The organism is Ruminococcus sp. J1101004sp1_RTP21198st1_B9_RTP21198_201120 (genome assembly GCF_040924245.1).
Taxonomy (GTDB): domain Bacteria; phylum Bacillota; class Clostridia; order Lachnospirales; family Lachnospiraceae; genus Blautia_A; species Blautia_A faecis.
On record NZ_JBCOMI010000014.1, the window covers coordinates 1 to 57,671 of the forward strand.

The 57,671-nt window shown below is 44.2% G+C and carries 51 protein-coding genes and 1 riboswitch (1 of these 52 running past the window's edge); of the genes, 6 read left to right on the forward strand and 45 right to left on the reverse strand.

Annotation, left to right across the window (positions count from 1 at the left end; genetic code table 11):
* Positions 1–175: 175 nt before the first annotated feature.
* Positions 176–904, reverse strand: coding sequence for a pyruvate formate-lyase-activating protein (gene pflA / locus AB5618_RS10930; RefSeq protein ID WP_368366727.1), 729 nt, complete (start codon positions 902–904; stop codon positions 176–178).
* A 105-nt stretch (positions 905–1,009) separates the two neighbouring features.
* On the reverse strand, positions 1,010–3,265 hold the full coding sequence (gene pflB, locus AB5618_RS10935) for a formate C-acetyltransferase (protein ID WP_368366728.1): 2,256 nt from the start codon (positions 3,263–3,265) through the stop codon (positions 1,010–1,012).
* Positions 3,266–3,757: 492 nt separating this feature from the next.
* On the opposite strand from pflB, the gene AB5618_RS10940 reads away from it, so the two are divergent.
* On the forward strand, positions 3,758–5,149 hold the full coding sequence (locus AB5618_RS10940; RefSeq protein ID WP_368366729.1) for a sodium-dependent transporter: 1,392 nt from the start codon (positions 3,758–3,760) through the stop codon (positions 5,147–5,149).
* A gap of 158 nt (positions 5,150–5,307) precedes the next feature.
* Here the strand turns inward: AB5618_RS10940 and AB5618_RS10945 are convergent, their stop codons facing one another.
* The 25 genes from AB5618_RS10945 to hflX form a co-directional block, all read right to left on the reverse strand.
* Positions 5,308–5,997, reverse strand: a complete 690-nt coding sequence (locus tag AB5618_RS10945; RefSeq protein ID WP_227198914.1) for a YoaK family protein — start codon at positions 5,995–5,997, stop codon at positions 5,308–5,310.
* A gap of 125 nt (positions 5,998–6,122) precedes the next feature.
* Positions 6,123–6,689, reverse strand: coding sequence for a Fe-S-containing hydro-lyase (locus tag AB5618_RS10950; RefSeq protein WP_368356755.1), 567 nt, complete (start codon positions 6,687–6,689; stop codon positions 6,123–6,125).
* A 2-nt stretch (positions 6,690–6,691) separates the two neighbouring features.
* The gene (locus tag AB5618_RS10955) at positions 6,692–7,534 is read right to left on the reverse strand and encodes a fumarate hydratase (protein ID WP_148461094.1); all 843 of its coding nucleotides are present in this window, start codon (positions 7,532–7,534) and stop codon (positions 6,692–6,694) included.
* A gap of 39 nt (positions 7,535–7,573) precedes the next feature.
* The gene (locus AB5618_RS10960; RefSeq protein WP_148461093.1) at positions 7,574–9,187 is read right to left on the reverse strand and encodes an FAD-dependent oxidoreductase; all 1,614 of its coding nucleotides are present in this window, start codon (positions 9,185–9,187) and stop codon (positions 7,574–7,576) included.
* A gap of 14 nt (positions 9,188–9,201) precedes the next feature.
* Positions 9,202–9,876 carry a 2Fe-2S iron-sulfur cluster-binding protein gene (locus tag AB5618_RS10965; RefSeq protein ID WP_118578143.1) on the reverse strand — a complete coding sequence of 225 codons (675 nt, stop codon included), beginning with the start codon at positions 9,874–9,876 and terminating at the stop codon, positions 9,202–9,204.
* A gap of 271 nt (positions 9,877–10,147) precedes the next feature.
* Positions 10,148–11,002 (reverse strand): FAD/NAD(P)-binding protein, encoded by an 855-nt coding sequence (locus AB5618_RS10970; protein WP_148461092.1) that lies wholly within the window; start codon positions 11,000–11,002, stop codon positions 10,148–10,150.
* Positions 11,002–12,063 carry a 4Fe-4S dicluster domain-containing protein gene (locus AB5618_RS10975; RefSeq protein WP_256144221.1) on the reverse strand — a complete coding sequence of 354 codons (1,062 nt, stop codon included), beginning with the start codon at positions 12,061–12,063 and terminating at the stop codon, positions 11,002–11,004. Before AB5618_RS10975 ends, AB5618_RS10970 begins: the two co-directional genes overlap by 1 nt.
* Before the next feature lie 3 nt (positions 12,064–12,066).
* Complete coding sequence (locus tag AB5618_RS10980) at positions 12,067–13,041, reverse strand: 4Fe-4S dicluster domain-containing protein (RefSeq protein ID WP_148461090.1); 975 nt, start codon at positions 13,039–13,041, stop codon at positions 12,067–12,069.
* Positions 13,029–13,472: a hydrogenase iron-sulfur subunit gene (locus AB5618_RS10985; RefSeq protein ID WP_118578139.1), complete on the reverse strand. Its 444-nt coding sequence runs from the start codon at positions 13,470–13,472 to the stop codon at positions 13,029–13,031. Before AB5618_RS10985 ends, AB5618_RS10980 begins: the two co-directional genes overlap by 13 nt.
* Positions 13,463–15,451, reverse strand: a complete 1,989-nt coding sequence (locus tag AB5618_RS10990) for a CoB--CoM heterodisulfide reductase iron-sulfur subunit A family protein (protein ID WP_173718187.1) — start codon at positions 15,449–15,451, stop codon at positions 13,463–13,465. Before AB5618_RS10990 ends, AB5618_RS10985 begins: the two co-directional genes overlap by 10 nt.
* Before the next feature lie 7 nt (positions 15,452–15,458).
* Entirely contained in the window at positions 15,459–15,860 is a 402-nt protein-coding gene (locus AB5618_RS10995) for a 4Fe-4S dicluster domain-containing protein (RefSeq protein WP_173716025.1), read from the reverse strand.
* Positions 15,860–16,654, reverse strand: coding sequence for a CoB--CoM heterodisulfide reductase iron-sulfur subunit B family protein (locus AB5618_RS11000; protein WP_215660396.1), 795 nt, complete (start codon positions 16,652–16,654; stop codon positions 15,860–15,862). Before AB5618_RS11000 ends, AB5618_RS10995 begins: the two co-directional genes overlap by 1 nt.
* Before the next feature lie 220 nt (positions 16,655–16,874).
* On the reverse strand, positions 16,875–17,822 hold the full coding sequence (locus AB5618_RS11005; protein WP_148461088.1) for an L-lactate dehydrogenase: 948 nt from the start codon (positions 17,820–17,822) through the stop codon (positions 16,875–16,877).
* A 385-nt stretch (positions 17,823–18,207) separates the two neighbouring features.
* Positions 18,208–18,351, reverse strand: coding sequence for a hypothetical protein (locus AB5618_RS11010; RefSeq protein ID WP_173718189.1), 144 nt, complete (start codon positions 18,349–18,351; stop codon positions 18,208–18,210).
* A 197-nt stretch (positions 18,352–18,548) separates the two neighbouring features.
* On the reverse strand, positions 18,549–19,766 hold the full coding sequence (gene pepT / locus AB5618_RS11015) for a peptidase T (RefSeq protein ID WP_148461087.1): 1,218 nt from the start codon (positions 19,764–19,766) through the stop codon (positions 18,549–18,551).
* Between the two features lie 57 nt (positions 19,767–19,823).
* Positions 19,824–21,335: a 4Fe-4S dicluster domain-containing protein gene (locus tag AB5618_RS11020; RefSeq protein ID WP_173773346.1), complete on the reverse strand. Its 1,512-nt coding sequence runs from the start codon at positions 21,333–21,335 to the stop codon at positions 19,824–19,826.
* Positions 21,336–21,698: 363 nt separating this feature from the next.
* Positions 21,699–22,490 (reverse strand): glycyl-radical enzyme activating protein, encoded by a 792-nt coding sequence (locus AB5618_RS11025; protein ID WP_173716021.1) that lies wholly within the window; start codon positions 22,488–22,490, stop codon positions 21,699–21,701.
* 173 nt (positions 22,491–22,663) lie between these two features.
* The gene (locus AB5618_RS11030; RefSeq protein ID WP_173718191.1) at positions 22,664–25,189 is read right to left on the reverse strand and encodes a glycyl radical protein; all 2,526 of its coding nucleotides are present in this window, start codon (positions 25,187–25,189) and stop codon (positions 22,664–22,666) included.
* Between the two features lie 349 nt (positions 25,190–25,538).
* Entirely contained in the window at positions 25,539–26,144 is a 606-nt protein-coding gene (locus tag AB5618_RS11035) for a hypothetical protein (RefSeq protein ID WP_368366730.1), read from the reverse strand.
* A gap of 288 nt (positions 26,145–26,432) precedes the next feature.
* Positions 26,433–26,564 carry a FeoB-associated Cys-rich membrane protein gene (locus AB5618_RS11040; protein ID WP_148461082.1) on the reverse strand — a complete coding sequence of 44 codons (132 nt, stop codon included), beginning with the start codon at positions 26,562–26,564 and terminating at the stop codon, positions 26,433–26,435.
* An 89-nt stretch (positions 26,565–26,653) separates the two neighbouring features.
* Positions 26,654–27,724, reverse strand: coding sequence for a PTS transporter subunit IIC (locus tag AB5618_RS11045; protein WP_118578128.1), 1,071 nt, complete (start codon positions 27,722–27,724; stop codon positions 26,654–26,656).
* A gap of 113 nt (positions 27,725–27,837) precedes the next feature.
* On the reverse strand, positions 27,838–28,821 hold the full coding sequence (locus tag AB5618_RS11050) for a sensor histidine kinase (RefSeq protein WP_148461081.1): 984 nt from the start codon (positions 28,819–28,821) through the stop codon (positions 27,838–27,840).
* The gene (locus tag AB5618_RS11055) at positions 28,818–29,486 is read right to left on the reverse strand and encodes a response regulator transcription factor (RefSeq protein ID WP_118578126.1); all 669 of its coding nucleotides are present in this window, start codon (positions 29,484–29,486) and stop codon (positions 28,818–28,820) included. Before AB5618_RS11055 ends, AB5618_RS11050 begins: the two co-directional genes overlap by 4 nt.
* 103 nt (positions 29,487–29,589) lie before the next feature.
* Positions 29,590–30,621 (reverse strand): M42 family metallopeptidase, encoded by a 1,032-nt coding sequence (locus tag AB5618_RS11060; RefSeq protein ID WP_173718193.1) that lies wholly within the window; start codon positions 30,619–30,621, stop codon positions 29,590–29,592.
* 387 nt (positions 30,622–31,008) lie between these two features.
* Entirely contained in the window at positions 31,009–32,244 is a 1,236-nt protein-coding gene (hflX, locus tag AB5618_RS11065; protein WP_195380137.1) for a GTPase HflX, read from the reverse strand.
* Positions 32,245–32,582: 338 nt separating this feature from the next.
* Between hflX and AB5618_RS11070 the strand changes: the two genes are divergently transcribed.
* The gene (locus AB5618_RS11070) at positions 32,583–33,467 is read left to right on the forward strand and encodes a transglutaminase domain-containing protein (RefSeq protein ID WP_187565090.1); all 885 of its coding nucleotides are present in this window, start codon (positions 32,583–32,585) and stop codon (positions 33,465–33,467) included.
* A 102-nt stretch (positions 33,468–33,569) separates the two neighbouring features.
* Here AB5618_RS11070 and AB5618_RS11075 read toward each other — a convergent pair whose 3' ends face one another.
* The 18 genes from AB5618_RS11075 to AB5618_RS11160 form a co-directional block, all read right to left on the reverse strand.
* A complete protein-coding gene (locus tag AB5618_RS11075; protein WP_237926092.1) occupies positions 33,570–34,655 on the reverse strand; it encodes a lipopolysaccharide assembly protein LapB in 1,086 nt (361 codons plus the stop codon).
* Between the two features lie 2 nt (positions 34,656–34,657).
* Positions 34,658–36,004, reverse strand: coding sequence for a phosphoglucosamine mutase (gene glmM / locus AB5618_RS11080; protein WP_148461077.1), 1,347 nt, complete (start codon positions 36,002–36,004; stop codon positions 34,658–34,660).
* Positions 36,005–36,116: 112 nt separating this feature from the next.
* Positions 36,117–37,034, reverse strand: a complete 918-nt coding sequence (locus tag AB5618_RS11085) for a sugar phosphate nucleotidyltransferase (RefSeq protein ID WP_173773969.1) — start codon at positions 37,032–37,034, stop codon at positions 36,117–36,119.
* Between the two features lie 91 nt (positions 37,035–37,125).
* A complete protein-coding gene (gene prfA / locus AB5618_RS11090; protein ID WP_118578120.1) occupies positions 37,126–38,199 on the reverse strand; it encodes a peptide chain release factor 1 in 1,074 nt (357 codons plus the stop codon).
* Positions 38,200–38,240: 41 nt separating this feature from the next.
* Positions 38,241–39,110, reverse strand: coding sequence for a peptide chain release factor N(5)-glutamine methyltransferase (prmC, locus tag AB5618_RS11095; RefSeq protein ID WP_368366731.1), 870 nt, complete (start codon positions 39,108–39,110; stop codon positions 38,241–38,243).
* A complete protein-coding gene (locus AB5618_RS11100; RefSeq protein WP_195380135.1) occupies positions 39,107–40,177 on the reverse strand; it encodes a DUF1385 domain-containing protein in 1,071 nt (356 codons plus the stop codon). The genes prmC and AB5618_RS11100 overlap by 4 nt, the downstream gene beginning before the upstream one ends.
* Before the next feature lie 69 nt (positions 40,178–40,246).
* Positions 40,247–40,450 carry a 50S ribosomal protein L31 gene (gene rpmE / locus AB5618_RS11105; protein ID WP_148461074.1) on the reverse strand — a complete coding sequence of 68 codons (204 nt, stop codon included), beginning with the start codon at positions 40,448–40,450 and terminating at the stop codon, positions 40,247–40,249.
* Between the two features lie 168 nt (positions 40,451–40,618).
* Positions 40,619–42,286, reverse strand: a complete 1,668-nt coding sequence (gene rho / locus AB5618_RS11110; RefSeq protein ID WP_226814842.1) for a transcription termination factor Rho — start codon at positions 42,284–42,286, stop codon at positions 40,619–40,621.
* A gap of 645 nt (positions 42,287–42,931) precedes the next feature.
* Positions 42,932–43,957 (reverse strand): hypothetical protein, encoded by a 1,026-nt coding sequence (locus AB5618_RS11115; protein ID WP_368366732.1) that lies wholly within the window; start codon positions 43,955–43,957, stop codon positions 42,932–42,934.
* Between the two features lie 169 nt (positions 43,958–44,126).
* Positions 44,127–44,210: riboswitch (cyclic di-GMP riboswitch) on the reverse strand.
* Between the two features lie 188 nt (positions 44,211–44,398).
* Positions 44,399–45,430, reverse strand: a complete 1,032-nt coding sequence (locus AB5618_RS11120; protein WP_368366733.1) for a LacI family DNA-binding transcriptional regulator — start codon at positions 45,428–45,430, stop codon at positions 44,399–44,401.
* A 98-nt stretch (positions 45,431–45,528) separates the two neighbouring features.
* Positions 45,529–46,356, reverse strand: a complete 828-nt coding sequence (locus AB5618_RS11125; protein WP_148461072.1) for an MBL fold metallo-hydrolase — start codon at positions 46,354–46,356, stop codon at positions 45,529–45,531.
* A 22-nt stretch (positions 46,357–46,378) separates the two neighbouring features.
* Positions 46,379–47,197 carry a carbohydrate ABC transporter permease gene (locus AB5618_RS11130; protein WP_148461071.1) on the reverse strand — a complete coding sequence of 273 codons (819 nt, stop codon included), beginning with the start codon at positions 47,195–47,197 and terminating at the stop codon, positions 46,379–46,381.
* Positions 47,197–48,081 carry a carbohydrate ABC transporter permease gene (locus AB5618_RS11135; protein ID WP_148461070.1) on the reverse strand — a complete coding sequence of 295 codons (885 nt, stop codon included), beginning with the start codon at positions 48,079–48,081 and terminating at the stop codon, positions 47,197–47,199. Before AB5618_RS11135 ends, AB5618_RS11130 begins: the two co-directional genes overlap by 1 nt.
* Positions 48,082–48,204: 123 nt before the next feature.
* Positions 48,205–49,461 carry an ABC transporter substrate-binding protein gene (locus tag AB5618_RS11140; protein WP_368366734.1) on the reverse strand — a complete coding sequence of 419 codons (1,257 nt, stop codon included), beginning with the start codon at positions 49,459–49,461 and terminating at the stop codon, positions 48,205–48,207.
* 281 nt (positions 49,462–49,742) lie between these two features.
* The gene (locus tag AB5618_RS11145; protein WP_148461068.1) at positions 49,743–50,972 is read right to left on the reverse strand and encodes an enolase C-terminal domain-like protein; all 1,230 of its coding nucleotides are present in this window, start codon (positions 50,970–50,972) and stop codon (positions 49,743–49,745) included.
* Entirely contained in the window at positions 50,969–51,781 is an 813-nt protein-coding gene (locus AB5618_RS11150; RefSeq protein ID WP_148461067.1) for an SDR family NAD(P)-dependent oxidoreductase, read from the reverse strand. Before AB5618_RS11150 ends, AB5618_RS11145 begins: the two co-directional genes overlap by 4 nt.
* A gap of 15 nt (positions 51,782–51,796) precedes the next feature.
* Positions 51,797–52,840: a beta-propeller fold lactonase family protein gene (locus AB5618_RS11155; protein ID WP_195379656.1), complete on the reverse strand. Its 1,044-nt coding sequence runs from the start codon at positions 52,838–52,840 to the stop codon at positions 51,797–51,799.
* Positions 52,841–52,870: 30 nt separating this feature from the next.
* On the reverse strand, positions 52,871–54,217 hold the full coding sequence (locus AB5618_RS11160) for a glycosyl hydrolase family 28 protein (RefSeq protein ID WP_173773973.1): 1,347 nt from the start codon (positions 54,215–54,217) through the stop codon (positions 52,871–52,873).
* Positions 54,218–54,446: 229 nt separating this feature from the next.
* Here AB5618_RS11160 and AB5618_RS11165 point away from each other — a divergent pair, with 229 nt between their 5' ends.
* The 4 genes from AB5618_RS11165 to AB5618_RS11180 all read left to right on the forward strand — a co-directional run.
* On the forward strand, positions 54,447–55,220 hold the full coding sequence (locus tag AB5618_RS11165) for a GntR family transcriptional regulator (protein WP_173770375.1): 774 nt from the start codon (positions 54,447–54,449) through the stop codon (positions 55,218–55,220).
* Positions 55,221–55,255: 35 nt separating this feature from the next.
* Entirely contained in the window at positions 55,256–56,188 is a 933-nt protein-coding gene (locus tag AB5618_RS11170; RefSeq protein WP_368366735.1) for a transglutaminase family protein, read from the forward strand.
* A 74-nt stretch (positions 56,189–56,262) separates the two neighbouring features.
* On the forward strand, positions 56,263–57,306 hold the full coding sequence (locus AB5618_RS11175; protein ID WP_368366736.1) for a type II secretion system F family protein: 1,044 nt from the start codon (positions 56,263–56,265) through the stop codon (positions 57,304–57,306).
* A gap of 21 nt (positions 57,307–57,327) precedes the next feature.
* Positions 57,328–57,671, forward strand: partial view of a hypothetical protein gene (locus AB5618_RS11180; protein WP_173717899.1) — the 5' portion only. Its footprint extends 7 nt past the window's final position; 344 of the gene's 351 nt are visible here — the first part of the coding sequence; it begins with the start codon at positions 57,328–57,330; its stop codon lies beyond the right edge, outside the window.

The window sequence follows — 57,671 nt, forward strand, 5'->3', positions numbered from 1 at the left end:
CGATTAGTTCGCTGCAGCGTTGCGCCGGCGAGTGAGTAATACACATTGTCCAAATGCGTCCCTCCTGAAGAACTTTTAACCAACTAAATAGCAACTTAAAAGAGGCCATTGCGAACTCATTTCCAGTCCGCAACGGCCTCCCCTTAAGGAGTTTTATTTACTTTCTTTCACGCTCTTAAATCGCCCCAAGAATCCGCCTGGCATTATCAATCCTCTCCTGCGTAGGAGGTTTCACGCCCTCCAGCAGATAAGGAATCCCCAGCTTTTCCCATTTAAAAATGCCAAGAGTATGATACGGAAGAACTTCCACGCGCTCAACGTTTTTCAGTGTATGGATAAAATCCGCCAGCTGGTGCAAATACTCATCCTTGTCACTGCCCCCCGGTACCAACACATGCCGAATCCAAACAGGCTTACCCATATCCGAAAGCTCACGGGCCATGGCAAGAATATTCGTATTGGTCTGCCCGGTAAGCTTCACATGCTCCTGCTCATTGATCTGCTTGATATCCAGAAGCAGAAGATCTGTATACTTCATCAGCTCCAGCCACTTAGAATGCCATGGCTCCTTAGTGGTATAAGGATTTCCGCTGGTATCCAAAGTAGTATGGACTCCCGCTTCCTTTGCCTTACGGAAAAGCTCTGTGAGAAAATCCATCTGCAAAAGTGGTTCCCCGCCGCTCACCGTGATACCACCCTTATCTCCCCAGTAAGACTTAAACCGAAGTGCTGTCTTCAAAAGCTGATCCGTAGTGTACTCTTTTCCATCTGTCATATTCCAGGTATCCGGATTATGGCAGAACTGGCAACGCATAGCACAGCCAGAAAGAAAAATCACATATCTCACTCCAGGTCCGTCCACAGACCCGAAGCTTTCCAGAGAATGAACATAGCCTTTTAACATTTTTATTTCCTTTACATTCATATTCATAAAAAGGACATGCAACCTTTGACATATATTATATTGCATGCCCTTTTGTTTCGCCGATACTATTTTACAATATCAGACTTACATTCTGTCATGGCAGGTTCTGGCAATAACATCCAGCTGCTGCTCTCTTGTCAGATCGATAAACTTAACTGCATAACCGGAAACACGGATAGTGAAGTTTGCATACTCCTCTTTTTCCGGATGCTCCATAGCATCGATCAGTTTCTCTTTGCCAAATACATTTACGTTCAGGTGATGTGCACCCTGGTTGAAATATCCATCCAGTACATGTACCAGATTATCTGTACGCTCTTCATCACTATGTCCAAGAGCTTCCGGATTAATGGTCTGTGTATTGGAAATTCCATCCAGTGCATCCTCATAGTCAAGCTTTGCAACAGAGTTCAGTGAAGCAAGAAGTCCGTTCTGCTCTGCGCCGTAAGATGGGTTTGCTCCAGGTGCCAGAGGCTCTCCAGCCTTTCTTCCATCCGGAAGAGCTCCGGTAGCTTTACCATAAACAACGTTAGAAGTAATGGTAAGAATAGAAGTGGTTGGCTTGGAATCACGGTAAGTATGGATGTGTTTCAGTTTATCCATGAAGGTGGAAAGCAGATTTCTTGCAATCTCATCTGCTCTGTCATCATCATTACCGTAGCGTGGGAAATCACCCTCAACCTGGAAATCAGTGGTAATTCCATCCTCATCACGGATAGCTTTTACCTTCGCATACTTAATAGCAGACAGAGAATCTACTACATGTGAAAATCCAGCAATACCTGTTGCAAAAGAACGCTCAACCTTGGTATCGATAAGCGCCATCTCAGCTGCCTCATAGTAATATTTATCATGCATATAGTGAATCATGTTCAAGGTTCCTACATACAGATGAGCCAGCCAGTCCATCATCTGGTCATATTTCTGCATAACCTCATCATAATCAAGATACTCGGAAGTGATCGGCTTGTACTCCGGTCCTACCTGAGTCTTTAACTTCTCATCCACACCACCGTTGATCGCATAAAGGAGGCATTTTGCAAGGTTTGCACGAGCTCCAAAGAACTGCATTTCCTTACCGGTCTCAGTTGCAGATACACAGCAGCAGATAGAATAATCATCGCCCCATACCGGACGCATAACATCATCGTTCTCATACTGGATAGAACTTGTTGTAACAGAAATATTAGCAGCATATTTCTTGAAGTTTTCCGGCAGCTTGGAAGAATAAAGAACAGTAAGGTTTGGCTCCGGAGCCGGTCCCATATCCTCAAGAGTATGAAGGAAACGATAGTCATTCTTGGTAACCATATGGCGTCCGTCAACACCAATACCTGCAACCTCAAGAGTTGCCCATACCGGGTCACCGGAGAACAGCTGGTTGTAGGACTCAATTCTCGCAAATTTAACCATACGGAATTTCATTACCATGTGGTCAACAAGCTCCTGTGCCTCTTTCTCAGTGATCACGCCATTTTTAAGGTCTCTTTCAATATAGATATCAAGGAATGTGGAGATACGTCCAACACTCATTGCAGCACCATTCTGGGTCTTAATTGCTGCAAGATATCCAAAGTACAGCCACTGGAATGCCTCATGAGCATTCTTTGCAGGCTCTGAAATATCATAACCATAAACCTTTGCCATCTCTTTCATTCCTTTAAGAGCGCGGATCTGATCTGCGATTTCCTCACGAAGCTGGAAATCATAACGTCTCATACCCTGGCGGTCGCTGTCTGCAAAGTCTTTCTCCTTGCCTGCGATCAGAGCGTCAATACCGTACAGAGCCACACGTCTGTAATCGCCAACGATACGTCCACGTCCATAAGTATCCGGAAGTCCGGTAAGGATGTGGCTGTGACGTGCTCTTTTCATTTCTGGTGTATAAATGTCAAAAACGCCCTGGTTATGTGTTTTGAACTCATATTTTGTAAACATATCGTGGATCTGAGGATCTACCTTGTAGCCGTACATTTCGCATGCCTGCTCAGCCATTTTGATTCCGCCGTATGGCATAAATGCACGTTTCAGAGGCTTGTCTGTCTGAAGTCCTACAACCTTCTCAAGATCCTTCAGGTCTTCAGAAATATATCCTGGTCCGTATGCGGTCAGGCCTGTGACAATCTTTGTCTCCATGTCAAGCACACCATTGTTGGCACGCTCTGCTTTCTGCAGCTCCTGCAGCTTTCCCCACAGTTTGTCAGTTGCCTCGGTCGGGCCTTCCAGGAAAGAATCGTCTCCGTCATAAGGGGTATAATTGTGACGGATAAAATCACGAACGTTAATTTGTTCTTTCCAACGACTTCCTTCGAAGCCTTCCCACTGTGCAAAATCTTTCATTCTTGTACCTCTTTCTTTATTTTATAGTTCTCCGCGTATATTGAAGAATTGTTATTGGTTTAACGATTGTAGTATACGAGATTGTTTTTTTTCCGTCAATCGGTTTGGGGCATGCTTTTAATAAAGTACAATTTATCTGGTAAAAAATGGATTTTCCTATATATAAGTCCTATATTCTGTACTTTAATTCATTTTTCCATTTGTAAGTCCCATTTTCACTGTAGTAAATACAGAGAAATATTCTCGATATACTTTGTTAAATTTTATCAACTTAATTGAAGGGGGCTATCGCTTAACGAATAAATTTTCGTGAAGCTCTCGATGGTCTTATCTGCATCGCCATGTTCAATGCCATCACGGAGCGTGTTGCTGTGAACGAAGTGGACAATAACTTATACTCCTTTCTGCTTGCTAAAAATTTAAGTATTTGTTTTACTATTATCTTGTCATATGTTATCCTATTCTTACAACATTAAGGGGGAAACAAATGTAATGGAAAAGAAATCAAACCATTTTTCAGGACAGCTTGGTTTTGTCCTGGCTGCAGCCGGAAGTGCTGTAGGAGTGGGAAATTTGTGGAGATTCCCATACCTTGCCGCAAAAGACGGAGGCGGCTTATTTTTAATTATCTATCTGATTCTGGTACTTACCTTCGGATTTACCCTTCTCACCTCGGATATTGCGATCGGACGGCGTACACAGAAGAGTGCCATCGGAGCCTATACCCAGATGCATCCCAGATGGAAGTTCCTGGGAATCCTTACATTCCTTGTACCAGTGCTTATTATGACCTATTACGCGGTCATCGGCGGATGGATTACCAAATATGCGGTGGTATACATAACCGGTCAGGCACAGGCAGCTGCCGCAGATGACTATTTTACAGCCTTTATCACCTCTTCCACTTCACCGGTGATCTTCGCACTGCTTTTCATGGGTGTTACTGCTTTCATTGTATACAATGGCGTGGAAAAGGGGATTGAAAAAGTATCCAAATGGATGATGCCGGTCCTACTGGTTCTGGTCGTAGTGATTGCAGTGTATTCTCTTACGATTTCACATACGGATGCTTCCGGTCAGCTTCGCACCGGCTTACAGGGATTTCTTTACTACCTGACGCCTGACCTTGAAGGACTGACTGTGCATCGTTTTCTGCAGATTCTGCTGGATGCCATGAGCCAGCTGTTCTTTTCACTCAGTGTATCCATGGGAATTATGATCACCTACGGCTCCTATGTAAAACCTGAAGTGAACCTAAACAAAGCGATCAATCAGATTGAAATTTTTGACACAGGTGTTGCCTTTCTTGCAGGTGCCATGATCATCCCGGCTGTATATGTGTTTTCCGGCACTGAGGGAATGGGTGCCGGACCAAGCCTGATGTTTATTTCCCTGCCAAAGGTATTTTCTGCAATGGGAAAAGCTGGTACCTTCGTAGGAATCCTGTTTTTCGTAACTGCTATTTTTGCAACCTTGTCTTCCTGTATTTCCGTACTGGAATCTATTACTGCAAACTGCATGGAAATTTTTCATACCAGCCGTAAAAAAACAGTTCTTGTTTTATCTGTGATCTACCTTGCAGCTTCCGCAGTTATCGCTTTGGGATACAGTATTTTCTATGTGGAAGTGAAGCTTCCAAATGGTTCTGTGGGACAGCTTCTTGATATTATGGATTACATCAGTAACAGTGTTATGATGCCATTTATAGCACTACTTTCCACGATTCTCATCGGCTGGATCGTAACGCCAGATTATGTGATTGACGAAATGGAAAGAAGCGGGGATAAGTTCCGTAGGAAAAAATTGTACCGCGTCATGATCCGCTTTGTTGCACCGGTTATGATGTTTATTCTGTTTTTACAATCTACAGGGATTTTATCTTAAACTGTAAAGCATGTTTGAGGAAGGCTTTTTGCAAGATGTGCCTCACAATTTTGGAAAGCTTATATTGCGCAAAAAACATCCAGCCTGCCATCGTTGTATGGAGACTGGATGTTTTTTATAATTTGTAATTGTTTAGATACTGAAGCTTTATTAGTTTCTCACTGCCAGCGGTGTTCTGCCTCTTCGATTTCCTCAATAAACATTAAAAGGAAGCTGATGAGAAGCAGGATGCTGGATATCCAGATGGCTCTTTCGCCGTAAGCCATTGAAAGTCTGCCGCCAATTCCTGCGCCAATAGCAAACAGAAAAATAATGGCGAAATAGCATAAGGCCTGATGAAGCAGGCGGGGCTTTCTTTCACGCATGTAAGCGGAAAGGGCTGCAGTGCCGCTTCTCAGATTTCCGATACACATGGTGCTTGCGTAGGCATTTCCTTCAACCTTTCGGAAGGTCTGCACCTGAAGGGCGCAGGAAAAGGATACCAGGGTGGTGGCAAGCACGTTCAGATTCCCTGGGATGAAGCCAACCAGAAACAGCAGGATGATCTCTACTAGAAGGATTCCCTGGCGCCAGTGAAGGCGTCTGGCATAGCGGAATTTTTCCTGAATGCGTTCCGCTAACAGAACTCCAAGGAAGAACGCGGTCAGGGGAATGAGATAATGCAATCCTGCTTTCACTTCGCCATTCATAAACCGCTCACTCATCAGTACCACGTTTCCGGTCTGGGCGTTGGAGAAAACGCCATCGCGGGTAAAATAGGTATAGGCATCCTGAAATCCTCCTGACACTGCAAGGAATGCACTGTTTATGAATGCTTCTGAGGTCTGTACCCTTTTATGATGGTCCATAATAAGCTCCTTCTTTCGTCTTTTATCTTTCGTATACATACATATTTTCAGATTATAGAATAAATAATGCTTTCTGTAAACATCTATTTTGATATGTAGAGTATATATATCTTATATGTCTAAGATCAGATTTCTTTATGCGCTTCCAGATACTCTTTTCTTCCCTCTTCATAAAGATTGTTGCCTTCGCTGTCAATAATGACTACAAGGGGCATATCTTCTACGTAAAGCTTACGGAGAGCTTCTGCGCCCAGATCCTCGTATGCGATAAGCTCCGCTTTTTTGATACATTTGGCAAGAAGGGCGCCGGCACCGCCGATGGCTCCGAAGTAAACACCGTGATATTTTTTCATGGCTTCTACTACTTCAGGCAGACGCGCTCCTTTGCCGATCATTCCGCGGGCTCCTACAGACATCATGGTTGGTGCGTAGGCATCCATACGGCCGCTGGTAGTTGGTCCGGCAGATCCGATGACCTGACCTGGTTTTGCAGGAGTTGGTCCTACATAATAAATAGTTGCATCTGTTGGATCAAAAGGAATCTTTTCGCCTTTTGCAAGAGCCTCACACATACGTTTGTGACCTGCGTCACGGGATGTGTAGATGGTTCCGGTAAGGAGAACCTGATCTCCTGCGTGAAGGGTTTTTGCCAGTTCTTCCGTCAGAGGCAGTGTAATATGTTTTCTTTCCATGATCAGATCACCTCCGTTTTGTGTCGGGTAACATGGCAGTTGATGTTGACTGCACATGGCATTCCCGCAATGTGAGTAGGCATTGTCTCAATATTCAGACCGATGGCTGTGGTCTTTCCGCCAAAGCCCTGTGGTCCGATTCCAAGCTTGTTTACTTTCTCCAGCATTTCATCTTCCAGCTCTGCATAGAATGGATCCGGATTGTGGGAATCCAGAGGACGCATCAGTGCCTTCTTTGCAAGAAGAGCACATTTGTCAAAGGTTCCACCGATTCCAACCCCTACAACCATCGGAGGGCATGGATTCGGGCCTGCTGTCTCAACGACTTCCAGAATGAAATCTTTGATTCCCTGAAGTCCTGCAGATGGCTTGAACATACGGATCATACTCATATTCTCACTTCCGAAGCCTTTCGGGCCCACTGTGATCTTCACTTTATCGCCAGGAACGATTTCTGTATAAATCATAGCCGGTGTATTGTCGCCTGTGTTTCCACGGCGTACAGGATCTTTTACAACAGATTTGCGAAGATATCCGTTTGTATATCCGCGGCGTACACCTTCATTGATTGCATCAGTAAGATCTCCGCCAACAAAGTGCACATCCTGTCCGATTTCCAGGAACACACATGCCATTCCTGTATCCTGACAGATCGGTACATTTTCGTTATCTGCAATATCAAAATTCTCAATAATATTGTCAAGAATACCCTTGGCAATCTCTCCGTCTTCGCATGCGCGGCATGTTTTGATAGCGCATTTTACGTCTTCCGGAAGATGTTCGTTTGCTTCGATACAGAGTTTTTCGATGACATCTGTAAGTCTGCTTACTTCTACTTCACGCATTTTGGTAAGCTCCCTTCTTTCATAATATTTATTTCATTTTTATCTCTGCTCGTGACGGGCGTAGTTTGGAAGCAGTAATGGAGATACTTTATCGGTCTCTGCCCCTGCTGCTTTTAACTCTTTCTCATATGCGTAAATATGATCCAGGTTCATTTCCCCAAGCTCTACCTCTTTGCATTTTGCAGCTGCCTTTTTACCGGCATTTCTTCCGAATACGATTACATCCAGAAGAGAGTTGCCCATCAGTCTGTTTCTTCCATGGATTCCGCCTGCAGCTTCTCCTGCAACCAGAAGGTTCGGGATTTCTTTTGTAAATCCATCTCCATCAATTTCCAGACCACCATTCTGGTAGTGCAGAGTAGGGTAGATTACGATCGGCACTTTTCTCATATCAATGCCATAGTTCATGTACATACGGAACATTGCCGGGATTCTCTTCTCAATAGTTCCCTCTCCTCCAAGGATCTCAATCATCGGAGTATCCAGCCATACACCTTTCAGTCCGCCAGGAACCTCTACGCCACGGCCTTCCTCACACTCACGGATAACACCGGAAGCATTGACGTCACGGGTTTCCAGAGGGTGAATATAGGCTTCTCCGTTTGCATTTACAAGCTGCGCGCCAACGGAACGAACTTTCTCTGTTACCAGTGCGCCAAGGATCTGGGACGGATAAATGGCACCAGTTGGATGGTACTGGATGGAATCCTGATAAAGAAGGGAAGCACCTGCTCTGTAACCAAGTACAAGACCATCTGCGGTTGCGCCGTAGTGGTTAGAGGTAGGGAATCCCTGATAGTGCATTCTTCCTGCTCCGCCGGTTGCAATGACAACTGTTTTTGCTCTTGCAACGGAGTAATCGCCGGTTTCCATGTTAAGAAGAACAGCACCTGCAGTCTGTCCTTTTTCATCTTTCAGAAGTTCTACAGCGGAAGTAAATTCTACTACCGGAATGCCAAGGTTCAGAACCTCGTCACGGATAGTACGCATAATTTCAGATCCGGAATAATCCTTTGCAGCATGCATTCTCTTTCTGGAGGTTCCACCACCGTGCGTGGTGATCATGGTTCCATCGTCTTCTTTGTCGAACTCAACGCCAAGATCATTCAGCCATTTAATTGCATCCGGAGCTTCCATTACAAGTCTCTTTACCAGCTCTGGCTTTGCAGCAAAATGTCCGCCGCCGAAGCAGTCCAGATAATGCTGTACAGGGGAATCATTTTCTTTGTCAGCTGCCTGGATTCCACCTTCTGCCATCATGGTGTTGGCATCACCGATACGAAGTTTGGTCACGATCATAACGTTGGCACCTGCATTGTGTGCTTCGATGGCACAGGAGGAGCCTGCGCCGCCGCCGCCGATTACAAGTACATCTACATCATAATCAATTTTGTTAAGGTCAATTTTTTCATTCAGAAGACGGCTTTCGGAGTGAAGCATTTCTGCCAGTTCCAGTGGTGCCTTCTGTCCTTTGTTTGGTCCTACTTTGATTTCTGCAAATGCATCCGGGTTATAATCTGGATGGAATTTCTTAAGAAGAGCATCTTTCTCATCAGCGCTCAGACGTCTTGGCTCTGTTGTCATACGCTGTGCTCTTGTAGCCTCTACCTTTTTGATGGATTCCATCATATTTTCTGGATATGGTGCGTACATGTTTTATGCCCTCCTTATTTCTCGATTTCTCTGTTGTTGTAAAGTTCTTCCATGTCTGTGATCGGTTTCTGCATAATCTGCTCGATCAGGTCATCGTATTTGCCTTCATGAATCTCTTCTACACGTTTTTCAAGATGTTCACTCTTAGGTGCAATGTATTTTCCTGTGAGACGTCTTGCAAGAAGACCTACCATCGGGTGAGAGATACCTGCCGGACATCTTACGGAACAGCATCCGCAGCTTACGCAGTCAAAGGATTCTTCTGCGCATTTCTCAAGCTCACCTCTCTGCGCATATGCGATGTACTGCATTACATTTAAGCCCTGGGTACATGCTTTTGTACACGCGTTACAGCCGATGCAGCTGTAAATTTCCGGGTAGAGCTCCATCATGACCTGCTGGTTTGGCTGAAGGTCTTCGATATTGTAGAGTCTCTTGTCTGTAGGGAAGAACGGGATGCTTGCTACATACATGCCTTCCTGTACCTGTGTCTGACAGGCAAGACAGGTTTTCAGTTCATTGTCGCCTTTGATTCTGTAGATTGTGGCGCAGGCGCCGCAGAAGCCGTGACGGCAGCCGCAGCCGCGTTTTAAAGTGTATCCGGCGTATTCCATGGCCGTCATAATGGTCAGGTCAGCTGGTACGGTGTATTTTTTACCGAAGAAATATACGTTTACCATATTTTCCATGTTGTGGGGTCCTTTCTTCTACTTATTCAACCCGTACGACTTGTGAAATGGGTATCCCGCACGTGCCCGTCGCAACGCTCTGCTGAACTAATCGCTAACTGCGACTAAGGAGTTCAGGAGAGCCTTCACTCCTAAGTCTTCGTAAGCGCTGGATTTCAGCGCCGCTAAAACCGCTCCTGAAATGGGCATCTTAGCGAGATACCCATTCCCCAAGTCTGTGTACTGGCAATAACTGATTCATTTATTCGAAAGTTTCTTAAGATTAAAAAGTTTAGTACTCGTCAGGTAATTGATCGATCTCGTCCATTCTAAAAACCGGACCATCTTTACATACGTACTTAGATCCGATATTACAACGTCCGCATTTACCAATACCGCACTTCATACGAAGCTCCAGTGTTGTATAAACCTGAGTTCTTGTAAATCCAAGCTCCTCAAGGCCCTGAAGTACGAATTTGATCATGATCGGCGGTCCGCAGACTAATGCGACTTTGTTGGTGTCGAAGCCGATTTCTTTCAAATAGGTTGGTACGAAGCCTACATGTCCGTCCCAGCCTTCCTGCTCACGGTCGATGGTCAGGTAGACGTTTACGTCTTTTGCATTCATCCACACTTCCTGGATCTCTTTTAATTTTACAAGATCATCTGCGGAACGGGAACCGTAGAGAATATCTACAGTGCCATAGTCATCGCGATTGTCAAGAACGTAGTTGATTACGGAACGAAGTGGTGCAAGACCGATACCACCGGCAATAAACAGAAGATTTTTGCCTTTCAGCTTATCCTCTACCGGAAAATGGTTACCATATGGTCCACGGACTGTGATCTCATCTCCCACCTGAAGGCTGTGAAGATAAGAGGTCAGCTCACCACATTTCTTAATACTGAATTCCTGATACTCTTTATTTGTAGGAGAGGAAGTAATGGAAAACATACCTTCGCTTACACCTGGGGCGCAGACCATAGCGCACTGGCCTGGCATATGCTCAAAAAGCTTTCCTCCATCCGGTGCTGTTACACAGAATGTTTTTACATCCGGAGTCTCCTCATGAATATTTGTGATCACACCAACCTGTGGAATCAGAGTATCCAGAGTATAATTTTTATGACAAGTACACTCGCTCATTACTTTTCACCTCCATGCTTTTCAAAAGCCTTAATCACCTTCACGATATTTAAAGATGACGGACATTTTTCCACGCAGCGGCCACAGCCTACACAGGAGTACATACCGTTGTTATTAGCAGGGAAATATACAAGCTTGTGCATAAATCTCTGACGGAATCTCTGCAACTGGCTGATACGGTTGTTTCCGTGAGCCATCATTGTGAAATCGGAATACATACAGGAATCCCAGCAGCGGTAACGCTTTACACCGTGTCCTGTGTCGTAATCCTTGATGTCATAGCACTGGCAGGTCGGACATACAAAGGTACAGGTTCCGCATGCCAGGCATGGTTTATATAAAGTCTCCCAGACAGGAGAATTAAACTTCGCATCTGTAGCATTTCCATCCCATCCTTCCAGAGAAAGATGTGTATATGGAAGCTTTTCTACAATGTTATGGATTGCTTCTTTTTCAGCATCCACTTTTGCCTGATCGCCGTCAGCCGGGGTAAGAAGTTCTTTTACAGCTTCTGTAAGAGCCTCTCCTTTTTCTGTAAGGGCTTTCCAGTAAAGGCTTCCCTCCACCATCCAGGCTGCTACATCGGCAATTCCTTTTACATCGGCGTCTGCTTCCGGATCTGCTGCATCTGTTCCAAAAACCTTACAGAAACAGGATTCCTCCGGCTCATGACAAGCCATGGCAACGATGGTTCCATGATCTCTTCTTGCTGCATAGAAGGTATCAACAGGATCAGCAAGAAAAACCTTATCCAGAACTGCAACACCTTTTACATCGCAGGCTTTCATGCCAAATACAACGAACGGACGGCTTCTCAGCTCTTCCGGCTCTACGGTCAGCTTCTTTCCATCACGAACACAGGTGTAAAGTGTTTCGCTCTGTGGGAAAAAGACATCTTTGCCGGATTTTACGGTTTTCAAGGTCTCAAGGTCTGCCTCTTCTCCTTCATTCCAAAGGCCGAAGTTGGTCTGTCCTGCCTTTTTGACCGGAAGGATCAGATCCTGGCTTTCTGCGATTTTCCGGAATAATGCTTCCAGATTTTCTTTTTCAATCTTATACATACATTATCCCCTTTCTGCCACTACACCTGGCTCTACATCATCAAATGTAAAGCTGGTCAGCGGGCCTTTTGACTCAGCATCTGCTCCTGCCTGATATTCGCCGTAGAAGGTATCAATATCCTTGATGAACTTACGGTTAAACAGATGAAGCGGAATCCCCTGCGGGCAGACACGGCTGCACTCACCGCAGTCTGTACATCTTCCTGCAACGTGGAATGCACGGATAATGTGGAACATTTTTTCTTCAAAGGAATCCACATTTGCCTTCTGCGCACTGTCAAACTTGGTGCTGTCGAATACACATTTACGACAGCTGCAGGCTGGACATGCATTACGGCATGCATTACAGCGGATACATTTACTGAGCTCCTTCTGGAAAAATGCGAAACGCTCTTCCGGGCTCATTTTCTCAATTTTCTCCACTTCTGCGAAACGGTCTGCATCCTTTGTATCCTTGGATTCGCCGATGATCTCATCATAGATCATATGCTCTTTTCCTTTGCATACATGGCAGCGCTCCAGCATTGCATCCTTGTAAGCAACTGTTTTGTCACCGTAGATTGTGGAAACGTTAAGTATTTCACAATCATCGGTAAGCTCAGCGCCGGAAATGCTCTGGATTCCCTTGATGCCCATTTTACGAAGCTTCTCCACATCCAGCTTGCCTTTACAGCCAACACCGATAATGTAGGCTTTTTCACGGTCTACACGGTGTTCCTTGATCAACTGGTTGAAGCTGTAGGTATCACAAGGCTTCAGACAGACAAGAGTTTTTCCCTCTAATTTGGAAGCCTCGATCATCATTTTACTTAAGTTTTGTCCGCAGAAACCATTATAGACAAATTCGTCCAGGCTTTCTGCTGTTTCGAAATATGCTGCTTCCGGATTGTAAGGCAGGTCTCCGGCTTTCCAGCCAAGAACACGTGTTACGGTTCCATCAGCCAGCAGTTCTTTTGCACGAGCGATCAGTTCCTGCATCTTAAATCCTCCAATCTGACGTTTTTACCCAGAGAATGGATTTTTTCCACAAATTCATTCATGGTCTGGGAGAATTTTACACCTTCTGCGGCAGATACCCACTCAACACGGGTACGGCCATTTTCCACACCAATGAAGTCCAGCATGGAGAAAAGAAGTGTCATACGTCTTCTCGCATAATAGTTTCCGGTTGTGTAGTGGCAGTCTCCCGGATGGCAGCCGCACATGATCACGCCGTCAGCACCTTTTTCGAAGGCACGGAGGATGAACATTGGATTTACACGGCAGGAGCATGGTACGCGGATGATCTTTACATCAGCCGGATAAGAAAGACGGCTGCTTCCTGCAAGGTCTGCACCTGCGTAGCTGCACCAGTTACAGCAGAATGCCACGATCTTCGGTCTGAATTCTTCTTTTGCTTCTATCGACATATTGCATCTACCTCCGCTAAAATCTGTCTGTTGGAGAATCCCTGGAGATCCATTGCTCCGGACGGGCAGGTTACGGTACATGCACCACAGCCCTGGCAAAGAGCATTGTTTACAACAGCAATTCTTCTTGTCTCACGGATTCCGTGGTCATTTACCTGTTTTTCCTCATAGGAAATCGCACCATACGGACACACATTTGCACACTGGGAGCATCCGTTGCAAAGAAGCTCGTCAGAATGTGCGGTACATGGGTTGGTGGTCAGCTTGTCTTTTGCAAGAAGGCCGATTGCCTTTACTGCTGCTGCGCCAGCCTGTGCAACTGTCTCCGGAATATCCTTTGGTCCCTGGCAGACACCGGAAAGGAAAATACCAGCTGTAGGGGACTCTACCGGACGAAGCTTTGCATGTGCTTCTGTGAGGAAGTTGTTGGTATCAATACTTGCGGTAAGCATAGTTGCAATTTTTCTTACATCCTTGTTTGGCTCGATGGCAGCTGCAAGAACCACCATATCAGCCTCCATAAGGATCTGTTTATTTTCAAGCAGGTCAGAAGCCTGAACCATAAGAGTTCCATCCGGCTGTGGGATTACCTTTCCAACCTGGCCTTTTACATAATTTACACCGTAATCTTCAACAGCTCTTCTGTAGAACTCATCGAAGTTTTTGCCTGGAGTACGAACGTCAATGTAGAAAACAGTTACATTTGTATCCGGGTATTTGTCACGGATCAGCATTGCATGTTTTGCAGTGTACATACAGCAGATCTTGGAGCAGTAGCTCTTTCCTCTTTCATCAGAGCAACGACTTCCCACACACTGTACAAATACAATGTTTTTCGGAGCTTTTCCATCGGAAAGTCTCTCAAGATGACCTTTTGTAGGTCCTGCTGCATTCATGATACGCTCAAGCTCAAGAGAGGTGATAACGTCCTTACTCTGGCTGTAAGCGTACTCATCATATTTATCCAGCGGAATCACGTCAAAACCGGTTGCAACCACGATTGCACCGTATTTCTGTGTAACAATTTCATCCTTCTGCTCATAATCAATTGCACCTGCAGCACAAACCTTGGAGCAGACACCGCATTTTCCGGTTTTGAATTTGGTACAATGCTCGCGATCGATTACCGGAACATTTGGGATAGCCTGAGCGAACGGAATATAGATAGCACTTCTGTTGTTCAGACCGCGGTTAAATTCGTTTGGATTTTTCTTGGACGGACATTTCTCAGAACAAACGCCGCATCCGGTACATTTGCTCATATCCACGCTTCTTGCTTTCTTGCGGATATCAACGGTGAAGTCACCTACAAAGCCGCTTACCTTCTCAACTTCACTGTATGTATAGATGTTGATTTTCTCATGTGCTGCTGCCTCTACCATCTTTGGTGTAAGGATACATGCGGAGCAGTCCAGAGTTGGGAAGGTTTTGTCCAGCTGGGACATTCTTCCACCAATACTTGGAAGCTTCTCTACAATATCAACCTCATAACCAGCCTCTGCAATGTCAAGGGCTGACTGGATTCCGGCAATACCTCCGCCGATTACAAGAGCTCGTTTGGTTACAAGGCTCTCGCCTGGCTGAAGAGGAGCATCCAGATTTACTTTTGCAATTGCGGCTCTTGCAAGGATTACTGCCTTTAAGGTAGCCTCTTCCATATCCTTGTGGATCCAGGAGCAATGCTCACGGATATTGGCAATCTCTACCATATATGGGTTTAAGCCCGCTTTCTGTGCTGCCTTTCTAAAGGTAGCCTCATGCATACGCGGGGAACAGGAACAGACTACGATTCCTGTCAGATTTTTTTCATGGATGGCGTTAATGATCTTGGCCTGTCCTGCTTCAGAGCACATGTACTGATAATCTTCCGCATGAACAACGCCCGGCTCTTTTGCTGCCATCTCTACTACTTTTTTTACATCAACTGTGGCTGCAATATTGGTACCACAATGACATACGAATACACCTATTCTCTGCACCTGTTTTTCACCTCCTGTATCTTCTGAATGCACTTACCAACAGCTGCTGCGGTGTGTCTTCATCAAGCAGCTCCGGAATTTCGTCTGCGGTCAGATAGTTCTGTTCACGCTCACGGACAACCAGCTGTCTGGCTGCATCGATCAGTTTTCCCGGTTTTACATCTCTTGGGCAACGCTCCACGCATGCAAAACAGGAAAGACATTTCCAAAGGGATTTTGACTGTGCCAGTGCTTCAATATCGCCGTTCTGTACATAAGTTACAAACTGGTGAGGCTTGATATCCATCTCGTTAAATGCAGGACAGGTTGCGGAGCATTTTCCGCATTTCATACATTTCAGGGGATTTACTCCGGAAATTTCTTTGATTCGCTCTGCCGCATTCTGAGTATTTCCATATGTATAAGCCATTACTTCGCCACCTCCTCTTTTACTCCGAGAGCTTCTGCAAGAAGTTCTGTAAAATAGTAAACAGGAAGATCGCCGGTTCCGTTCTTTTTCAGGTTATACATGCAAAGTGGACAGGCTGTGATCAGCATATCTGCTTCAAAGCCCTTTGCACTGTCCATGATTTTCTCGCACATATTCTGTGCCATTTCTTTTTCTTTCAGGGAAATGTAGCCGCCGCAGCACTCATTGCGGTATGGGTATACCACAGGTTCTGCGCCAAGGGCACGGATGAAGTCTTCCATAATGGTTGGATTCTCCGGATTATCAAATGACATGATTTTTCCTGGTCTTAAAAGAAGGCAGCCATAATATGCACCGATTTTTTTGCCAGTTAAAGGATTTACCACTTTCTTTTTGATCTCATCAAATCCAACTTCATCACGGAGTACTTCCAGATAATGAAGGACATTTGTCTCTCCTTCATATGGAGTATCCAGTTTCAGATAATTATTTGCTCTGGTGCGGATGTCGTCCACGTTTTTCATGTCGTCGTTCACACGTTTGAGCACATGATGACAGGCTGAACAGACTGTGATCAGATCCTGTCCTTTTTCTTTTGCGTCATTTAAAGCCCGGATGGAAGAAAGTTTGGTGGCAATCTCATCGCTGCCAAGAGGATATACGCCGCCGCAGCACTGCCAGTCTTCTATCTCTTCCATTTCGAAGCCCAGTGCTTTTGCAGAAGCTCTGGCATAGGCATCCAGATCTTTTGCCTTATTCTTCAGGGTACATCCTGGATAATAACTGTACTTCATGCTTCTTGTTCCTTTCTTGTCACTGTTCACTAAATGTGCTTTTCTAAATTCACATATGTAAACAGCAGCTATTTGGGTTGCTTTCGCAAAGTGGAACCCGACTTACCGCTTTCCACGATAGAAGCCGGGATGTCTTTGCTGGTATAGTTAAATATAAAGTCTTGTGCTCTGCACTGGGAATTGATTTTTCTGGTAAAATGCAGACAACAAAACCTGGTCCTTACAGTTCGATCTGTGCGATTACTTCTTTCAGGGCATCAGCACTCTTTTTCAGCAGTGCAACTTCTTCTTTATTCATACGCATCTGAACTTTTCCCTGGATTCCATTTGGTCCTACAAGAGTAAGGGTACTCAGGCACACATCTTCAATCCCATACTCACCGTGAAGCATGGAGGATACAGTTGCAAGGGAATCGGAAGCTGCCAGGATCAGACCTACCAGCTGGCAAACGGTAGCAGATACTGCGTAGAAGGTTGCACCTTTCTTTGCAATAACTTTTCCGCCGGATTTCTGTACATATTCCAGCATGGCTTCTTTATCCAGAGGTTTCACATCCTTGCCGTGAGCTTTCATTTCTTCATAATACTCATCTGTGCTGAGACCGGAAATGTAAGCGCCTGTCCATGGAATGAAGGAGGTGTCTCCGTGCTCGCCAAAAACATAAGCGTGGATATTTCCCTGGGCTACTTTGAAGTGCTCGGAAAGTCCATAGCGAAGTCTTGCTGTATCAAGAATAGTTCCGGATCCCATGATCTGATTCTCCGGAAGACCGGAAATCTTGGTAAATACATAGGTCATAATATCTACCGGGTTGCTTACGATAATATACTTTGCGTCTGGAGCTTCTTTTACGATCTGAGGAGTGATGCTCTTCAAAATGTTTACGTTTGTCTGAGTAAGCTCAATTCGTGTCTGTCCTGGTTTACGGGCGATTCCGGAAGTAATGATCACGATGTCTGAATCTTTGGCATCTGCGTAATCTCCGGCCACCAGAGATACAGGGCTTCTAAAGCAGGTTCCCTGCTCAATGTCCATAACCTCTCCTTCAACCTTCTCCTTGTTGATGTCGATCAGAACAATCTCGGAAGCGATCTCATCGTGTGCCAGTGTGTAAGCGATAGTGGAGCCAACGCTTCCAGCTCCGATAATGGTAATTTTGCTGCTCATAAAAAACTCCTTTCATGGGGGTTGTGGAATTTTGTCAACTTTTCCCTCTGTTTTGTCACTTTTTCGTGGGATTGGTTGGTTTTCCCTGTGTGATGTCCTTTGTTTCTTGTTTATTTTTTAACAATCACAGTTAGAAAAAAAGCGGGTAAAAACTTTATTTTCTGCCTTGTGACATGGCCTAAACCAGAAACACAGAGAATTTTCTTCCTGTTTTCCTGGTTCAAGTCATGTCACTATGTGTTTCTTGACAAACAATTCTCAACAAAAGGACTTTTCCCTCTTCGTCTCCGCATAAAATATTGGTTTTCTCCGCTCTCATTAAGATACCACAATGACAATCTTTTAACAACTATTTTTTTAAATTTTTATCATTATTTTGGGGCTTCTACATATTGCATAAATATAGGGGCTCTGTTTTGTATGATTTTATGTAGGTTACTTCTGTAAATCCCATTGTCCCCAGATTGGCGTCTCCCTTTTTCAGATATGCATTAATTTCCTTATTATTTACAATTTTCTGGTACTTCAAGTAGATCAGTTCTCCTTTTTAGCTTTTTTCTCAAGATAATTATAAGGAAAAAAAAGCAGGTTGTTGTCTCGGACATGTAAAATTTTGTTTAAATTTGAGAAGAAGAAAGCATCTGTCAGTTACGATTCGACAGATGCTTTTTTCTAAAGCATGTTTAAAAAATTATATATCTCACCAATGCTTTTTTCCTACCCGAATCAGCAGGCGTACAGCTTCACAATATTCTTCAGATTCTCCACAGCATAATCCATTCCTTCAACGGTAATGTGTTCGCATGGTCCGTGGAAGGCATAGCCGCCGGTTCCAAGGTTCGGACAGGGCAGTCCCATGAAGGAAAGCCTTGCGCCATCTGTGCCGCCGCGGATTGCAACTGTCTTAGGATTCAGCCCGGACTGCTGGACGGCTTTCTTGGCGTTATCGATCAGGTGCATGCAAGGCTCGATCTTCTCTTTCATGTTGCGGTACTGTTCTTTGATGATGAGGGTTACGGTACCTTCGCCGTATTTCTCGTTGAGAAGCTTGACGATATGTCTCATCAGCTCCTGGCGGCAGGCGAACATGGCGCTGTCGTGGTCACGGATAATGTAGTCAAGGCTTGCAGAAGACACATCTCCGCTCATTTCACAGAGATGGAAAAATCCCTCATACTCTTCTGTGTTCGCTGGGGTATCTCCTGCCGGAAGCATGTTATTGAACTCCATGGCAACCAGGGCTGCATTGATCATGGTGTTCTTACTGCTGCCCGGGTGTACAGAAAAGCCTTTGATCTTTACTTTCGCACCTGCGGCATTGAAGTTCTCATACTCGATCTCATTCTCCGCACCGCCATCTACAGTATAGGCAAAATCTGCTCCAAAGTCTTCTACATCGAAGAAGTCTGCGCCGCGGCCCACTTCTTCATCCGGGGTAAAGCCGATACAGATTTTTCCATGAGGAATGTTCTCTGTGATCACCTGCTCTGCCATAGTCATGATCTCAGCCACACCAGCCTTGTCATCTGCACCAAGAAGGGTGCTTCCGTCGGTGGTGATCAGGGTTCTTCCTTTTAAAGATGCCAGATGTGGGAAATCTTTCAAGGTAAGAGCATATTCACTGTCTCCCAACTTTACATCACCGCCGTCGTACTCCGGGATGATCTGTGGATTTACGTTTTCTCCGGAGAAATCAGGTGCTGTGTCCATATGTGCGATAAAGCCGATGGCTGGTTTCTCTTCCAAGCCTTCTGTAGCCGGGATCACGCCATAAACATAGCACTTGTCATCAATGCGCACGTCCTGAACCCCTATTTTTTTCAGTTCCTCTGCCAGCTGGTTTCCCAGGTCAAACTGACGGCTGGTGGATGGCACGTTCTCCTGCTCATCCTCGCTTGTGGTATATACTTTCACATAATTTAATAAACGTTCGTATGCACGCATTTTTGCTTTTCTCCTTCTCATGTATTCTTTATTTTCAAGCAGCTCGGCTAAATAATTTTACAGCTCTTCCAGTTTCTCCAGTTCCCCGCCAAATGAAGTATCCATACATTCTTCAAAAGACGCTTCCTTCTTCATCTTCTCCAGTGCCACTCCCGCCTTCTTTACAGTCTGCACCGTTCCGGCACCTGCTATGCAGCCGCCAGGACACGCCATGCCTTCCAGCAGATATCCGTTGTATTTCCCTGCTTTGGCTGCCATCAGCATCTTTTTACACTCCTGAAGTCCGTTAGCACTGACTACCTTCACCTCGCGATCCGGATCCATTCGCTTTACAGCTTTCACAACTGCGGCTGCCACACCGCCGCTAACAGCGAAGCCACGACCGTCACTACTGGCCTGGGTAAGAGGCTCTTCCTCCGGAAGGCTGGCAAAATCAACATCCTTGGCATCAAACATGCCTTTCACCTCTTCAAAGGTGAGAACGAAGTCCACATAGCTTCGAACCGATTTACGGCTTGCCTCCAGCTTCTTGGCTGCACATGGTCCTACAAACACGATCTTGCAGTCTGGCTCTTCCTGCTTCAGAAGTCTGGCAGTCAGTACCATGGGAGTAAGCGCCATGGAAATGCAGTTGGCAAGCTGTGGAACCGTCTTTTTTGCCATAACAGACCATGCCGGGCAACAGGAGGTTCCCATAAACGGAATTTTCTCCGGCACTTCCTTCATGAAGTCCTTAGCCTCCTCAATGGTGCAAAGATCTGCACCCACAGCCACTTCCTTAATATCCGTAAATCCAAGCGCCTTAAAAGCTCCCCGAAGCTGGGTATTCTTCAATTCCGGTTCAAACTGACCTGCCACAGCCGGCGCTACAATGGCATAAACTGGTGTATCACTTTTTAATGCCATAATGGTCTGATAAATCTGTCCCTTATCTACAATGGCACTGAACGGACAGCTTACCAGGCACATTCCACAGGAAACACACTTGTCATAGTCGATCTCTGCTCTGCCATACTCGTCTGAATGGATGGCATTCATTCCACAGGCCTTGGCACACGGACGCTCCTGCTTGATAATGGCATTATATGGACAGGATTCCAGACACTTTCCACATTTGATGCATTTCTCCTGATTGATCACAGACCGCCCGTTTTCCATGTGGATAGCCTGCTTGGGACAGACCTCCTGACAAGGATGTTCCAGACAGCCCTGGCAGCCCTCTGTGACAATCACACGCTTCTCCGGACAGGAGTTGCAGGCGAATTTAATAATATTGATAAGGGGCGGCTCATAATATTTCTCTTCGATCAAGCTGGCTTCTACGCCCTTGGAAATTGGCGCATGCTCGGAAATGTTTCGAAGAGGCAGTCCCATTGCCACACGCAGTCTCTCTCCTACGATAGCTCTCTCCAGAAAAATACTGTCACGATATGTTGCAATCTCTCCTGGAAGAATTTTGTACGGAAGATCATCCATCTCTTTCTCAATGTCGCCCTCATAGGCAAGCCGGGCAATTTCAGTAAAAATCTGGTGTCTGATTTTTGTCTTTGATGAGTATAGTCCTCTCATTCTTTTTCTCCTTATGCTGTAGTATTTTGCACCAGCCAGATTTTACCGCAATCAATCTAACTGTCTTTATAAAGTTTTCTTTCTCCGCTTTTTTAAATAGTTGATATAAATTCATCAAGTATTTATTATACCACCTATCATACAAAAAAATTATAATTTAAGCAAATCTTTTTCCAATTTCTTTTCCTGGAGCATGTATGAAAAAGGCTTTCTTTTAGTGTGTTGAAAGTTGTTCAAATGTGTCCCTCCTGAAGAACTTTTCACCCTCCCAACACATTAAATAAGAAATGCACGCAAAAAAAGACACTGTACAGATTTCTCCACACAATGTCTTTCTTCAAAATTTTCACATAAAATATTATTTCATCCACCTATCTGGCAATCCAGATCACAGACGGAATGCACTGCTTTTTTTAAAAGTTCCATATGCTCCGGTTCTGGAGGAAGTATCTCCGGCAGCTTGTATTCTCTTCCAAGCCAGTCGTACTTATCCTGTCCCAGACGGTGATATGGAAGAAGGTGAATCTTCTTCACACCTGGCAATGTAGATGCAAAGGAAGCAATAGACTTGATTTCCTCCACACTGTCATTGAACGTTGGAACGACAGGTACACGAATCACCAGATTGGTCTGGCCAGAAAGAGCTACCTTTCTGGCGTTCTCCAGAGCCAGTCCATTGGGCTTGCCTGTAAACTGCTTATGCTTCTCCTGATTGGTATGCTTGATATCCATCAGGTAAGTATCCAGATAAGGCAGTACCATCTCTATATTTTTCCAGGGAACACAAGCCATACTCTCGATAGCTGTATTAATTCCACGCTCTTTCGCTGCGCGAAGAAGGTCACGGGCAAATTCCGGCTGACAGAGACATTCGCCGCCGGAAAGTGTCATTCCGCCGCCGGAACGGTAGTAGTATGGGCGATCCTTCTCTACCAGTTCGATCATCTCGCGGACCGTTACGTCTCGTCCCATGGTCTTCACGCCGTCTGGAGTTTTCATTGTCTGGATCTTATATTCCTGGGATTCCGGATTGCAGCACCACTGACATCTGAGCACACAGCCTTTCAAAAACACAATGGTACGGATTCCAGGACCGTCATGGATGGAATAGCGCTGGACGTCGAAAATACGTCCTGTAGTGTCTAAATATTCCATAGATTTCTCCATTATACGGAAGTGCCAGCAGACTTCTCTTAACGAAGCCACCAGCAATTCCATTTATATTTTTCGCAGAAAGTTCCCATTCACAGCCACACTTATCATCTCGCTAAGAAGTGAGCTATGGGGCAATTATAACTCTCCTGCATAAGAGTCTGCTGACTTTCTTTTTAGAATCCCTGCTCAGTTCTTCTGATAATGTCATCCTGCAGCGATTTGGAAAGTGTAGTAAACAGTGCACTGTAACCAGCCACACGTACAACCAGATGCTTATAGTTCTCCGGATGTGCCTGTGCATCGAGCAGTGTCTCTCTGCTTACAACGTTAAACTGCATATGCATTCCCTTCTGATCGAAGTAGGAGCGGATCAGTGCAACGAACTTCTCAAGACCCTCACGTCCAGACAATGCTGACGGATGGAATTTCTGATTGAACAGAGTACCATTGGATACGATGAAGTGATCCAGTTTTGCAACAGAGCTTGCTGCTGCAGTAGGTCCGTTCACATCCTTACCTGCGGATGGGGAAACACCATCTGCAACCGGAGTATGTGCATATCTTCCATCTGGTGTAGCACCAGTCTGTCCGCCAAGGGGTACGTTTGCAGAAACCGGATAAAGTCCTGCCTGGTACTGTCCACCACGTGGGTTCTTAAAGTTCTGAAGCGGTCTTGTATATGTGTAAGCCACATCTCTTGCGAAGTAGTCCACTTCCGGAATATCATTTCCGAATTTCGGAACTTCTGCGATCATATCGTGGATTTCCTGGTATCTTGCCATCTTCTCAGGTGCCATCTGGGCATTCATAACAGATTTCAGGACAGCTGCTGCAGTATCCGCATCAACCTTGGCACCGCTCTCAGTCATCTCTCTTAAGATGCCGGTTGTGATCTCTTTCACAGACTGCTCATCCAGGCCTTTGCCATAGTTCCATGCAAGAGCTTCCTTCAGCTCCTCCATCGTAAACTTCTTCTCTTCATAGACCAGCTGACGAATTGCATACAGGGAATCTGCCATGTTTGCAATACCAAAGCCCTGGGGACCGGTAAAGTTATAAACTGCGCCGCCTTCCTGTACGGTCTTTCCACGTTTGATACAGTCATCGATCATACTGGAAAGGAATGGAAGCGGACAACGCTTTGCATGAGCCACGTCAATGGCATTATCTGCATTTACAAGAAGGGAAATGCAGTACTCCATCTGTTTCTTGTATGCATCATAGAATTCATCGAATGTAGCCATCTGGGTTACATCGCCGGTAGGAATTCCGACCATCTCGCCCTGATCCATACCATTGGCAAATACAAGCTCCAGCGGACGGCACATATTAAAGAATGCTGCATCATGCCATCCCTCTGTCTTACCTGCTTTCTGTGGCTCTACGCAACCGATGATATTATACTCACGGGCATCTGCAAGGGAAAGTCCTCTGTTCTGCAGTGCTGGGATGATTACCTCGTCGTTATAATAAGCCGGAAGTCCGATACCCGTTCTGGTAAGCTCTGCTGCCTTGATCAGAAGGTCATGAGGAGAACCATTCCATACACGGATGGAAAGGGACGGAGCCGGAAGATGTACATGCATGGATGCCTCAATACACATAAAGGAAAGGTCATTGGTCACATCATTGCCATCTTTATCCTGACCTCCTACGATCAGGTTCTGGAACAGACTGTAGCCTGCGAAGCCTTCTGCGGAAGCAGCATCACGGACTTTATTCAGGTCATTTAATTTTACCCAGATGCAATCAAGAAGCTCCTGGGCTGCTGTTCTGGTAATCGCGCCGCTCTCAATATCCTTCTTATAATAAGGATACATATACTGGTCGAAACGTCCTGGGGAAATGGAATGTCCGCTAGACTCCATCTGGAGAAGCTGCTGCACAAACCAGAAGGACTGACACGCCTCCCAGAAATTGGTAGCTCCCTTCGCCGGAACCTTGCTGCAATTGGATGCAATCACAAGAAGCTCTGCTTTACGCTGTGGATCTGTACATTTCTCTGCCATTTCAAGGGCAAGCTTTGCATATCTGTCTGCATAATCAATCACTGCCTGGCAGCTCATGATAACTGCTTCCAGGAAACGGGAACGCTCTGCGTAATCTCCATCCCCCACATTGCATTTATCCAGCTCAGCCTGTGCTTTCGCCATAATGCCTTCGTATCCAATTTCAAGAACTTCCCAATACTTTACTGTAACGTGTCCTACACCATTGTAGAAATAATTTCCTGGTGTAAAAATGTTGTGATCGATGGCACGGATTGCTTCCGGTGCCATATATGCTGTGGCAAGCTCACTGGTAGTCTTGCCTTTCCAGTATTTGTGTACCTCGCGAAGATCTGCTTTGGCCTGCTCTGAAATATAGAATGGATCAGCAGTTCTGGTGGCAACCGTATCCAGCTCGTCTTCCAGCCACTGGTAGGAAAATTCCGGGAATGTCTGGCATCCTCTCGGTGCAATGGAGTTACTTCCCACGATCAGTTCCTCATCACGGATGATGATCGGAATATTATGTAAAATGTGGGAAAAAGCTTTCGCTCTTCTGGTAATGATCGGCTGGTCTTCCGTCTCCTTATAGGACTCTGTGATCAGCTTCGCTCTGTAAGATTCGATCTCCGGCATCTTGGCATAGAGATGATCTACCAGGCGGGTAATTCTGGAAGATTTGGGAATCTCACTTGTATTGTATTTTTCCATGGTTCTCCTTTCTCATGGATGTCCCGGCATATGAAATAGTATTCTGTATCTCAAAAACACAATATTCTCTCTGTCGGCAACATAAATGTCCGTTGTTCCATGACATAGTTTTCTATGCTCATTATACGTCATTTGCTATGCGGTGTCAACATAATTCAACACCAGTTTTGTTGTTTTAGTTGGTGTTTTTGGTTGATTTTTGTGGTTTTTCGTTGTTTTTATTAAAAAGCACAATTAAACCAAAAAGCGTTTTCCGATTTTCATATTTTGATTTCGGAAAACGCTTTTCAAATTATATCTCCACACAAATTATATAGCAGTTCAGTGCCATACGTTGAAAGTTATCAATTTATTTGAAATATATGTGTATTCTTTCTCTCTGCCCCGTCTTGATATTTTCAGCCAATGCAACAGCAAGAAATCCAGATCCTCCTGCAACTTTTATTTTGCTGCCATTTGGTGACATCTTTGCTACACCCCAGTTACTTCTTGCATACGATATTCCCCCTCTGAGTTTCCAACCTTTTTTCAGATTAAATTTAAATGCGATACTCTTATTTTTATATTTGGAATAACGCAGATTATAAATTGCATTCTTTTTAAAAGCAGTTCCTTTAATTGTGAGCTTTCCCACCTTTGCAGAAGAAACAGGATTTACATATTTATACACGGTAAATGTACATTTGTAAGTTTCCCGTTCAGTTTTCACAGTAATAGTTGTTGTGCCAGCTTTTTGGGGCGTAGCCCAAATAGCATTATCCTTTATCTTTACAGTTGCAACTTTTGTATTACTGGATTCCACAACTACTTTTCTTTTTCCAATGTAGGCAATAAGTTCATCCGGATTGTAGCATCTGCGATTTTCCATAGTTTTAGAAGAATAAATAGTTGCATTTGTCTTAAGAATTTTAAATACCTCTTTTGCGTAAGCAGGCACGGTCATTGCAAACATCATAGCAAATGTCAGCACAACCGTTATTATTTTTTTAGTGACTTTTTCATTTTCAACACTCCCTTCATGATATGGACATTACAGAATACAATATATATATGCATTTTTGATTTTATAACAGTTTATACCCATTTACAATCTGTGCCAAAATGTGTGCGCAATTCTTTCGCGGGTTTGTCACATTCTGTTTTTTATCAATAAAAAAACTGCCATATCAGATTTCTCCAATACAGCAGTTTCCTCATCTTCTTATTTACCAGCTATGTAAAATACCAGTGCCTCATTCACATCTTAGTGGCAGTGTCCGCCGCAGCTTCCACAATTACCATTGCAGCCTTTTCCGCTTTTTTTATCCTTCACAATACTTCTCACTGCCAGACCTGCTATTACGACTACGATAGCACCAACAACTACTGTTCCCATATGATACTCCTTTCAGATTACCTATAAGCTCCTTTATGTTGTTAGTATATTCTAACATTCATTAGATGTCAATATTTATTTTATATTCCTTACACATTCAGCTTCATCTGTCCGTCTTTAATATATCCCATATTTCGCATTCCGCGGTAAATCACATAGGATAACAGTCCCGGAAGTAGGAAGTGGAACAATACAATTTTCAGAATTACCAGCACCGGTGATTCTGTTGCCACCATAGTCTGGTAAGTCATGATCTGTCCAACCAGACCAGAGGTTCCCATTCCGGAACCAGTTGCATTGTTTGTCATATGGAAAGGCCCGATAATGGCAATTGGGCCTAAAATAGCAGATGCCAGTGTAGGAGGCAGCCAGATCAGCGGACGCTTCATAATATTAGGGATCTGCAGCATGGAAGTTCCGATTCCCTGGGCAAAAAGACCGCCCACGCCATTATCCTTAAAACTTGTCACTGCAAATCCAATCATCTGACAGCAGCATCCGATCGTTGCCGCACCCGCTGCCACGCCATTCAGCCCCAGAATAATTCCAAGAGCTGCAGAACTAATTGGCAAAGTCAGTACCATTCCCATGATGACAGAAACCACAATTCCCATTAGGATTGGCTGCTGCTCAGTTCCCCAGTTTACCAGGTTGCCAAGCCATGTCATGAAGCTTGATACTCCCGGTCCTACCAGTATCCCTACAGCACCACCGGAAAGGATGGTGATTGCTGGTGTAATAAGAAGATCCAGTTTTGTTTTTCCGGCAACCAGCCTCCCAATCGTAATTCCCACATATGCAGCCACAAACGCTCCAAGAGGCTCGCCAGGACCGGATAACACTAATGCCCCTGTATCAGACAACAGGGTTCCTGCAATAAGGTTTGATGCATAAGCCCCAATCATTCCTGCTGCCGCAGCCGACAACAGCACATAAGTAGATTCCCGGAATTTATACGCAACACCGATGCCGATTCCGGCACCTGTAAGCCTCTGGGCAACCACTGCAAATGCACTTAAATAAGTGCCATATGTACCGCCCATCAAATCACCAATCTGTTTCAAAATAGTTCCGATGATCAAAGTAGAAAACAACCCCAAAGCCATTCCGCTTAAACCATCAATAAAAATATTGTTTAAAACCTTCTTTATCGCTTTCATACTCTCTCCTTGTCCCCACCATCTAAAGCATGTAAAAAATTAATCTTGCAATCTGCAAAATACACCGAAAAGTGGGGCATGCAGACTGCGAGATTGTTTTTTCCGAACACGCTCTAATATAGATCCATCTTCTTCCTTCCCAGTTCAAGAAATACCTTCGTCCCTTTTCCAAGCTCCGACTCTATCCTGATTCCGTGATCCAGCCTTTTCATAATCTTTCCGCAAAGATAAAGCCCAATTCCAGTAGACCTGTTCTCTTCACGTCCATTATAGCCAGTAAACCCCTTTTCAAAAACCCGGGGCAAATCTTCGGCACGGATTCCAATTCCAGTATCTTCGATCACCAGCGTATGCGGCCTGGATTTGCTCATATAGATGGATATTTTTCCTTTTTTTGTGTATTTCAGTGCATTTGATAAAATTTGTCCCAACACAAAGCCAAGCCATTTTTCATCTGTAAGCACCGTTTCCGATACCTCTTGATACTCCAGAGAAAGCTTTTTCCCAATAAATATTCTGGCAAATTTGTGAATCTGCTCACGAATCAGAGAATCCATATCCATTTCCTCAAATCGGATGTCTGAAGCCATATCCTCCGTTCGAAGATACCCCAGCACCATCTCCACGTACTGCTCCACCTTAAAAAGCTCATTCTGAATCTCCTGAGGTCTGGGCTTCTCTTCCTGAAGAAGCAGTCTTGCTGCAGCAATAGGTGTTTTGATCTGGTGAACCCACAGCGTATAAAAGTCTGTCAATTCTGTACCAAAAGCACTTCTCTGATTTTCAGCCTCTATTCTCTTCTCATCCAGACTACGGCAGATTTCCCGGTAAATAGCCTCATTTTCATTCTCCGGAGCCTCCAGATATTCTTCTGAAAAATTGCCGCAGTCTCTTATGTAAAGCAGACTTTCCTGCTTTTTCCGGTATTTATGGTAATCCCACATAAGCCCCAGGCCTGTCAGCAGCATTTCAAAAACCGCCACATAACCTACAGGCTCCAGCGGAATATCATACAGAAAAAGGATTCCAGCCGTTACCGCTACCATAAGTAAAGCCAAAACACCTGTTTTCCATCTGGTTTTCAGGTATTTAATCATACCATGTACCCCAGGCCTTTTTTGGTGATAATGAAATTCTCTACACCCAGACCTTCCAGCTTCCGACGGATTCTTGTGATGTTTACTGTCAAAGTATTGTCATCCACAAAGCTGTCGCTCTCCCACAGTTTTGTCATAATCGACTCTCTGGATACAACATGCCCCTGATGTTCAAATAATATCTGCAATATCTTCAATTCGTTTTTCGTCAGGTCTGCAAGCTTTCCATCCACTGAAATCGTCCCATTTCCAGGATTCAGCACTACGCCGCCCCTTTCCAGAAGACTGTTGTTCTGACCAAAGGCATAGGTTCTGCGAAGCACAGCCTGCACCTTCGCAGTTAACACATCCAGATCAAAAGGTTTCGCGATAAAATCATCTGCGCCCCGGCTCATGGCCATTACCATATTCATATTGTCAGCCGCTGAAGACAGAAACATCACTGGTACCTGTGAAATTTTGCGGATTTCCTCACACCAATGAAAACCGTTAAAAAACGGCAGTTTCAAATCCAGCAGCACCAGCTGTGGATCTTTTTGCACAAACTCCTGAATCACATGAGTGAAATCTTCGATCTGAAAGACCTCATATCCCCAGGATTCCAAATGTCGCTTTACTATCTGTACAATAATTTCGTCATCTTCTATTATTAAGATTTTATACATTTTTAATCAATTTTTTCTTCTAAACGGACATGTCTGCCTGCGCAGACATCACCCCAAATGAAAGTCGATTGTTCCGCGCCTTTAGCGCTACCGCGCAGGACTTTTATCCTAAATATGCCTTCAGTAATTTCAGTGTATTCTTCGCTCCATCCCTGTGTGACCGCTCGTATCCATGAGATGCGTAAACTCCCGGTCCGATCAGACCATGCTTCATATCATAGCCTGCTTTCAGTGCCGCATCCACATCAGAGCCATAATGAGGATACACATCCACAGCAAACGCAATGTCATTCTCCTGTGCAGCCTTGATCAGACCGGAAACCACCTGGTAATCATATGGTCCCATACTGTCCTTAGCGCAGATTGAAACCATGGTTTCATCACATTCCAGGCCTTTTCCAACACATCCCATATCTACGGAGATCATCTCTGTCACTCCATCTGGGATAGCGGCACATCCACCATGTCCCACTTCCTCATAAGAAGTGATCAGTACATAAATGGTACGCTCTGTCTGAATTTCTTTCTCTTTCAGATATTTAGCATAGCCGAGAAGAATGGCAGTGCTGAATTTATCATCAAGGAAACGGCTCTTGATGTATCCGCTCTCAGTCACAACTGTCCTTGGATCAAAGCAGACAAAATCGCCTGTCATGATTCCAAGTTTTTTCACATCCTCTTTATTCTTCACTGGCTCATCAAGAATGGCCTCCATCGTCTCATAAGTACGTTTGGTATCGCTATACTCGCCGTTTACATGAACAGACGCATTCTCCAGCTGGAAAGTTGCATCATATACTTTGCCGGACTTTGTATAAACCTTACAATTCTCAGCCTCTGCATTGTTTGGATTCATACCGCCAATATTAGTCAGCTTCAAATGACCGTTATCCATGATCTGGCAAACCATTCCGCCCAGTGTATCCATGTGGGCAGCCAGAACTACTGCGTTCTTATCGTCCTTTCCCCCAAGCTTTACAAGCACAGCGCCCTTCTGGGTGATCTGCGGCTCATAGCCCAGCTTTTCAAATTCTTTTTTTACAAAATCTGCTGCCATGTGGGTAAAACCACTTGGACTTGGCACTGAAAGCAGATCCTGTGCTGTTTTCATAATGTAATCTGTGTATTTTCCCATGATATTCTCTCCTGTTTTTTACAAATTTTAGTCTTCTTACCTATCGTTCTTCACTTTCTGTATAGCAATGCGCCTCACAGAAATTACTTTTAAGCGATAACATTATATGATACCAGTGTCAAAAGGTCAAAAAGCTGTTCGTGCTTGCACGATAAGGCTTTTGAACTTGGGACACGCCAAATATGAGAAAGTAGCGATTTACGCAGTAAATCAGCGGATTTCGAATATTTGGAGGATTGCGGGAGCAGCGTAGCTGCGTAGCAATCTGGGTATCAAATGAGTGTCAAAAGACCTTTTGACACTCATATCATTATATTTACTTATTATCCTCAAATGTGATAACTTTATAAACCCATACTTTTTGCCAATTCCACAGGTCTGGCTGCGTCACATAAGCTTCCCATGAATTTCCTGCGGCACTCTGGCTTTCACCAGAATTCCAGTATCTGTGTACTCCTCCGAAAGCAGCTGCCCATATTCCCGGATCAGCTGGATCTTGCCAGCCTCCTGATAGGAAAAAATTTTTTCCACATAAATCTGCTCTTCAGAAAGGATTTTCCCCAGAAGCTGCTTTAAATCCTCCAGACCTTCCCCTGTTTTGGCCGAAACCTTAAGAGTATGGTCTGCCATACTGTCGCGCATGCGGATTGCTGCACCCACATCGACCTTGTTAAATAAAGTAATCGTCTTTTTGCCCTGGACACCAAGCTCCTGCAGGGTATCATAAACAACCTCCATCTGCTGTACCGCCTGAGGATTCGAACAGTCTACCACATGAATAATATAATCTGCATATTTCGCTTCCTCCAGGGTACTCTTAAAAGCTTCAACCAGATTATGCGGCAGTTTACGGATAAATCCAACAGTATCTGTAAGCAGGATCTGCTGTCCGTCATCTAATGTCAATGCTCTGGTTGTAGGATCCAATGTGGCAAACAGCTTATCCTCTGAAAGCACTCCGGCTCCAGTGAGGGTATTTAACAATGTAGATTTACCTGCATTGGTATAACCTACAATAGCAACAGTCTTCATCTTTCCCCGGGTACGTCCGGTACGGAGCAGCTCTCTGTGCTTCTCCACCTGAGAAAGCTCTTCCTTCAGCGCTGTGATCCTCTTTCGGATCAGACGTCGGTCACTCTCCAGCTTCTTCTCTCCAGGACCTCTGGTTCCGATTCCTCCTCCAAGTCTGGACAAAGACGCACCTAGTCCTACCAGTCTGGATGCTCTGTAACGGAGCTGTGCAAGCTCAACCTGAATCTTTCCCTCGCTGGTAGTGGCATGTTTTGCAAAAATGTCAAGGATCAGAAGAGTTCTGTCCATTACCTTACATTCCAGCTCATGCTCCAGATTGTTCATCTGTGCCGGGGAAAGTTCATCGTCACAGATGATTCCTGTAGCATCCGTGGCCAGCATAAGAGCACGTACCTCCTCGATCTTTCCTTTTCCAATATAAGTTCCAGGATGTACAGTCTCACGGTTCTGGATAATTTTTCCCACTGTCTGGGCTCCGGCAGTATCTGCAAGCTCCTCCAGTTCATCCAAGGATTCTTTCACATTGTCGTTCTCGTCCAGCTGAACGCCAACCAGAATCACCTGCTCCTGTATTTCTTCAATATATTCCATAAATCCTCCTTCCGGATCATCCATAAACTAACTTTCAGTTACTTTTCTATCTGAAAATCATCTGTTAGAGTATAACACAAACCCATTCCTTTTGGGAGAGGTATATTTCAGTTACTGTTCACTGGTAACGTTCCGCGAGGCGTTTTTTGTGAACAAAGTTCACAGAAAACCCGAGAATTGCGGCGCGAAATCATGCGAATGCATGATTTCTGTGCATCGCGAAGCGCGTTACTGTGAACGGAGTGAACAGTAACATATTTCAGATCTGAAAACAACAACTACAGTTCAGATCTCATATAGTATATAATAATAGTAAAAGACCAAAAAAGGAGGAACCTATGAAAAAGAAAAATCTCAAAACTCTTGCAGCATGCCTTTGCCTGTCCTGTACGCTCCTGACAGGTACTCTTCCCACCCAGGCAGCTGCCCGGACATCAGTTTCCCAAACTGCGAAATCTTCTTCCACTGTCACCAATAAGAAGACCCATTCCGGTAAGGGACAGGCTTCCAATTCCTCTTCTGGTACCTGGAAGACCAGCAAAGGCCGCCACTACTATTACAATGCCCGCGGCAAGAAAATCAAAGGCAAGGTCAAAATCGGATCCCGCTATTACTTTTTTGACAAAAATGGAATTCAGCGTTACGGCTGGAAAAAAATCAAAAATGATTACTACTTTTTCCGTATCAGCACAGGAACCACCGGCGCATACATGCTGACCTCCACCACTATAAATGGTATCGCTCTTGATGCTTCCGGACGTGCCAGCAAATCCGGTTCTAACCTGCGCAAGCTGAAGCTAATGACAGAAGCGAACAAGATTGTAGAAAAGATCAGCAGACCAGGAATGAACAAAATGCAGCGCCTCCGTGCCAGCTTTGATTACGTCAAGAAGCAGTACACCTACTATTGCTGGCGTGAATTCAGAAATACACAGGACTGGGAAAAGGATTTCGCCGAAGATATGTTTTTCCGCGGCGGACGAGGTGACTGTGTTTCCTATGCAGCAGCTTTCGCCTACCTCGCAAACGCTGTAGGCATGAAAAAAGTTTATGTAATCTGCTCCGGCGGTCACGGCTGGGCTGAAATTGGTGGAAAGGTCTATGATCCTGACTGGGCGCTTGTAAGCAGCGTGGATTCCTACTTTGCAATGTCCTACGATCTCAGTGGCGTGAACGGCCGCCCCATGTATCGTGGCAACCGCCTTTATGTAAAAAAGATCTGAGTATATTACCAAAAAAGGATTTGAAATCCGGCATTCAATATTGCCTCAGATTTCAAATCCTTTTATGATTATAAAAATAGCTTCAAGAACCTTCTCTGTTTCCTATTCATTACTTCCAGTCCTGGATTTCAGGAAATCAAGCTCTTTCGCAGCTTCTTCATCCTCCGGATACATTCCGACATAAGACACAGCTTTCTCCTGCGCTGTGGAAAAATCCAGTTTTTTCTCATAAGCTACAATTTCATTAAATAACAAGCTCTGCATTTCATCATCGGAAGCAATGGAAATTCCGCTGCTGATATTTTCCAAAGCAGAATCATAGTTTCCTTCTGCCATATCGCACACAGCCAGTCCATTGTATCCCTGTGCGGCAGTCTGTGTCTGATTCCCGGACGTATCATCCAGCTTCTGATTGATATACTGCTGGTACATTGCACGGGCATTTGCGTAATCTGACTGAGCGCCATAGACCATTCCAAGAACCAGAAGTGCCTCTGTACTTCCCTGATTGGAAGCATCTGTCAGCTCCTTCTGGGCATTGGTATAATCTCCCATATAGTAATAGATTCTTCCCCGGCTGCAAAGATCCTCTGCTCCCTTTGCCTCTGTGGACAAAACAGCCTCCAGATACCTGGTTCCATCCGCTTCCATGTCCTTATCCAGGTACGTCTCGTAGATCTGGATGGCCCGGTCATAGCTGGAATCTTCCCCATATGCCTGCTCAAAATCAGAGGCAGCTTCATCATAGCCATCCATTTCCAGGGCAACCTTTCCAGTAAGAAACCAGGCATCTGCATCCATCTCATAATTCTGGGCAAGCACCTGACAGTCTGCCATGGCATCATCCAGATACCCAGCCTGCAAACGTGCTGTAGCGCGATACAGATACAGGTCCCGGGCCATACTTTTACTTACTTTCTCCTCGCCAAGAGCACTGGTAAAGGCAGTAATGGCATCCTCATAATTTCCCAGACGCAGCTGACAGATTCCAATCCCGCGGTAAGACACTGCAGGCTTCACACCATTATTCACAGAAGTAGTAAATTCATCCAGCGCATACTCATAGCTGCCCTGCTCCAGATCTTTCTCTGCTTCCTTAAAAATCTGCTGTTTTTCATTATCACAGCCAGCCAGAAGGGAAAGCCCCATGACCGCTGTCAATATTAATGCTGTTTTTCTGATTTTCATTCTCAACCAACAATCAGCCCTTCGGCTTCCATTACTTCCACAACACTGTCTACATACTGATGGCAAAGCTCATCTGTCTCGGCCTCCACCATAACACGGATCAGCGGCTCTGTACCGCTCTCACGGACCAGAATACGTCCGGAATCGCCAAGTGCCTTTCCTGCCGCTTCGACTGCTTCAACCACCTTCGGGTTCTCACGCGCAGTCTTCTTATCTGCTACACGTACATTTCGCAGAACCTGCGGATAAACCTTCATCTCTTTGGCAAGATCACATAAGGTAGACTTCTTATCTACACATGCTTCCATGACCATAAGAGAAGTAAGGATACCATCACCTGTAGCTGCATAGCGGCTGAAAATAATATGTCCGGACTGTTCTCCACCAATGCTGTAGTTATTTGCCATCATATTCTCGGCAACGTATTTGTCACCAACTGCAGTCTGCTCATAACGCATTCCTTCACGCTCCAGAGCTTTGTAAAGTCCCATATTGGACATCACTGTGGTAACAACAGTATTTCCATTCAGTTTCCCCTGCTCTTTCAGATATTTACCGCAGACATACATAATCTTGTCACCATCGATGATATTTCCACGATGATCAACTGCGATACAACGGTCAGCATCTCCATCATAAGCAAATCCGATATCCAGGCCATTGTCTATCACATATTTCTGAAGGACTTCGATATGGGTGGATCCACAGTTTGTATTGATGTTAGTTCCATCCGGCTGATTGTTGATCACATAAGTTTTCGCCTGAAGTGCCTCGAAAACACTTTTTGCAATTGCGGATGAGCTTCCGTTGGCACAGTCAAGTCCAACTTTTACATTTTTGAAATCACGGCTTGGAATGGAGATCAGATATCCGATATAGCGGTTTCGTCCGGAAGCAAAATCAACAGTACGTCCAATGTCTTCTTTGCGTGCAAGAGGAAGCTCCTCGATCTCGCCATCAATGTAGGCCTCAATACGCTCCTCGATCTCAGCCTCAATCTTCTGTCCGTTTCCATTCAGAAGCTTGATTCCATTATCATAGAATGGGTTATGGCTTGCGGAAATCATAATACCGCAGTCAAAATCCTCTGTACGAACCGCAAAGGATACACTTGGAGTAGTGGTTACATGCAGAAGATAAGCATCTGCTCCGGAAGCGGTAAGTCCTGCAACAAGGGCATACTCAAACATATAGCTGCTTCGTCTGGTATCTTTTCCGATTACGATCTTCGCCTTATGGTCACGTCCATAATACCAACCTACATAACGTCCTACTTTAAACGCATTATCAACTGTCAGCTGAACATTTGCCTCTCCACGAAATCCGTCTGTTCCAAAATATTTTCCCATATCTAATTATCCTCCTTGCTTATTACACCTGAAAGCATATAGGAATCATACATTCTTTTCCATATTTTCAGGCAAAACTGCAAACAATTACAATATACAGTATCCGATAATCTTATTTGTAAAGTCCGTTTGGATATACGCCAGCCTCGGTAAGCTCTTTAAAGGCTTTGATCACAACCTCTTTATCTTCCTGGTAAGTTACACCAAACCAGGTATCCTTTGTCTCAAGCACATCTACCTGGGCAGTTCCCTTCTGGATCAATGCATCAATCATAACCGGAAGAAGATACTCTGCCTTGATATCACCAGCTTTTACATTCTGAAGAAACTCTACAAATCCATCGTATAAAGTATCCATAAACGCAGGAGTCAGTCCCCACATGTTCATGGAAACAAGCTCGTTTAAGTCAAGCTTCTCTGCCGGCTGGCCATCTTCGCGACTCTCAGCGCCATCTGCTGTTTTAAAAATATTGTGTGTCTCGGTAACACCTGTAAGCTTTCCGTCTGTAATGTGGCAAAGTCCTCTTGTAACACTTCCATTATCACTTAAGGTGTTTCCAAGACGGAAACCTGCCATACAAATATGCAGGACATCATCTGCCGGCTTCTCCTGAACCAGATAATCATGTACTTTTACGTATGCTTCCTTTCCATAGTAGTCATCTGCATTGATAACTGCAAATGGCTCTGTAAGGAACTCTCTTGCGCAGATAACAGCATGGCCGGTTCCCCATGGTTTGGTTCTGTCTGCCGGTTTCACAAAGCCTTCCGGAAGCTTCTCCATTTCCTGATATGCATACGCAACTTCTGCGATCTTCTCTACTCTTGCACCAATGGTGCTTTTAAATTCTTCTTCCAGATCCTTACGGATAATAAATACAATTTTATTGAAGCCAGCCTCCAGTGCGTCTCTGATGGAATAATCCATAATGATCTCACCATTTGGGCCAACTGGTGCAAGCTGCTTGATTCCATTTCCAAATCTGCTTCCAACTCCGGCTGCCATAATTACAAGAGCTGTTTTTTTCATAGGTATATCCTCCCAATTTTCACATGATTGTTATTTCGCTGTTGCCCATAGCCTGGCCAGCAACTTTTACACAAAAGCAGTAACTTTAAGCTTACTGCTCCTGCAGATTGCTCAATTTCGCCGCCTGGTCTGCTGCGATCAGACTGTCGATGATTTCATCCAGATCTCCATTCAGAATGTTATCCAGTCTGTGAAGTGTAAGCTTGATACGATGATCTGTCACACGTCCCTGTGGGAAATTATAGGTTCTGATTTTCTCAGAACGGTCGCCTGTACCAATCTGGCTTCTTCTTGCTTCTGCTTCTGCATCATGCTGCTTGGCCAGCTCCATCTCATACAGACGGGAACGAAGAACCTTCAATGCCTTATCCTTATTCTTCAGCTGGGACTTCTCATCCTGACAGGAAATTACGATTCCTGTAGGAATATGGGTCAGTCGTACTGCGGAGTCTGTAGTATTGACGCACTGTCCGCCATTTCCGGAAGCACGGAATACGTCGAATTTACAGTCGTTCATATCCAGATGGAAATCAATCTCCTCAGCTTCCGGCATAATTGCAACCGTACAGGTGGAAGTATGGATTCTTCCGCCGGATTCCGTCTCCGGAACCCTCTGTACCCGGTGTACGCCACTCTCATATTTCAGTCTGGAATAAGCTCCGGCACCGTTTATCATAAAGGTAACCTCTTTGAATCCGCCGATTCCATTCTCGTTTAAGCTCATCATCTCTGTTTTCCAGCGCCTGGATTCTGCATATTTTACATACATTCTGTAGATCTCAGCTGCAAAAAGAGCAGCCTCATCTCCACCGGCACCGGCGCGGATCTCCACGATAACGTTCTTATTATCGTTAGGGTCCTTAGGCAGAAGAAGGATCTTCAGTTCATGCTCCAGCTCTTCCACACGCTTCTTGGCATCGGAAAGCTCTTCCTTGAGCATTTCTCTCATATCCTCATCCTTCTCCTCTTCCAGCATGGAAAGGCTGTCCTGAATGGTTTCTTTATTTTTCTTATATTCCTTATAGGTATCCACAATTGGCTGCAGGTCGCTCTGTTCCTTCATAAGCTTCTGGAAACGATCTGGATTAGATGTTACATCTGGCTCCCCCAGCTCATTCAGAACTTCCTCGAAACGTATGAGCAAATCGTCCAACTTGTCAAACATGGTTTTCCTCCTGTTATGTTCTTCTCTTTACTTATATAAAACTATCGTCTGCCCAACACAACTCTGTCAAGTCCCGTCAGGTCTTTAACAATCTGTACATCAAAAAAGCCATTTTCCCGCATCAGACTCTTCACAGCTTCGCCCTGATCATATCCGATTTCAAACAGCATCCAGCCATTTTCCTTCAGGAAAGCCCTTCCCTCCGATACGATTTTTCTGTAAAAATACAGACCATCTTCATGGCCATCCAATGCAAGTCTTGGATCGTGATCCCGCACTTCTTCCATAAGCTCTTCAATCTCTGCGCTTCTGATGTAGGGGGGATTCGAAATAAGGATATCATACAGAGGCATATCTTTGCCAGTGTTTTGTTGAAAAAAAGCTGACGAAAACAAGTCGCTTTCCACGAAAACAGCTCTGTCTGACACTTCCAGGCTTACCGCATTCTTATCTGCCACCTGAAGAGCAAGTGGGGAAACATCAGCACCCACACCATATGCATCCCCGGTAAGTGCCAGAAGACTTAAAAGAATACACCCCGATCCAGTGCACATATCCAGAATCCCTGGTGTCTTTTTCCCTTTCATGACTTCCAGAGCCTTCTCCACCAATGTCTCCGTATCCTGCCTCGGAACCAGTACGTTTTGATTTACATAAAATTCAAATCCCATAAAATATGCCTGATGGGTAATATGCTGCAAGGGAACATGACCTGCTCTTTTTCGGATCAGTTCCCGGTATCTGTCCGCTTTTTCCTCTTCAATCCCGTCAGCTGAATGAGCGAAATAAAAAGCCCTGTTCATTCCGGTCACATACTCCAGAAGAAGCCAGGCATCCAGCCTGGCTTCCTGGATCTTATGCTGCTCCAGAACCTTGGTTCCTTCTTTTAATAGTGTTTCCAGAGAAGTCATTGTGCAGCTCCCGTTTCCGGTACATTCCCGGTACGTTCTTCACTCTCCCCGCTTTCAGATTGCGCGGAAGCAGCGGAAAGATCACCGTTTTCTTTGTTCTCATATGGAATATCCAGATTGAATTCTGTCTTTAAATATGCTCTCCAGTCAAACACAGCCTCCACAGCCTTGATGGCAACCTCTGCCATATCAGCTGTAGGTTCTTTTGTGGTAAATTTCTGCATTGCCATACCAGGTTTGCTCATCATCAAGGCAAATTTACTGTCTGTCCTGCCTGCCCACTGGATAATTTCAAATGAAATTCCAGATACTACAGGTACCATGAGCAGACGGCCGAAAAGACGGAACCAGTAAGACGGTACCAGTACAAAAATAAAATGTAGGAAAATACTTACTATCATAACCAGGAACAGAAAGCTTGTTCCGCAGCGTCTGTGGAATCTGGAGCTCTCAAGCACGTTCTCCACAGTAAGTGGCTTACCATTTTCCACACAGTTGATACATTTGTGTTCAGCACCATGATACATAAAGGTTCTCTGAATATCCTTCATTCTGGAGATCAGAATCATGTATCCCATAAACAGACCCAGCTTCACAAACGCTTCCACAATGGTAACCACCACTTCCGAAGCGCCTACTTTACGGCAAAGACTGGCCAGTGCATAAGGAAGCAGCATAAAGGCTGCAATGGAAATTACAATAGAAATGGCCACAGTTACATAGAGCAAGGCTTTAAATGCCTTGTCTTCTTTTTTCTTCTTGGCTTCCAGTTCTTCTGGAGAAAGAGCAGCATTCTTTCTGGTCTCTTCCTCGTCCTCCTCATCACCTGCAATTTCAGCTGAATACATAAGGCATTTCGTTCCGGTTACCAGAGAATCGATAAAGCTTACCATTCCGCGGATAATCGGTTTCCGCCAGATCCTGGCTTTCCCGAAAATGCATTTATAATCTTCCACTTTTACTACAATTTCTTTATCAGGACGTCTTACTGCAATGGAGTATTTATCCTTGTGGCGCATCATAATGCCTTCCATTACAGCTTGTCCACCGATATTGGATGGTTTCATTTTATCCTCCAGTTACAAAGAAAGGTTGAGATTTCCCAACCTCAACCTTCTCATTCAGTAATATTCAAATTATTTATTCAGGCCGTATTTCTCGTTGAACTTATTGATACGTCCACGAGCCTGACTAGCTTTCTGCTGTCCTGTATAGAACGGATGACATTTGGAGCAGATTTCTACGTGGATATCCTGCTTGGTAGATCCTGTTACAAAAGTATTACCGCAGTTGCAGGTTACAGTTGCCTGATAGTAATTCGGATGGATTCCTTCTCTCATGATTTTCACCTCTCTATATTTATTCTATTTTATTTGCGTTGAATCTGACGAATTCACACTTTACACAGCCTACTGATTATAGCATGGCGTTATGAGAAATGCAAGTTATTTATAAAAATTTCTAAAACTAATCCCAGATAATATTCTGCACGGTGTTTTTTGTGAACATTACAATTTCTGTTTTTTTACCATTTGCACAAATTCAGCATTATTTGCAGTACGTGCAAACATGTTCAGGATCTGTTCCACTGCCTCATCAGACTTCATTCCGTTAAGAGCCTTTCGCATAATATATACAGCTTCCTGCTCGTCTTTGCTCAGAAGCAGATCTTCTCGTCTGGTACCGGATTTCTGAATGTCGATGGCCGGGAAAACCCGTTTCTCCTGAAGCTTGCGGTCAAGAACAAGCTCCATATTGCCGGTTCCCTTGAATTCTTCGTAAATAACGTCGTCCATTTTGCTTCCGGTGTCAACCAGTGCAGTGGCCAGAATGGTAAGGCTTCCTCCCTCACGCATATTACGTGCTGCACCAAAGAAGCGCTTCGGCATATGAAGTGCTCCCGGATCAAGACCTCCTGACAGAGTTCTTCCGCTTGGAGGAACAACCAGATTATACGCTCTTGCCAGTCTGGTAATGGAATCCAGAAGGATCACAACATCCTGCTTATGTTCTACAAGGCGGCGTGCACGCTCTACAACCATCTCGGATACACGCTTATGATGCTCCGGAAGCTCATCAAATGTGGAATAAATAACTTCCACATTCGGTCCCTGTATTGCTTCCCTGATATCGGTAACTTCCTCAGGACGTTCATCAATAAGAAGAATGATCAGATGCATATCCTTGTTATTCTTAAGAATAGATTTCGCGACATCCTTAAGCAAAGTAGTCTTACCTGCCTTAGGCGGGGAAACAATCATACCACGCTGTCCCTTTCCGATAGGGCTGATCAGATCTACGATACGCATGGCAGTAGTTCCGCCGGGACGCTCCATGATCAGACGTTCATCTGGGAAGATTGGGGTCATGTTTTCAAAATTGTATCTCTTCTGTCCCTCACTTGGATGGAAACCATTGATAGACGTTACATATAAAAGGGCACTGAATTTCTCCCCCTGTGTTTTAATACGGATATTTCCCTGAATTATATCCCCTGTCTTCAAATTAAATCTGCGGATCTGTGACGGGGAAACATAGATATCATTCTCTCCTGGAAGATAATTCTCACTTCGAATAAATCCAAAACCATCCGGCATAACCTCCAGGATTCCATTGGCCTTTTCGCCACTGTCAAGCTGGACCGTTTCAGCCGGAACATTGTAAGCATTGCTTACCCCCTCTTCTGTACGGTTCTCACTGGCTGCGCCTGTACGGGGCTGTTCCGTTTCCTCGGGTCTTAATTCGGCTGGCGGAACCACTTCTACAGGTTTCGCTACAGTAGTGCGCTTCACAAAGTTCTCCGGTCTGTTTTCTCCATTATAACTGTTCTGACGTCCTGCATTTTCATTTCTGCCATAATTATTGCTGCGGTACTCAGGATTACGCCGTATAATGGTACGGGATCTGGTTGGTGCTTCTCTTCTCTCCGGTGAAGAAACACTTCCCGTATTTTCTGTTTTTTCTGCTGCCACAGGCTCTGGTCTTGCAGGTATGGTATTCTCTTCTGCTGTTCCGGAAATAGTCTGCTCATTTTCTGCAGTCTGTTCTTTCCTGTCCTCTTCCAGCATACGTTCAATTAATTCAGGCTTTCTCATAGTAGAAATGCCCTTCAGCCCTCTGGCTTTTGCCAAGTCTTTCAGCGTAGCCAGGGATAATGATTCATACTTTTCTTTCATCAATCATCTACCTCTTCGACTAATACAATTCTAAAACACATTTCAATTTTGATTTAACGGGATACAAATGTCTGATTAGACAGAAGCTATATACTGAATTATAAAAACATCCTTCAAAAAACTTATTAAAGTTGATTCTAACACATTTCAGGCGCCGTGTCTACATCCATTCCAAATATATATTACTGTTCACTTAGGACCAGTGACCCCAATATATCTATCCCTGCCTGCAAGAAAGTGATAACCTTTGTTTTGTATTATACACACCTAAGGTTTTTCATTGCAAGAATTTTTTGTCGACACATATCCAGACTCTTCGACATAGTTACTGTTCACTCCGTGACCAGTAACACGCTTCGCGATACACAGAAAGACGAACCTTCTTGTGACAAGCACAAGAAGTAGCGTTTGCTGCGCAAACTTAATTCTCGGGTTTTCTGTGAACTTTGTTCACAAAAAACACCTCGCGGAATGTTACCAGTGAACAGCAACTCGACATATATAAGATTAAGGTTCTCCCGGTGACAAAAAGGTAAGTACCATCTGTCACTTACCTTTTTATAAAACACTATTTTCCCGCGCCTGTGGTATCCACAGTAAAACACCCGGAGATATTTCTCCGGGTGCCGGTCATCTTTAAAATCATTAGTTCCAGAACGCTCCATAAATCTTCTGAATCTTAGCGATCTGTGCATCTGTAATCTGATTCAATGCATTCTGAACAGCTGCATAAGTCTGTGGTCTGGTGCTCTTCAAGGAAGCATTGTTCAAGATGTAATCCTTAACAGATTCTGCAAAATATTCGGAAGCATTCTGTGTTACATAGGCTTTATTAAAGGCTGTAACATTTGCCTTCTCAGCTGCAAAAATGCTCTGGAAGCTTGCTGTCTTATCTACATTTCCTGCGATGAATGCGAGGAAATGACCCAGCTCATGATAAACAGAATCATCAATCTGCTTCATTGTAATAGATCTTGATCTTGCATCAAAATATCCGGAATAGTTAACAGATGGATCAACAACAAGCTTAAAGCCCAGCTGCTGATATGCTGCAATTACACGATTGTCCATCTTACCTGCAACACTTGCTACATTTGCTACATTTGCTTCGTATTTGCTCTGGTTCTGTGAAGAGCTTGCTGCTGCAGTTGCCTGGGCAGCGGAAGTACCAGAAGAAGTAGTGCTTACAGCGGTCTCATTGGCAATTGATACCTGCTGTGTAGTTGTTGTCTGAACAGTTGTTGTGATCTTGGATGTAACAACTTTCTTTTTGGATTTCTTGGTGTATTTCGCTGTTGCTTTGGTAACAACGGTTGTCTTGGTATCTACTGTTGTATTACCGGATTTATTTGTTTTATTGGTTACTTTTGTTTTGGTTTTCAGTTTCTTGGTGTAGCTCTTCTTGGAAGCCTTTTTTAATTTAACAGTCTTCCTGGTTGTCTTGGTACTGGAAGTAGTCTTCACAGTAGTCTTCGGCTGAGAAGCCAGTGGAGTTTCATCTTCTATGATGGAAGTCTCCATGATCGGATCTGTATAACTGGGGAATTCAGGTGTTTCTCCTGCTCCTGAGAATAATGAAACGCCGCCGATCACTGCTGCCAATGCTATGGCAGCACAACTGGAAACAACTTTTTTATTTGCGAGCCACTCTGTTAATTTCTTTCCTTTCATAAATAACACACCTTTCTTGAACCATAATGTAACTGACTTGCCGCTATCTGGAAACTATCAGTCCCATCAGTTTGTGGAAATAAAAAACCGTTTATCAGATTAAATAAACGGTCGCCACAAATAGAAGAACCACGTCTCCTGTCATATTACATTACCTAATCAATATCAATGCGGCAACCGGCTGTCATAGTCCTGAGACCTTAGACCCTTGGCTTTGCGTCCCTGTCTTTCAACAGGTTTGCCTTTTATTCATTTCTTATAATAAAGCAAACTGTCACTTTTGTCAACGGAATTCCCTTGTTAAAACTTACAAAAATCCGTCTAAAAAGTACGAAAACAAAAAAATCTGTAAAAATATCTGAGCGGATCGTAGCGCATGATAATCCTTCTCAAATATTTTCACAGATTCCTTTTCGATGGCCGGATGGCAACAGCTACACCTTACAGCTTGCGCGTAGACTCCCGCTCTATAAGAGTTCCGCCCAGTATTTGCCGTTTCACTACCTTTTTCCGGTCGATCATATCAAACAGGGTACGGACGCTCTGCTGGGCAGTTTCCACTCTTGGATATTTCAATGTGGTAATGGATGGATGATAATATTCCGCAATATCCTGACCATCTGCTCCTGCCACACAATAATCCTCCGGTACTCTTTTGCCGCTGTCAATAATTGCTCTGCAGGCGCCTACCGCCAGAGTATCTGAAATTGCATAAATACAGGAAAAATCCACCCCCGATTTCAAAAGCTCACAGGTACAGTTATAACCATTCTCAATCGTATAGATTCTTTTACCTGGTTTTAAACGAATTATAAGCTTCTCATCGTACTCCAGTCCATTTTTCTCCAGTGCTCTTTTATAGCCATTGAGATGGCATCTTCCAAGACCTTCATCTCTGGAAGTAATAAAGGCGATCCTTTTATGACCGCAGCTGCACAGATAATCAATCATGTTCTGACTCTCAATCTCTGTATCTGTCGTCACAAGGGCACTTTTAGGATAAGCTCCTGTATCCTCCGGAACTGTTTTTCCAGAACTGCTGATCACATACGGAACTCCCAGCATTCTCAACCTTGACTCGTCATAATCATACATACCGCCAAGGAATATGATTCCTTTGACTTTTTTCTCTTTTTCCAGCTGAAGGGCAAGCTCAACTTCATCTTCATCATTTGCTACATTCTGCAATACCAGGCAGTATTTCCTGTCACGGACTTCCCTCTCCAATACATGCAGCATAACACCCCAAAATGGGTTGCTGATTTCTCTTACTATAACTGCGATCGTATTGGAATCAGTTCTTTTCAGATTTCTGGCACTATTATTCGGTACATAATTGTACTCTCTGATCGTATCCAGAATCTTCTGTTTCGTTTCCGGATTAATGTCCGGGTGATTGTTAATTGCCCTAGACACTGTGCTGACTCCTACGCCGCACAATTTCGCAACCTCTTTAATTGTTATCTGCTCCATAATCGCTCTCCTGCAACAATGTATTCATTATATATGTCCCGGCATATTATGGCAAATGATTTTTAATAAATTTATAATGATTTTTTTATCATTTTTTATTAACAAATATGCTTGTCATTATAAGCGATGTTTCCTTTTCCATATTTGAAAAGGAAAGCTGGTTCTGAAGACATATGGCTGAAGTCAATAGGCTCCGGTTTTGCAGTTCCTTCTACGATTTTATCAGCACATGTGATAAGATCGTGAAGAATTGCTTTTCCGATCGGACGTAAAAAATGTCCTGGGAAAATAAGCTCAAAATCTTCTTTATCTAGCTTCTTTAATCCCTCTGCATATTCCTTTACTGTTGAGGAATAGGTATCAAAAATCAGGATTGGAGTTGACACTACACTGTCTCCGGCGAACAGGAATTTATTTTTTCTATCCAGGAAAACTACACTTCCAGGAGTATGTCCCGGTGTAAATAATACTTCCAGGCTTCTGCCGCCCAGATCAAAGATCTGATGCTCGCTCAGCGGCAGCATCTGGAAATCTCCAGGCTCACGACCTTCAATTATGTACTCTGTTCCATAAAATCCCGGTTCCTTCTTTGTTTTTTCAACATAATGCTTCCAGCCGCTTCTAAGTTTTTCTGTATCTGCCATTTTGAAATCTTTTTCACTCAGATATGCCTTTCCGAACTCGTGATTGCCGCCCACATGATCCAGATGTCCATGTGTATTTAATACAACATATGGCAAATCAGTCAGGGTTTCGATCACCTTTTTCAGATTTCCAAAACCTGAACCGGTATCAATCACAGCTGCACTTTTTTCACCTTTTACCAGATAAATAATGTCTGCTCCGAACTCATCGATTGCCCAGACATCCTCTGCTACCAGCTGAACTGTATAGCCTTCAATTCTCTGTAAATTAATATTGTCCATTTTCTGCCGTTCTCCTTTTCAATTACATTTTTACTGCACCTGCGGTAAGTCCGCTGGTGATATATTTCTGTGCTGCAATATAAATGATTATGATTGGAACCATGGACAGAGTCATTCCGGCAAGCATCAGATTCCACTCAGATCCGGAGGTACTCTTAAACATATAAATAGCAACTGTCAGAGTTCTCAAACCACTGTCTGAAACATACAGGTTTGGCATAAGGAAATCATTCCATGTCCACAGGAAAAACAGCACCAGAAGAGTTATGCTTGTGGAGCGTACCAATGGGAAAATTACCTGCCACATGCAGCGGAACATGCCACAGCCGTCAATTGCTGCTGCCTCTTCCAATTCCTTCGGAATGGACTTCAAAAAGCCAACATAGGTAAAAATACCGAATGCTCCGTGGAAGCCGGCATACAGGAAAATAAGTACGGTCAGGTTATTCAAAAGGTTTGCGTTGGTCAGCTGTACAGAAAGCGCGATCATAATGGAATGGAACGGAATGATCTGTCCAAGGGTGAAAATCAGATACAAAACATTTCCAAGCTTTCCAGGGATGTGCGCAATTCCATATGCAGCCATAAAGGAAATGATGGTACATACCAGCATGGTTCCCAGGGTTACATATGCTGAATTTCCAACTACTCTCCAGAATTTCAGACGTTCTATAGCTTCTGTAAAGTTTCCGGTATAGAGATAATGCGGAAAAGAAAGGAAGTTCTGGATCATATCGTTATGTGTCTTGAATGCGTTCATCACAAGCAGGATGATCGGCATAAGGAACAGGACACCAAAGAAAAACATAATAATGGTTGGAAGCCATACTTTCTTTTTCATTAGTATTCTACCTCCTTCTTACGAGTGCAGTACAACTGGATCAGAGTAACCGCTGCTACTGTAAGGAACAGGATTACAGATTTCGCTGAGCCATAGCCCAGGTTGTACTTGGTGAAAGCTTCCTGGTAAATATTCATGGCAACTGGCATTGTGGAACCATAAGGACCACCGCCTGTCATTGCGTTCGGAATATCGAATGACTTAAATGCTCCTGAAATAGAAACAAACAGATTGATCGTGACAGTTGGCATAAGCAGCGGAAGCTCGATTTTCAGAACTTTTTTCAGACCGCTGCAGCCATCCAGCTCAGCAGACTCCATAACATCCTTCGGAATAGTCTGAAGACCTGCGGTATAAATGATCATCAGGAAACCAATGTTCTGCCAGATGGAAACCACAATGATCGTCACAGTTGCCATTGACGGAGTTCCGAACCAGCTTATATTTGCCAGCCAGTCCCAGCCCAATACTCCGCCAAGTGCAGGCATTGCATTTGTAAAAATAAACACCCAGATAAAGGATACCAATACGGCACTGACAATGTTAGGAATGAAGAACATAGCTCTGACCACGCCTTTAGCCTTAATGTTCTCATCCAGGAAATAAGCAAGAATAAATCCAAAAACATTGCTGCCAATAATGGTGAACACACCAACAAAAAGGTTAAATCCAAAAGAAGTCCAGAATTTTGCATCGGAAAACAATTTTACATAATTGTCAAATCCCACAAAAGCTTTTTTCCCGGACATCAGATTCCATTTCAGGAATGAATATGGAATGGTTCCGCCAAACAGAGGTGCCAGCATTGCAAAGGAATACAAAAGCAAGGCAGGCAGAATCAGCAGAAGATAAAATTTCTTGTTTTTCTTATATAAAGATGACATATTATCCTCTCTTTCTTTTTCTAAAAGGCTCATCTGCTTATACAGATATCACGATAAATCTTCCATTAAAAAGATTCCCGGGGGTGCTCCCCCCGGGAATCGCAGGTCAGCATTTCCTCTTATTTACTGATCCAGATATTCAAGATATGCTGCGTCAAGCTCGGAAATTACCTCATCCTTGTCAGCAGCGTCTGCCATGTAACCCTGGAAGATATCTCCGGAGATAACATCAAATCCGTTTACATACTGCTGATATACCCACGGAATTACGTTTCCGCTGTTTGCATATTCCAGATAATCGTTTGTAGATGCAGAATCATAACTAACTGTGAAATCCTGGGAAGCTGGTGCAGAACCTGGTTTCTCGGTTACAATTGCAATATATCCGTCAGAAAGAGAAGCATCACTTAAGAAGTCGATAACCTCTTTGCAGGCATCCATATGCTCTGTCTGAGTGCTTACTCCATATACGATTCCTACGTCAACTGCTGCTTTGTTTCTCTCAGCATCATTGGATACTGGTAATGCGAAGTATCCGATTTCCGGCGGGTTATCCATTCTTGCTACTACATTCTGGCTGAACTCACCGCTGATCAACATAGCTGCTTCAGAGTTTGCAAGTGCGTTGAAACCGGATGTGGAGTCACAATCCATCATATTGCTTCCGCAATGAGCTTTGATAACATCAGCTGTTGCAAATACATCATCGATACCATCTACATTGAAGGTTCCCTCACCGGAATTTAACTGATCCAGGAAGCCTTCCATATCATCCTGTACTACGTTTGACATCATTACACTGAACATGTGTTTCAGAGTCCAGGAATCTTTGAATGTGGAAGCGATTGGTGTTACGCCGGACTCTTCCAGCTTCTCGCATGCTGCTTCGAATTCATCTCTTGTTTTCGGAACTTCTTCGATTCCGGCATCCTTAAACATCTGCTTGTTGTAGAATACACCAAGATACTCAACGTTTGCAGGATATCCGTAGATTTTTCCATCATAGGTAGCAGCTTCAAGAGCTGTCGGGTAAACCTTCTCAGTAAAATCCATTCCGCTTAAATCCTGAAGTCTTCCTGCCTCTGCAAAATCCTGCACCTGTGTCCATGGTGTAAGGATGTAGATATCCGGCCAGTCATTTGTTGCAGCTGCAGTTCCAAGGAAATCAGAGTAATCTCCGGACTGCATTGTGATATCCAGCTCGATATCATCATGTTTGCTGTTGAAGGACTCCATTGTACGATCCAGCTGATCGCCCCAATCACCATTCCATACAGTCATAGTGACCTTGGTCTTCTCTCCATCAGCCCAGCAAAGGTTTGTTCCAAGGGACATAACCATTGTTCCAGCTAATACTGCTGCCAACATTTTTTTCTTCATTTCTTATACCTCCTAGTATAATTTTATTTTCCGTCAACTGAGCAATTTCAGTTGTCTGGTTCGTTTTTGGTATCGTTTCCGGTAATGTTACCGGTAACGTTTCCGGTGATGTTTGAATCATATCATACTCACCAATTATTTACAACCTTTTTTTCGATTTATTATTACTTTCGTATGTATTCACAATATTTTTTGTGTATTTTTATACGATTTGCACAATATTTGCAGGAGTAGACAATCAACCTCCACTGCCTACAAATACTGTAACAAAGCGAGTGTATTTACGGTCTTACTGCTGTTCCATCTGGAAGCCTTGGCAGCATCCAATCCCATGTGACAACCTCTTCGCTGCACGGATACTCAGCTGCTGCTTTTTCATCAATATCCACACCAATTCCTGGTTTCCCATTCAGATACAGATATCCGTCCCGCATTTCCGGAATTCCGGTAAAAATCTGATGTAAGGCAATTGCACCTGCATCTTCAGACAGGGTATTGGTGTCAGCCCATTCCTGGATTCCAAAATTCGGAGAAGCCATATCCAGATGGATATTTACTGCGTGACCAATCGGAGTAAGGTCTATTGGTCCATGCCATGCAGTTCTTATTCCAAATGCATCGCAAAGAGCAATCAGTTTACGGGCCGGTGTAATTCCTCCAATCTGGCTTAAATGGATTCTTATGTAATCAATTTCTCTTTCTGTGATAAGATTCAGCCATTCGTTTGGATTGTTAAACAGCTCTCCCATAGCCAGCGGAGTAGTACAATGCTGCCTGATCTGCTTAAACCATCCGCTCTGTTCCGGAGAAAGACAGTCCTCAAGAAAGAACAGACGGAATTTCTCCATATCTTTTGCAAATATCACTGCATCAGAAGGTCTCAGCCTCTCATGTACATCGTGGCAAAGCTCCAGTTCCCAGCCATAGGTTTCCCTGAGGCGCTCAAACAGCTGTATTGTTTTTGCCATGTATGCTTTTGGATCATAATAGCAGCCTTCAAAGGATCCTTCCGGTGGCTGGTAAGGCATATCCTTTCCGCCATAGCCTCCAACCTGCGCACGGATACAGCGATATCCTCTTTCCTTTAATGCGCCTACTTTTTGCACACAATCCTCTATTGTGGTGCCTTCAGCATGTGTATAGCACGGCACTCCGGTTCTGCATTTTCCTCCCAGTAAGTCATACAGGGGCATACCGGCCATTTTGCCTTTAATATCCCATAATGCCATATCCACACCTGACAGGGCATTATTTAAAACAGGTCCGTTTCTCCAGTAGCTCATTCCTTTTATAGACTGCCAGATATCTTCAATATCAGAAACATCTCTGCCAATCAGGTACGGCTTCAGATATTTTTCCACAGCGGCAACCACTGCCAGATGTCTGTGGGCAAAAGTTGCGCAGCCCACACCATATAATCCCGGCTCACTTGTTTCCACTTTTACTGTCACCAGATTGATTTTCTGCGGCGCACAGCAAATTACTTTTACATCTCTGATCGTTACTCTCATTTTTCTCCTCCCCAGGCATTTTTATCATTTTCTACTTTTTCCGGCATTCCCGGCAGGATCAGTCCTCCGTCAACCCGCAATACTTCTCCGGTTATATAAGCTGCATTCTCACTTGCAAGGAATACTACCGCTCTTCCTATATCTTTGGGTGTTCCATTTCTGCCCATTGGAATTCTTTCTCCCAGACTTTCCCAGAAGCCTTCCAGCTCTGTCCTGCCTTCTGCTTTTATTTCCTCTGGCGTACGGATACAGATAGCTCCCGGAGCCACACAGTTCACACGGATCCCATATGGTGCAAGATCCAGTGCCATAGACTGTGAAGCCCGGTTCACTGCAGCCTTTATGCCGCCGTAAACACAATCTCCCGGATATGCTCTTTCTGCTCTTGAAGAGGTTATGTTGATAATGCATCCTTTAACCTCATGTGCCTTCATATATCTGGCTGCCTTACTGGAAAGTACAAGGTAATTCAAAAGATCCAGATTCAGCATTTTCTGGGTTTCCTCCATTTCAAGGTCCAGAATGGACTGAAACACGGTAACTCCGGCATTATTTACAAGCAGATCCAGTCCGCCCAGTTCCCTGACAGCCTGGTCAAAAAACTTCTCCCCTTCTCCTGCCTGTGCCATATCAGCCTTTGCATACCAGGCAAAGGAACCCATATTTCTTATTTCTTCAGCTGCTTCCTTTGCCTCATCTTCTCGTGTCCGATAGGAAAAGGCAATATCATATCCGGCTGCTGCCAGTTCTCTGATAATTCCACGTCCAATTCCACGACTGGCACCTGTAACGATTGCTTTTTTTCTCATCACAGTTTTCCTCTCTTATTCTATTTTCCCAGACAATACCTGCACAGGTACGGGAACTTCCACAAGCACCCGCTGATTTCCCAGTTCTCCCTCTGATTGCCTGTCAAAAATATATATTTTTCCTGTTTTCTGATCTGCTGCAAGCAAATGCTTCTCACTGCTGTCCAGACAGATACTTCGAAACCATCCTTTCGGAACTACAACTTTTTGTTTCAAATTTAACATTCCATTTTCATCTATGGTAAATCCAAAAATTTCTCCGGTTCCTCTCACAGATGCGTAAAGCATTTTCTCCTCTGCAATACACAGTTCTGCTGCAAGCGTGCCCTCTGGCAACTCCTCTTCCAGGGATATGGTCTGGCACAGCTCCCTATTACAGTAAACAGAAATTGTAAGATCCAGCTCATTTAATACATAGAGATACGTTTTTCCATTTTTCTCCAGTATCCCCATATGTCTCGGACCTGCTCCAGGTCTGACCTCTATGGTTTCTTTTTGCAGAAGCTTTCCCTTATCTGTGCCAAAAGAATAAATCTTATCACACCCTAAGTCAGCTGCATACAGATCTCCCCTATGAAGGAAGCAGGAGTGAATATGAGATGCTTCCTGCCGTTCCGGATCCAGCCCTTTTCCTGTAAAAGAAATTTCCTGTAAAAGCTTCGGGCTGCCGGCTTCTGAAATGTCGATCACCTTTAAATCTCCACTTCCGTAATCAGATACAAAAAGCCTTTGTCCTTTTTCATCCTTTTCAATATGACAGGATGCTTTTCCAGGCATCTGAAGACTTGCCTTTTTCTCTGCTGTAAGACTTTCTTCCTGAACCCCTACTTCATATTCCACAATTTCCGCAGCATTTTCACTTTCACTTACCGCAAAAAGCCGGTTCTTCACCAGACAAACCCAGGAAGGATTCTGCATTTGTATGATAAGAGGAGTTCCTGCAACATCTCCCAGGATTTCATTATACGGAATCAGATAGATACCTTTTCCAAGCTCCTGTTTCTCCAATACAGCAGGGGCATCATGCTGTGTATAGGTTCCGACAAGCAAAATATCCATGCTTTCTTCCATCTCCTTTGTTAATTCCTTTTACTGGAATTTCAGTTCATCTGACAATTCCACAACCATGTGTAATTCACCAGGTGACATCACCTTTTTTCCATGAATTACCACATTGTCAAAATAAAAGCCATGAGGTCTGCACACTTCATTTTTCATCTCAAAGCCACGTATAATGGATACTGGAAAAGTGCCTTCTGTAATTTCAATATTTTTAAAGAAAATATCATTTACCATGCCTCTTTCCCTGTCTCGTGAATACTTGGAATCAAGAGTTTTAATATCAATAAATTTTTCCTGGGCATCTTCAATTCGGATGTTTTCATAAACAATATCATGTACATGGGCACGGTCAGCGTTATGAATTGTCAGTACTCCACCTGACTGATTGCCCTCATACTGGCAATGTACAACATCACAATTTCTGAAAACAACATCTGTAATTTCGTCACATCTGGTTTCATATCCGATTTCAAGTGTGTTTCCAAATTCTGCATTCCAGAACAAGCAATCCTCAACAAGGATATGTTTCACATCTGTGCAGCCTGACGGATCCTGGAATTCCACAGCCTTAATAGATATACAATCATCATTTGCCCTTATAAAGCAATTACGAAGCACTACATTCTCACATCCGACTATATCGACGCCATCTCCTGTGATCACTTTTCCCAGAACATTTACGTCTTCAATCAGAACATTTTTACATGCAACCGGAACAATATGCCAGGAACCACCATCCAGAAGTGTGATTCCGCGTATTTCAATGTTCTCACCCAGTACAGGAACGATCAGCTGCTCTGCTCCATTTTCGTCCCATGCATGCCAGTTTCCTCCATACAGGATTCCATTTCCCAGAATACGGACTCTGTCTGCCATTCTGGAATAGATTCTTCCGCTTACAACTGCTCCGTACTCTATATAAACAGTTTCGTCAGAATTAAGCTGAAGGCATCCCACATTGTAGGCTTTTCCACTTTCAAATACATAAGTGGCATTCTCAGGCTTCGGTATGTATTTTCCAGGAAGAACATAAAGTGGTGACTCCAGTTTATCGTCCAGTTCAAGAGTAATTCTCTTTCCGGCAGGAAGGCTTATGCTGATTTTGTTCCCCTCTTCTTCGAACGGTATCTGTGCAGCTGCAGGACGGATAACAGCCTTCTGAAATGGTTCGTTTACTGTAACTTCTACCTCAGCCTTTTCATTTTCATCCAAGAAAGAAACAAAATCAAAAAATTCCGTATGATATACTCGCTGTTCCTTTCCGTTTATCTTAACCTGATACAGCTCTGATACCGGAATATCTTCCACTGATTTCAGTTCATATAGTGGTTTCTCGCTTATCTTTCGTGGTACAAATTCCTGTTTTTTCATCATTATGTTTCTCCTTTATATTTCATTTATTTTTAAAATTCATAATTATGTTTACAAACATTACTATACAATGTTTTTCTTTTTTAGTAAAGTGTTTTATTTAACAAGATACTTTGCTTTTTTTTATGCATTTTGTATAAGTCCCTCTGTTTTTTCAATTACTGTTTGACTTATTTGTTTGATATATATATACTATAGGTTACTAAACAACCTTATTTTGAAAGGAAACATTATGGAAAAAATTCCTGCATATAAGAAATGTTATAACAAATTAAAATCCGATATAGATAATAACGTTTATCCCATAGGTTCCTATCTTCCCACAGAAGATGAGCTTGGAAAAATGTTTTCGGTAAGCCGTACGACGGTCCGGCATGCTATTGACCTTCTGGTTAAAGACAAACGCATAAAGGTAAAGCAGGGTGCCGGCACACAGGTGATCAATCCCAAAGAACGGGAGCTTACCAACTTCTCAAAATTTCATAACGTAATAGACATAAACACTCTGTTTCCGGATAATGCCGCCCTGACCATCAGCGGAACCTGGATTGACCGTATTCCTGCAAACAGCCAGGTCGCCAGTGCGTTGGACCTTAATGAAGGAACAGAAGTCTTCCGCCTTCAAAGAGTGGTTTCCTCCAATGAACAGCCTGTGATAATCCAGACAAATTATATCCGTATTGATTTTTTCCCGGATTTAGATACCTACCGCGAACAGCTTGTAGATCTCTATTACTTTATTCAGAAGCACTACGGAATTAAATTTGAAACTGGCGAAGAACACATCAACATCAGCTCAGCTGATTTCCTTGATGCACAGATTCTCAACATTGAACCGGGATCTCCTATTTTTTTCAACACCAGAACAGCACACTGTTCCCTGGGTCCTATGGAATACCTGGAAGCCAGGATCCGTCCTGATCTATGCCATTTCGTGGTTCGTATGAAGGAACCACCAGCATGGTACGATCTTCCCGAATTTCAAAAATCCCTGGAACGTGTTTGAAAATGAATGATCAACTTATAAAAAGGAGCGGCGCTATGTCTAAACGCATTTCGGCCCTTCTGCTTTGCTTATTTCTATTTTGCCTGCTAATAGTTTTCCCAGCTGCAGGCTGCGGTCAGAACAGCAGCTCCGGTTCCGTCGAAGAACCGCCTGTTTTTTCCCCGCTGAAGGTTCTGGTTCCGGAAGCCCCCGGGACAGACACCATAGGATATTCACCTCTGATACTAGATATTTCCAACATCAGTCAGGGATATCTGACTGCTGTCAGTGACAGCAATGGTACCACCAAAAACATCCAGCTTTCCGCGGATGACGGCGTTGTTTATTCTTATTTTGTAAGCTCCGGCGAAAGTGCTGTCATTCCGTTTACCAGTGGAAGCGGCACCTACCAGATATCCTGTTACGAGCAGGTAAATGGCAGCCAGTATGCCGCACTTTTTGCTCAGGCCCTGGAGGTTTCCCTGGAAAATGAATTTCTTCCGTTTTTGTATCCGAACCAGTATGTAAATTTCACCCCGGACTCAGAAGCCTGCAAGCTGGCTCTTTCTCTTCTGGCAGAGGATGCCACAGAACAGGAAAGCATTGACACCGTTTTCCAGTATGTAACCCAGCACGTCACCTACGACGAGGACAAAGCAGCCACTGTTGAGACCGGCTATCTTCCTGATATAGACGAAACCCTCTCTACCGGAAAGGGAATCTGTTTTGATTATGCTGCCCTGATGACGGCAATGCTGCGAAGCCGGGATATTCCCTGTAAGCTTCAGATCGGATATGCAGGTGACATTAAGCATGCCTGGATCGATGTTTACATACGTGGAAAAGGGTGGGTGGAACAGGCAATTACCTATGACGGGGAGAAATGGAACCGCATGGATCCAACCTTTACCGCCAACAGTGAAGATGAAGAGCTTATCAATTCCTATATCGGTGACAGCGCAAATTATACGCTGCAGTTTACCCGATAGCACAACGAAAAACGCCTTGCAGGTTCACGGATTTTTTCAGGATCTGCCTGATGTTTTTTCAGAGAGGACTTTATATGATTACCAAATTAAACAATCGGGAGCTGTTCCAATTCTGTGAACAGTTTTCCATCATATTACGTTCCGGAATGTCCGCCATTGAGGGACTTGCCATCTTAAATGACGACAGCCAGACAGAACGGGGCAAAGAAATTTTGACCTTTCTTTATAAAGACATGGAGGAATCCGGCTCCCTGGCGCACGCCATGGAGCAATCCGGTGCTTTTCCTGCTTCTGCTGCTGCCTATGTACGCACCGGCGAAGAGACTGGCTGTCTGGATGAGGTTATGAAGGGTCTGTCTGCTTTCTATGCGAAGGAGATTCAGATCACTGACCAGATTCAGAGTGCAGTCGCCTATCCCCTTGTTATGCTGGGCATGATGACTGCAGTTATTGTAATTCTTCTGGTAAAGGTTCTCCCGGTTTTCCGACAGGTTTTCCGACAGCTTGGACTGGAAATGAGCGGGATCTCCGGTGCCCTTCTCGGAATCGGCGAAACACTTAGCCGCTATTCTACTGCCTTCCTTATTCTTCTGGCCGCGATGATCGGCTTTATCCTTTTCCTGGTTCTTCACCCAAAGGGGCAGGAACTGATCCGCAAAATCGTCTGCCGTTTTCCAGGCATGAAGGAAATTCCGGTAAATCTGGATTACAGCCGTCTTTGTCAATGTATTTCCCTGGGAATCCGAAGCGGACTTTCCCCTGAGCTTTGTGTGGAGCTGGCAGGGGCTGTTGTCTCCCGGACTGAAATCAGGGAAAAGCTTGCTTCCATTCAGAATCAGCTCGCTGAAGGATATGGTTTTACAGAAGCCATCACGGAATCCGGACTTTTTAAGGCTATGGAGCTTCGTCTGATCTCCCTTGGTTTTCAGGCTGGTGCATCTGACGAAGTAATGGAAAAACTGGCTGAGCAGTATGAAGAGAAATCCACAGACTCTGTTTCCCACATTGTGTCAATTTTGGAACCTACTATTGTGATCGTCCTTTCAATTCTGGTAGGACTGGTCCTTCTTTCTGTTATGATGCCGCTGCTGGGGCTGTTATCTGAAATGATCGCATAACAGCTGTAAGGGAGAGTGAAAATGGATATATTTGAAACCAGACTCATTCATGTCAGGCGGATTTTCCGCTTTATAATTCCAATCCTGTTCGCTGCAGTCCTCTGCCTGATCTTCTATCTTGGAATTGCACGTACACAGACTGATTCCCTGGAAAAAGAACAGGTTACTTTAACGCAGGCGCTTGAAGGAGGTGCCATCCGCACCTACGCCCTCACAGGCCAATACCCTCAGAGCCTGGATGAATTGCTTTCGGATTACCATATTACCTATGACTCTGAGAAATTTGTGGTAGAATATGTTCCAAACGGATCCAATCTTCTTCCATCGATCAGCGTACTTCCGGTAAATGCCAGAAAAGGAGGTGC

Bases quoted from the DNA above. Each gene is read 5' to 3' on its own strand.
- pflA (WP_368366727.1), bottom strand. From the start codon at position 904: ATGTTAAAAGGCTATGTTCATTCTCTGGAAAGCTTCGGGTCTGTGGAC.
- pflB (WP_368366728.1), bottom strand. From the start codon at position 3,265: ATGAAAGATTTTGCACAGTGGGAAGGCTTCGAAGGAAGTCGTTGGAAA.
- AB5618_RS10940 (WP_368366729.1), top strand. From the start codon at position 3,758: ATGGAAAAGAAATCAAACCATTTTTCAGGACAGCTTGGTTTTGTCCTG.
- AB5618_RS10945 (WP_227198914.1), bottom strand. From the start codon at position 5,997: ATGGACCATCATAAAAGGGTACAGACCTCAGAAGCATTCATAAACAGT.
- AB5618_RS10950 (WP_368356755.1), bottom strand. From the start codon at position 6,689: ATGGAAAGAAAACATATTACACTGCCTCTGACGGAAGAACTGGCAAAA.
- AB5618_RS10955 (WP_148461094.1), bottom strand. From the start codon at position 7,534: ATGCGTGAAGTAGAAGTAAGCAGACTTACAGATGTCATCGAAAAACTC.
- AB5618_RS10960 (WP_148461093.1), bottom strand. From the start codon at position 9,187: ATGTACGCACCATATCCAGAAAATATGATGGAATCCATCAAAAAGGTA.
- AB5618_RS10965 (WP_118578143.1), bottom strand. From the start codon at position 9,876: ATGGAAAATATGGTAAACGTATATTTCTTCGGTAAAAAATACACCGTA.
- AB5618_RS10970 (WP_148461092.1), bottom strand. From the start codon at position 11,002: ATGAGCGAGTGTACTTGTCATAAAAATTATACTCTGGATACTCTGATT.
- AB5618_RS10975 (WP_256144221.1), bottom strand. From the start codon at position 12,063: ATGTATAAGATTGAAAAAGAAAATCTGGAAGCATTATTCCGGAAAATC.
- AB5618_RS10980 (WP_148461090.1), bottom strand. From the start codon at position 13,041: ATGCAGGAACTGATCGCTCGTGCAAAAGAACTGCTGGCTGATGGAACC.
- AB5618_RS10985 (WP_118578139.1), bottom strand. From the start codon at position 13,472: ATGTCGATAGAAGCAAAAGAAGAATTCAGACCGAAGATCGTGGCATTC.
- AB5618_RS10995 (WP_173716025.1), bottom strand. From the start codon at position 15,860: ATGGCTTATACATATGGAAATACTCAGAATGCGGCAGAGCGAATCAAA.
- AB5618_RS11000 (WP_215660396.1), bottom strand. From the start codon at position 16,654: ATGAAGTACAGTTATTATCCAGGATGTACCCTGAAGAATAAGGCAAAA.
- AB5618_RS11005 (WP_148461088.1), bottom strand. From the start codon at position 17,822: ATGAGCAGCAAAATTACCATTATCGGAGCTGGAAGCGTTGGCTCCACT.
- pepT (WP_148461087.1), bottom strand. From the start codon at position 19,766: ATGCGTGCATACGAACGTTTATTAAATTATGTGAAAGTATATACCACA.
- AB5618_RS11020 (WP_173773346.1), bottom strand. From the start codon at position 21,335: ATGAGAGGACTATACTCATCAAAGACAAAAATCAGACACCAGATTTTT.
- AB5618_RS11025 (WP_173716021.1), bottom strand. From the start codon at position 22,490: ATGGAATATTTAGACACTACAGGACGTATTTTCGACGTCCAGCGCTAT.
- AB5618_RS11030 (WP_173718191.1), bottom strand. From the start codon at position 25,189: ATGGAAAAATACAATACAAGTGAGATTCCCAAATCTTCCAGAATTACC.
- AB5618_RS11035 (WP_368366730.1), bottom strand. From the start codon at position 26,144: ATGATGTTTGCAATGACCGTGCCTGCTTACGCAAAAGAGGTATTTAAA.
- AB5618_RS11040 (WP_148461082.1), bottom strand. From the start codon at position 26,564: ATGGGAACAGTAGTTGTTGGTGCTATCGTAGTCGTAATAGCAGGTCTG.
- AB5618_RS11045 (WP_118578128.1), bottom strand. From the start codon at position 27,724: ATGAAAGCGATAAAGAAGGTTTTAAACAATATTTTTATTGATGGTTTA.
- AB5618_RS11050 (WP_148461081.1), bottom strand. From the start codon at position 28,821: ATGATTAAATACCTGAAAACCAGATGGAAAACAGGTGTTTTGGCTTTA.
- AB5618_RS11055 (WP_118578126.1), bottom strand. From the start codon at position 29,486: ATGTATAAAATCTTAATAATAGAAGATGACGAAATTATTGTACAGATA.
- AB5618_RS11060 (WP_173718193.1), bottom strand. From the start codon at position 30,621: ATGGGAAAATACACAGATTACATTATGAAAACAGCACAGGATCTGCTT.
- hflX (WP_195380137.1), bottom strand. From the start codon at position 32,244: ATGGAATATATTGAAGAAATACAGGAGCAGGTGATTCTGGTTGGCGTT.
- AB5618_RS11070 (WP_187565090.1), top strand. From the start codon at position 32,583: ATGAAAAAGAAAAATCTCAAAACTCTTGCAGCATGCCTTTGCCTGTCC.
- AB5618_RS11075 (WP_237926092.1), bottom strand. From the start codon at position 34,655: ATGAAAATCAGAAAAACAGCATTAATATTGACAGCGGTCATGGGGCTT.
- glmM (WP_148461077.1), bottom strand. From the start codon at position 36,004: ATGGGAAAATATTTTGGAACAGACGGATTTCGTGGAGAGGCAAATGTT.
- AB5618_RS11085 (WP_173773969.1), bottom strand. From the start codon at position 37,034: ATGAAAAAAACAGCTCTTGTAATTATGGCAGCCGGAGTTGGAAGCAGA.
- prfA (WP_118578120.1), bottom strand. From the start codon at position 38,199: ATGTTTGACAAGTTGGACGATTTGCTCATACGTTTCGAGGAAGTTCTG.
- prmC (WP_368366731.1), bottom strand. From the start codon at position 39,110: ATGACTTCTCTGGAAACACTATTAAAAGAAGGAACCAAGGTTCTGGAG.
- AB5618_RS11100 (WP_195380135.1), bottom strand. From the start codon at position 40,177: ATGAAACCATCCAATATCGGTGGACAAGCTGTAATGGAAGGCATTATG.
- rpmE (WP_148461074.1), bottom strand. From the start codon at position 40,450: ATGAGAGAAGGAATCCATCCGAATTACTATCAGGCAACTGTAACCTGC.
- rho (WP_226814842.1), bottom strand. From the start codon at position 42,286: ATGAAAGAAAAGTATGAATCATTATCCCTGGCTACGCTGAAAGACTTG.
- AB5618_RS11115 (WP_368366732.1), bottom strand. From the start codon at position 43,957: ATGAAAGGAAAGAAATTAACAGAGTGGCTCGCAAATAAAAAAGTTGTT.
- AB5618_RS11120 (WP_368366733.1), bottom strand. From the start codon at position 45,430: ATGGAGCAGATAACAATTAAAGAGGTTGCGAAATTGTGCGGCGTAGGA.
- AB5618_RS11125 (WP_148461072.1), bottom strand. From the start codon at position 46,356: ATGGACAATATTAATTTACAGAGAATTGAAGGCTATACAGTTCAGCTG.
- AB5618_RS11130 (WP_148461071.1), bottom strand. From the start codon at position 47,197: ATGAAAAAGAAAGTATGGCTTCCAACCATTATTATGTTTTTCTTTGGT.
- AB5618_RS11135 (WP_148461070.1), bottom strand. From the start codon at position 48,081: ATGTCATCTTTATATAAGAAAAACAAGAAATTTTATCTTCTGCTGATT.
- AB5618_RS11140 (WP_368366734.1), bottom strand. From the start codon at position 49,461: ATGAAGAAAAAAATGTTGGCAGCAGTATTAGCTGGAACAATGGTTATG.
- AB5618_RS11145 (WP_148461068.1), bottom strand. From the start codon at position 50,972: ATGAGAGTAACGATCAGAGATGTAAAAGTAATTTGCTGTGCGCCGCAG.
- AB5618_RS11150 (WP_148461067.1), bottom strand. From the start codon at position 51,781: ATGAGAAAAAAAGCAATCGTTACAGGTGCCAGTCGTGGAATTGGACGT.
- AB5618_RS11155 (WP_195379656.1), bottom strand. From the start codon at position 52,840: ATGGATATTTTGCTTGTCGGAACCTATACACAGCATGATGCCCCTGCT.
- AB5618_RS11160 (WP_173773973.1), bottom strand. From the start codon at position 54,217: ATGATGAAAAAACAGGAATTTGTACCACGAAAGATAAGCGAGAAACCA.
- AB5618_RS11165 (WP_173770375.1), top strand. From the start codon at position 54,447: ATGGAAAAAATTCCTGCATATAAGAAATGTTATAACAAATTAAAATCC.
- AB5618_RS11170 (WP_368366735.1), top strand. From the start codon at position 55,256: ATGTCTAAACGCATTTCGGCCCTTCTGCTTTGCTTATTTCTATTTTGC.
- AB5618_RS11175 (WP_368366736.1), top strand. From the start codon at position 56,263: ATGATTACCAAATTAAACAATCGGGAGCTGTTCCAATTCTGTGAACAG.